Below are 42571 nucleotides of genomic sequence, written 5' to 3' on the forward strand. Positions count from 1 at the left end.
AAATGCCCTTATGGGCGCACAGTCTCTCTAGGATGCACTATGCTAGCATTAAGCGAGCCTTTGAAAATGTTCTTTCTTCCAATAACAACATTTTTTGTATTCAAAAATATTGCTTCAATGTTCTTGTTGTAATCCTTCTAAATCGCTGAAATATTTTGCTGCATCTTCTGGTAAACGAACAATGCATTCTTCTTCTTTCTTAAATTTTCTAATGATTAGCTAATCCAAAAGCTGAAACAATTCTCTTAGCTGCGATCTCTCCAATACCTTGAAACTTCTTAAGTTCTTCAATACTTAAATCACTTAGTCTATTAATACCTAAACTAGCTAATTGACCAGTTAATGAAGGCTCTGATTTTGGACCAATCAAAACTGCTAAAATGTTTTGAAGGCTTGTCCCTTCATTTCCGTAAAATGATAACTCTTCTTGTGCAATATCATAGTGCCTCTTCATTTATTTCATCTCCTAAAATTTTCTCTCATCTGAAATCATTCGGTATAATACCATTAAATAAAAATTTCCTTGATTAAACCTGTCTGATTTAATCATTGGAATTTTGAAATTGACTTCTAATTCTGTCATCAAGTTTGCAAGTTTTAGACTTCTTTTTCTCTTTGGAAGTGCAAGAATGTCATTATACTTCTGGGTATAAATCAACATTTCACCAGTCGTCATATACTCACCTCTATTTGTTCTGTATTAATTAGTTAAGTGAGTTTAATATAAACACTTAACAAATGATAAAAGGAGTCATACGAGGAAACATGGGGCTTATGGGGATACTGCGGAATCAGTATTCATCATTTGTTTTTATTTATATCTCTCTCACTTTTTTTATAATAAATAGAACGTTTGTTGGCGTACATAAAAACTTTCAAAAATTAGGAAATAATTGGTTGTTAGAGATTAAACCTGTGAGGAAATTAAAAATGACTTTATGTAAGCAGTATTACTCGATGCAACGTAGAGTGCATGAAAAGGACAAAAAAATAAGAAGGCCATATCTTCTTTGAGATATGACCATGTTTTTTCTTCTGCTTTCCTCTACTGTATTTGGCAAGTAAAAAATGATGTAAATGGCAATTAATAATGTGTCACTTGCCAATCCTCTTTTTTATAATTAACGCCAGCCCGGGGGAACTGCCAAATGTTATTTGGCAGCTAAAAATGTCCCGTTTGGCAATAATCTTATCTTAACTCTGTAATAATGATTCCTTCATTCGATTACTTGGACCTTTGAAGACCACTAGATGCGAGTGATGGATTAACCTATCTATAACTGCCTCGGTTAAAATCGGATCACCAAATACATGGTTCCATTCTCCAAACCGAAGGTTTGTTGTAATGATTAAACTTTTCCTTTCATAACACATACTTATTACTTGGAATAGGAGTTCTGCTCCTTGTTTATGAAGAGGGATGTAACCCAACTCGTCAAGAACCAATATCTAGTTGGGTATGATCAGCTTGCCAGATTTCATTAGGGTAATCCGTTGAAATACTCAATAAAGAATTATATTTTTCTCGATATTTTTTTGTCCCGTGTGAAGAAAGATATTTTAGGCGCTCGGGAATTTTACGAACTATACGATAAACGGTGGAATAACTGGGATTAGTTTGGCTTTGTTTCTCTGCAATCGCTTGGAGTTCTCGGTAAATAAAGCTAATGCTTGCATGGGGATGACGTAGTAACAGCTGTTCCACCTGTTTAACAATTTCTTCTGAAGATGCTTGTTTTCGTATGACGGGCTTTCGAGCAAGTCCAACGAGTCCATCTTTTTTGTACCGAGCATACCATCGTTGTAAAGTACGGAAAGAAACCTTGCTGTCCTTTGAAATAGAACGAAGTGGTATACCATCCTCTATATAAGGTTTTAAAATCTTATATCGTAACCACGCCTGCTGTCTCTCTTTTTCGTTTAAGCTACCTAGCCCGTGTGCCATCACGATTCTCCTTTTTAATCGTTAATTTCCTTCTAAATAGCGATAAATAGTTGTTCGCGACACTCCCCATCTTTCTGCAACATCTTTAATCGGTGTACCACTTTCAATTAAAGCTTTCATCATTTCAATATCTTTTGGTCCATACTTCTCCGGGCGCCCACCTAGACGCCCGCGCGCTTTTGCAGCTGCTCGTCCTGCTGCCGAGCGTTCCTCAATCAGATTACGTTCAAATTCAGCAAATGCAGCGAACAAGTGAAACATCAATTGCCCAGTTGCATTGCTTTTGTCCATTGTTAGGTTTTCTTGCAGACTACGAAATCCAATACCTCGTTCATTTAAGTTGTTCACAATTTGAATCAAATCTTGCATGTTGCGTCCTAGTCGGTCCAATCGCCAAACAACAATTGTATCGCCTTCACGTGCATACTGAAATGCTTCCTCTAAACCAGGACGTTGTTTTTTTGTCCCACTCATTTTATCGTGAAAAATTTTCGCACAACCATGTTGCGTTAACGCATCTATTTGTAAATCTAAATTTTGTAACCCAGTCGACACACGTGCATATCCAATTAACACCAATTATCACTCTTTCAAACTTTTAATCTGATTTTATTGTAACATAAGATGAAAATTAATAGGTTATTGAACATTGAATAATGAACAGGGTTTTGTTACATAAAAGATAATAAAAACTCAGCTTTTTTGAACTAGAATAGTCGTGTTCAGAAAAGGACGAGTTTTGTTACAAGTTTTATTCAGTAGAGTTGCTTAATGAAATTGTAAATAGCTGAATATTAGGGGTTATAAAAAAACTGTATAATGGTTATACAGGTCAGGTTCCTGTTCAAAACCATTAAATGAATGATGAATTCCAACTTATATGTAAATTTTACAATAACAGGTGATAAATTATGAAAATATTACTTGCCGAACGGGATGAATTAGAAAGAAAAGGAATGAAATGGCTTCTATTAACCAATCAAGTACCCATTGATGAACTAAAAGAAACAAGTAGCGATGAGGAATGCATGGAATTATTGATAGAATGGAAGCCTGATATTTTTGTCATGGAGCTTGAAATGTTTCAACCAAATCAGCGGGAAAATTTATTCCGGACTGTTAGGAATATGGGGATTCAAACGATTATGCATACAAGTCATAAAACCTTTCAGGCAGCCGAACAAGCAGTAAAAATAAAGGCAGAAGCTTTGTTTGTTAAACCATATGTTGCCGATGAATGGTTGAAAGCATTTAAACAAATTATACGCAACCAAAGGAATATTCCAAAAAATGAAGGGGAAAGTTCGTTATATCATGGGTGGGCATACGATCTGTTATTTGGACGCGTTCTCAATGAGTCATTTATGAGTGAACAAATTAAGAATTGGGGATATGATCAAGTTCCTAGTATTGTGGCCGTTTTGGCTTTAGATCAACAAAATAAAAAAGAATTTGAACCTATTACCTTGATTCAGTGTATTCATGATGAACTTCAGGAATATCGTCCATTTGTTTTGTCAGTTGATGAACATATAGTCCTTCTGGTTAGTGAGGAATATCTTCCAAAAAGCAACGATCCCATTCATTCATTATGGCAGGTCATGATGGTATTTTGTGAACGGATGAAAGAAAGAAATCTTTCATTTTCTGTTGGGATCGGAAATCAGTATGTTTCACCGAAACTTCTTTATAAATCTTATTTTGAAGCAAAGCAAGCATTGCTTCGCCGATTTTATTTTGGCGGTAACCAAGTTTTCCCTTCAATGACTAAAAAATTACATGATCGGTATGAACATTTTCTTTCCCCAACTGAAAGTGACGAATTAACACGTTATATAAATGAAGGCAATCGAGAAATGACTAAAGCCTGGTTTTATCAGGTTTTTGGCGGATTTCCCTATGAGGATGGCAGCTATCCTCACTCCGATTTTGTCCGAATCAAGTTAACCAATGTCCTCGCCCATATTCGTAGATTTATGGCGGAAAAACAATTTTTGTTCCATCATGACCAAGAATATCAGGATGTATTTCACGAAGTATTATACGGAGAGGTATTATACGATATCATCCAAAAAATACTCCAGTTTTGTTCTTTGCTTTTTGATCGTGTGGAAAAGGAAAATTTACAATTTGGGTCTCTGTTAATTAAAAAAGCCGTTAATTATATAGATCAGTATTACTGCCAGACAATAACATTGGAGGATGTTTCAGCAATTGTCGGTAGAAGCAGTCAGTATTTTAGTTCATTATTTAAACAGCAAATAGGTTGTACTTTTACAGAGTATCTTCAGGCAAAAAAGATGGAAAAAGCAAAAGAATATTTGAAAACCACTTCCATGAGTGTGTCGGAAGTGGCTGAAGCCGTAGGTTATTTGGATCCTAATTATTTCAGCCGTGTTTTTAAAATGGTTACCGGGAACTCTCCAAGGGTATGGAAAACTAAAAATTGTGCAGATATATTAAAATAATCTAGTTTATTTAATAAACGAATAAGAAATAATTGAAGAAAAAAATATATAGTACTAAAATTCGGAATATCCTCTATGGATATTCCTTTCTTTTTTCATTACCATTATAACTAATAAGAAAATTAAATTTATTTACTAGGAGGAATATTTATGCATTATTCACCAAAGAAAGGTCAGCATCACGGTTTACCATATGATCCCTTTAAAAGTAGTGCGATACCACGCCCTATCGGATGGCTTTCAACCCAGTCAAAAGATGGAATAGATAACCTTGCACCATACAGCCAATATCAAAATCTTACCTGGGATCCACCTATGGTCATGTTTGCGGCAAATCAATCAGTATACGGTGGAAGGAAGGATACGGTTCGAAACGCAGAGGAAACAGGTTGGTTTGTTTGGAACATGGCGACTTGGGATTTACGCGAAGCAGTAAATATTTCTGCAAAGGCGTCTGCTTCAGATTTTGATGAATTTGAGGCTGCGGGTGTAACGAAGAAAAGTTGCATTGAGGCTCCTGGGTTCCGTGTTGCCGAGTCACCGGTTCAATTTGAATGTGAGTATGTTCAGACAATCAGAATCCCAACTGGTAATGAGGTTTCCACAGTCGATATTGTGATAGGACGAGTAGCTCATGTGCATATCGCGGATGACATCATTCTACCTAGTGGAAAACTAGATATCTTGAAAATTAAACCAATTGCCCGCCTTGGGTATTATGATTATACTGTTGTCAACGAAATCTTTGAAATGAAGGCTCCAGCTGCCACAAAAGAAGAGTTGGCTGGCCTTGAGGGACGAAACGTTTAATGACACAGTTAGGACATCTTTTTGAAAATTAATTTTTCATCATTTACACTTGCACGTTTTTAATGACTGCCCGAGGCTATGTTTGATCCTCGGGTTAACTCTGACATGCCTCTTAGTCTTTTAATTTTAAAAAATATGAAAGCGGTTTCCCCATATTCAACAATATGGAAATTAAGATCCTTTAAAAGGGGGTTATTTGGATGCAAATTGAACAGCGAAGTATTGAATTTATACCGGAATCGGAACGTCACGGGAACGTCCGAAGCTTGTTTCCGCTTTGGTTTTCAGCAAATTCGCATATAACCACAGTGGTAACGGGAGCACTTGCTATTAAATTAGGTTTAAGTCTATGGCAGGCCGTAATTGCCATTATTCTAGGTAATGCGATTGGTGGAATTTTCATGGCATTACAATCAGCACAGGGGCCAAAATTAGGAATTCCGCAGATGATTCAAAGTAGAGCACAATTTGGAATCATCGGAGCCATTTTTCCTCTAGTTCTAGTCATCATGATTTACGTCGGATTTTTCTCGACTGGAACTGTATTTGGGGCCGAGGCACTTTCTGGGGTAATCTATCTTCCTTATCCTATATGCGTAGTGATTGTCAATGTTTTAGCTGTTATACTGGTTATATATGGTTATGATTTTATCCATCGTTTTGAAAGAATTATATCCATTCTCTTCTTTTTGCTATTTATTTACTTAACTTTTCGTCTTCTACAACATCCAATTCCAGTTAGCACACACGTTCAGGAGTTTTCATGGGGGCCATTTTTGCTCGTTTTGTCCATTATGGCATCTTGGCAATTAACCTATGGCCCATATGCAGCCGATTATTCCAGATATTTGCCAACCAATACTTCCCAAAGATCTACTTTTCTATATACCTATCTTGGGTCAGTTTTTGGGGCCAGCTGGTTGATGATTATTGGAGCATTAGCCACAGTGATCGCTCCAAAACAATCTGCACAAATGGTCTCCTATCTTGCAGGTGTATCAGGTTCAGGGTTAATAACGATTACTTATATTATTACGGTGCTTGGTGTTTTGGCCATTAATACTTTAAGTTTATATGGCGGTTTTATGTCAGTTATGACCACAGTGAGTGCTTTTTCAAAGTCGGAAATCAATGCCAGGAACCGAATTCTTTTCATTCTGATCCTTCCTATAATTGGAACTTTCCTTAGCATTTGGGGACAAGGTAACTTCTTGGATAACTTTTTCAATTTCTTGCTTGTTTTATTGTATTTCATGATCCCCTGGTCAGCTATTAATATTGTTGATTTCTATCTAGTGAGGAAAGGGAAGTATAATGTTAACGCAGTATTCGATCCAAATGGGGAATATGGACGATTCAACTGGGGTGCGATCGCGGTGTATGTCTTCGCTGTCCTTGTGCAATTTCCATTTATGAATACAAGTTTATATGTAGGTCCAATAGCTAAATATTTGAACGGTGCCGATATTGCTTGGATTGTTGGGCTTATCGCAGCCTCAGTTTTATACTATTTCCCTATGAAGAAAAAGGTTGCTACGTACGAGAAAAATTTATCGTTTATTAAAGATACCACTTTAGAACCATAGAAAAGGAACCTCCACTAAGATAATTTTTATTTCGGGATCCAAAGAAAACGTAAATTTTGTACGCCCTAACAGATGATTATTTCAAATAATATTTGGGTATAGATTTTCCAAAAAAAAATCAAGCGTGTTTCTTGAATTATTAAGCTCTCGAAGTAAAAAGACCTTTCAGCATGTTGAAGGGTGACATTTTTTCTGTGTAATGAATCTCAAAAACGATTGTTTTTGAGATCTTTTTTTTTTGAGCTAATTTTGAACGATTAAAAAATAACCTTTTTAATGTTTCAAATCATTACTCAAAATCTATATATCTATAACCACGAGTTTTGTAACATATAAATACCTCCATAAAATGGAAACATTTGGGCCATTAAATGGAATAAGGCTTATTAGGCTCCCTATTTTGGATAAGTGTGGTTTCGATAAATGAAGGAAGAAATAGAAAGGTTAAACCAACTTACAAAAAAATGGATTTAATTATAAGCTGAAGTTAAAATATTTTTATATAGAATCTAGAAAGTAGGAAATAAGAGAATGTATAGAATCGGCGTAGTTGGCCCAAGTTCGTCAGTAAAGCGAATTCTCAAAGTGGCTAATGAAATTGAACAAGAAATGGAATTTATACCATACTCCTATACAGAGGCAAAGGAAGTAGAGAAAATTGTATTAGAACACGATGATCAAGTTGATTTCTGGCTTTTTTCAGGATATATCCCTTATAGGGTGGCTGCAAAGACAGTATCTACGGATGAAAAATCGGTTTATATATTCTCCACGGAATCAAGTACCTATAAAAGTTTCATGGAACTGGTTTATTCCGAAGGGAGATTATTGGACCGAATAAGCATCGACATGATTCCCGCCACAAATGTAGCGGAAGGGGAAAGCGTGCAACAGTTAAAGAAGACGGTAAAAGATCTTTACGTGAAAACGTTTGATGTGGAGATTGATTCCCAAGAATTGTTTAAATTCCATTATAATTTATGGGAACAAAAAAAGACTGATGGTGCTTTGACATGTTACCCGACTGTTAATGAGGCCTTAAATAAAGCTGGTGTTCCCGCGAATTTGATGTCACCGACACGTATTGAAATTTTTCAAACCATAAGGATTTTTTTCGAGAAGATAAAGACTTCTTACTATAAAGATACACAAATTGGGGTTGAAAAAATCGAGGTAAAAGATTTTGAATCAATTAAAGAGAAAATGGAGAAAACCTATCAAATCCAGTATTTAGAGCTTAGGATGAAGGAGACACTTATCCAGCTTTGTGAGAAAATAGATGGCTCTCTTTTCGAGGAAGGAAATGGGCGTTATACCATTTTCAGTTCTCGCGGGGCAATTGAAAGGGAGATCCAGACATTAAAGGAAAAAGTCCAATACTTGGCCCTTGAAGCGAATACAACGGTTTCCGTAGGAATTGGTTTCGGAAAAACTGTATTATTGGCAGAAATAAATGCTCACCGTGCACTTCAACAGTCGAAGAAAAACACTGAGCAAGGGATTGTGATTGTTCAAGATGATGGAACGATTATTGAATCAGCAGGACAAGAGGAAGAACTGACTTATGCCTATCGAACGGATGATAAAAATTTTTTGGAGAAATTAAAAAAGGGAAACATCAGTGTAAAAGCTTTTAAGAAAATAGACGCTTTGATCAAAAAAATGGGCTGGAGTGATTTTACAACGAAGGAATTGGCTGCAAATCTTCAAATGGGTGAACGCAATGCTCAGCGAATTGTAGCTGAATTATGTGAGATAGGCTTAGCCGAGTGTATTGGTGAAGAGTTGCATCACAATCGAGGAAGGCCAATTAAAATTTACCGGTTAAAATAAGCATTCCAATTAAGGATGCTTATTTTTTGTGTTCTGGAATAAAAAAACTATTGTAGGGAGTCAAAATATTTCGTAAAATAAATATAACGAAATTTTCGTTAAATGTTCGTTAAATGTTCGTAAATAGAAAAGGTTTATCTTATCTTCTGATGATAAAGGAGGAAACCATGGGGTTTAGCAAGTTCCATTAATACTCCGTTTCATTTAAAGATGGAAATGTTAAATCGTGTAGACACACTATATGGATATAATGAATAGTCTTTTTTGAAATGTAAGCGTTTTTAAAGTGTTTTCAAAATTTTTTTCTCTTTCAACATCTATACATTAAATTTTTTTTAATAGGAGGAGTTGGATATATGATTTCAAAACGCACAAGGAATTGGATTCTAGCTTTACTTTTTCTGGGTTGGTCTTTAGGAAATGTCGATCGTTATATTATGAATTATGCTGTATTGTCCATTACGAAGGATTTGCATTTGAGTGCATCTACTACCGGACTTTTACTGAGCAGTTTTTTTGCCGGATATGCGATTATGCAAATGCCTGGAGGATGGCTGGCAGACCGATTTGGACCTAGAAAGGTTCTTCTTGCCGCAGTTATTTCATGGTCAATCTTTACTGGATTGACTGGTGCAGCTTGGTCTCTAGCATCTATGGTGATTATCCGTTTTCTATTTGGTATCGGAGAAGGCGGCTTTCAGCCTGCCAGTTCTAAAATCATATCGCTTACGTTTCCCAAAGCGGAACGTGGACGAGCGATGTCAATCATGCTGTCATCAGGCGGGATTATCACACTTATTATCCCGATTGCCTCTGCAACACTGCTTACGACAATTGGCTGGCGCACCACGTTTATCATAATAGGTTCCGTAGGTGCTATTATTGCAGCTCTTTACTGGTACTTTATTAAACTTCCAGACAATACAGAAGACAAAATAAATCATACCGCTGTTTTGAGTCAAAAAGGAATATTCCGTTCGTTGTTTAAAATACCTATGATTTGGAATTTGATTATTGCTTATTTCTGTATTTATGCAGTTAACTGGGGACTTGCAGCATGGATCCCAACCTATTTAGTTAAAAATCGCGGTCTTGATTTAATGTCACTTGGCTGGGTTCAGACAATTCCAGGATTGACCATGTTAGTAGGGATTTATTTAGGTGGTTATATAATCGATAAACTGCCTAAAGGACGAGAAAGATTGGTAGGAAGCTTTTCATGTGCATGTATAGGAATATTGCTGTATTTAATGTTTACAGCTTCGAGTGTAACATCATTTATTACGTATCAAGCGATTGTTAATCTATTTATTGCTTTTGTAATTACTTTATTACCGGCAATCGTTCTTAAACAGTTGCCATCTTCTGTCACTGGAACGGCTATGGGAATTGCAAATACAGGTGGTCAATTGGCTGGTTTTGTCACACCAATGGCGATTGGATTTATCGTTGATGCATTTAATGGTTCATTTAATGCTGCTTTTTGGATGTTAATTGGATTCGCAATTGTCTGTATTGTAGCACTTTTAACCTTAAGTGATAAAAAAGTGGACCTTCTCAAAAAAAACGAGCAAGAAGCCATTGCATTAGATGCATAAGAAAAAAAGTCGTCATTGCAAGAAAACTTTGAGGGAGATCTTTTGAATGAATTTACAAAAACTTATTTCTGATCTAATTGAGCAAAAGAGAGACAAGATTATTGAGCTAAGTGATAAAATTTGGGCCTGCCCGGAAATCTACTTCGAAGAACATCAATCATCGGAATATTTATGTAAAGCATTGGAAGATGAAGGGTTTCAAGTTGATAGAGGGGTTGCCGGAATACAAACAGGGTTTATTGGAAGCTATGGAAATGGTAAACCAATCGTAGCTATTCTAGGAGAATTCGATGCTTTAACAGGCTTAAGCCAGAAAAAGGGCCTTGCTGACCATAATCCGGTTGTTGCGGGCGGAAATGGCCATGGGTGCGGCCACAACTTGCTGGGATCAGGTGCATTTGCTGCTGCAGTTGCCATTAAAGATTATATGAAGCAAACAGGTTTGCAAGGGACGGTACGTTTTTATGGTTGTCCGGCTGAAGAAGCGGGGTCTGGAAAGGCATTTATGGCTCGGGCCGGATTATTTGATGATGTCGACCTGGCGCTTTCCTGGCATCCATTAACAATCCCTACTATTTGGAACGTTAACACTCTCGCAAACTACTCTGCGACTTTCAAATTTAATGGGAAGAGTGCGCATGCCGCTGCTGCCCCTCACTTAGGCCGCAGTGCACTAGATGCGGTGGAATTGATGAATGTCGGTGTTAATTATTTAAGAGAGCATATGGTTCCGGAGGCAAGAGTGCATTATGCGATTACGGATACTGGCGGGATTTCACCAAATGTTGTACAAGCTCATGCAGAAGTTGTTTATTTAATCCGCGCACCGAAAAAGCAGCAGGTAAAAGAATTATATGAACGTGTCTATAATATTGCGAAAGGTGCTGCGTTGATGACTGGAACAACGATGGAAGTGGAGTTTGAAGGCACTGCTTCTAATTTAATACCGAATACAACATTGGCCGAAATGATGTACAAACATTTAACCGAAGTCGGTGTTCCTTTTTATGACGAATTTGATCAACGGTTCGCTAGAAAAATTCAAGCTACTCTTTCTCAAGAAGATCTTGATGCTGATTTTAGAGGATTGGATAGACAAATAGTTAAGAAATTGAAAGATAAAGCCATTGCAGACGTAATCCCGCCTCTTGGAAATGAGGTTGCATTATCAGGATCCACTGATGTTGGTGATGTAAGTTGGATTGTTCCCACGATGCAATGTATGACAACATGTTTTGCGCTAGGAACTCCACTGCATACCTGGCAAGTGGTATCGCAAGGTGCTATGCCTATCGCCCACAAAGGCATGCTTCAAGCGGGAAAAGTGATCGCTTGCACTGCAATTGAAGCTATGGAAAATCAAGATATCATCGAAAAGGCGAGATCAGAATGGAAAGAACGCTTAGAAGGGGAAACCTATGAGTCTTTAATCCCTGAAAGTGTGAAGCAGCCCCGAAAAGCAGCTCGCGTATAATAGTAATAGTTTATGATAGAATTATTTATTTTGTGCTTCTGCAGAAAGGAAAGATCGGAATGGCTGTAGCAAAAGAGATAATCCGGTATGACCAAAATAGACTTCACGGAAAACTAGGGGATAACATCTATTTAGATAAATGGGTAGAGCACTATCGCTCATATACAACGGAAGGGCGATGTGCTTCCTATATTCCTGCCCTGGAAAAGGTAAATCCATCACAATTAGGTGTTGTGATGGCATGTCCTGATGGAAAGATATTAAAATCTGGAGATTGTGAAACCTATTTTACTTTACAGAGCATATCAAAGGTTATTAGCTTTATAGCTGCCTGTTTAGATTTTGGTACTCCATATGTTCTGGATAGGGTAGATGTAGAACCTACTGGAGATGCTTTTAATTCGATTATCCGTTTAGAAATGAATAAGCCGGGAAGACCATTTAATCCTATGATAAATGCGGGTGCCCTCACAGTGGCTTCTTTACTAGGAGGAAGATCAACATCAGAAAAGATACGGTCATTCCTAAATTTATTTGAAAAAATGGTGGGAAAACGTCCGTTGATCAATGAAGAAGTTTTTCAGTCAGAATGGCACACTGCCCATCGAAATAGAGCCTTGGCTTATTACTTAAAAGAAACTGGATTTCTAGAATCTACTGTTGAAGAGGCTCTAGAAGTATATTTAAAGCAGTGTTCTATTGAGGTAAATACACAAGATATTGCCATGATTGGTTTAGTTCTTGCCTACGACGGATTTCATCCAATTCAAATGGAACAGATCTTCCCAAAAGAAGTGGCTAAGTTAACGAAAGCATTGATGGTTACTTGCGGAATGTATAACGCTTCTGGTAAATTTGCAGCTTATGTCGGTCTGCCAGCAAAAAGCGGAGTTTCAGGAGGAATCATGGCAGCTGTTCCGGCACATGCCAGTACAAAGAAATCTCCATTTCCAGATGGTTGCGGTATTGGAATTTATAGTCCGGCAATAGATGAATGTGGAAATAGCATAGCAGGGAAGAAGTTATTAAAGCATATAGCAAGAGAATGGGATTTAAATATTTTCTGATGATATTATTGATTATTCATTCTCAAGGTCTAGCTAAAAACAATAAACAATATAAAAAACCCCCTAAGCTGGATTATTAGTCCAACTCAAGGGGGTCGCTTCATTCCTTAAAAATTGGAGGAAGCGGCTTTTTTAGTTTGAAAATCTTCTTAGTATACAAAATTCCCACATAATGTTTGTGCTCCCCCTTTTATGCGTCATTTTCGATGAAAAATACGACAAAACAAATGAAAAGTAACAGTTAATCTTTTAAAGTGATTTTTTAGTTATCCAAAAGTTAATACTTTTAGACATTCAAATAAAAATAAGCCACCTTTCGATGACTTAGATTCTATTGAACTGCCATACTTATTGCTTCTTCCCAGCAATTGTTTTCTTATCTAGTACCAAAGAATAATTATTCTTCTGATACAAAAAATCTTTGATTACTTTCGGTCCTACTGTTTTTTTGCCGTTTGTAATTCCAGCTTTTTTGAACATTTCTTTAACAGCCTCTTGTTCATGCTTAACTAAGAACTTTCCCTCGTTTTCTTCTAAGAAATCATCAATATTTTCAGAGGACGATTTTAACCAATGAATAGCAGTTGATGGATAGAACTTCTCAACCATACGCTTGTAAGTTCCAACAGTATCACAAGACATGGTTGCAAAATCTGCCATATCAGACTTTAATTTTGCTAATTTTAATTTATTAATCTTGATATGAGCTATATCTTTATTGTTCTTGTCTGTTTCATGCCATACAAAACTTGGAACTTTTCGTTTTCCGTACCGCTTCTGCCATTCATAAATTCCAATGTCCGTGAATTCTAAATCGCGTTTTATAGATTCAACTTTTGTTCGGATAGCCTGTCCAAATGGAACTTGAATATATAATCGTACTTTTCTATTCTTTTCACCTTTACGAACACGAGCAACAGATTGACGAATATCAACAGAAGATGGAGAGCCAAGAATGACAACATTTTTAACATCCTCGTTGAAGTTGATTCCTGTATTCATGGCAGCAGTCATGAAGCCAATTGAACGTTCAGTTCTTTCTTCTTTTATGATTTTCTCTCTAATATCTTCATCGTTTTTATCTTTAAACGTTTGATTTCCTTTACTACTAAGAAAGAAGGGATTATGTTCTAAGAAACTCCTCGACATTTCATATGCTTGGGTTGCTGATGATGAAAAGACTAAAGTCTGTTGACCTTCTTGTAATTCTTTTCGAATCTGATTTTCGATCATCTTCGTTGAACGAGTCAAGAATACGACTTCGACATTGTGATTTGCATAATTGACAGCAGACATATAAATGACAGGCTTTTCAAACTCGACATACTGCAAAGGTTCTGGAGTTCCAGAAAGAAGTATCTTTACTGAGTTACGTTCATTGTTAATGTATTCAAAAGATAGGTCAGTATTTTCATTGAAGTCAGCATCCTCAACAAAGTAATGAGCCTCATCACAAACAATGTAGTCATAATGATTCATAATAAGTCCATTGCTTAAGTCTTCTTCCAAAGATTGATAAGTACGATAATCGATTACATGAGACACAAATTTTTTCTCAAGTTGATCTCCAATTGCTGACCTTGGATAAAGGAATAATATTGACTTGTTTTCTCCTTCTGCCAATGGAATAAGATGTTTTTCTATCATCGTTGTTTTTCCACTGTCAGGTTCTGACCAAAATCCGTAGTTGTAACCGGGTTCCATGTTCTTAAAATCTTGTTGATTGAATCGTTCAGATAAGTATGTCATAAGTTTGTTTCCTCCGATTGATTTGTTTATTTCTATCACAATACATTTGTATCTGCTTTGTGAAATTTGTAAATCAACCTGACATACTTTATTGAAATTTCAGTTGGTACTTTTTTTCTTGAATTTCTAGTATTAAGAATACTGGAATTTTTGTACCTTAACTGCTCATTTACAAATTTGTAACAGTCAATAGATACGTAACTGGAGACTCCGTTATGTTCGCAAGGCTTCGCCTTAATCGCTCACATACCTTCGTTCCTGTCACGTCTAGCTTCGGCTATCGCCTCGCTAGTCAATCATATTTCTAGAATTCCTACACGCCCCTCAGTTGAAATGAGTTAATATATACCACATAAAGTTAAATTTCGATGCAACGTAGGACTCACCAGAAGCGCCGATTTTATAATAAAATGAGAATTTTATTTTATAATGGAATATAATCAGAATAAACAAAAAATAGGGAGGATTTCAGATGGGCAGAGCTAAACGTGAAATGGAAGAAAGGGAAGCTGCACAGGCAAGAAGAGACCAGTACTTAGCTCACGAACCTCTTCCATTCGATTTTTGGTGTTAAAATAAAACACATAACCCCACATCTCATGCTTAAGCATATCAAAATGTCGTATTCTTCGATTAAGTTGCTTCATTTTATTTCTTCGGTTTTTTATATATGCTTCAATCTCTTCTTTAGCCACATAATAACCATGATTATTCTCCATATTTACAGTGCTATTGGCTACACCATTTTGCTTGTGTAGGCGTTTAATGATTTCAATTTTAGCTAACTTGCATTTGTATAATTCAGAAAGAGAAATTGCTCCGTAATCACGTAAATCCCAATATGGTCTTCGATACTTTTTCACTTTTTCATAAACGGAAGCGTATTTGTAATCGCCAGTTAGTTCAAACAATTTACACTTAATTGAATCTATCTCCTTTCAAAATCTTCCTCTGTTTCACCAATTATATTTAGTTCTCTATAATTGCCAAAAAGAAATGATAAACGCTTTTTTAAACCGCTGATTTGATTTTGTTTCATTTGAATGACCTCCGTAAATTTTGTTTACTTTTTCCTACCTTGTTCTTTTATCGTCTGAATCCTAATGTGTAAACCAAATAATAAAAGTAATTGGTGGGAATTTATCCCACAAAGTATTATTTATTCATCGCCTCATACGATCCTATTATAGGGACGTTATAACGAACGTAAAGAAATGTCTGAAAAAAGTGGTAAAATAGTTTTATTAGAAGGATTCAGGAGGGATATTATGCAAGAGGAATTTAAGCTAAATGAGCAGACACTTAAGTTCATTATAGATTTTGAAAGAGGTGTTGAATCGGGGAAGTGCTTCACAATACAAGAATTAGTGGATATTTTTAAGACTTCACATTTTCACAAAGCTAAATTCGACACTTATAAAAAAACTCCAAACAATTCAATGTGGTATGCAATAAGAAGAAGTGAGAATTGGATAAAGGTTAAGAATGGTGGTACATATATGAAAAAATAGGGAGAGATAATATAAAATTATTATCTCCCTTTTTCCGTTTAACACAGGTCAATCTAGGGCTTCTGAGAGCTATACTGATTTATCTCCCTTGTTCCTCTTTATATTCATAGTACCAACTATAATCTGGTTCATCTGGTTTCTCTTCGACTTCATCCAACCAATTATAGAACGGAACTTTTCCTGGCTCATTAGTAAAGTTATCATAAATTCGTGGCTGCTCTTTTCCAAGCTTGATATTCACTCGGTGCAATGTTGTCTCTAAGCAAGAGCGTAAGTAACCACCAAAATTTTCAACTTCTTTTTCTTTCTCTAATGCTTCTTTAACTACTCTCATTGCAACTGCTTTACTAAGTCCTCTTAGTCGATATTCGTTTGTAAGCTCGTTAATTGCTTTCCAGACTTCTTGTGTTCTCTCTTCATCTTGTTTCTTTAAAAATATTTTCTTATAATCAATGGATTCATTGTTAACAACGTTGTTAACAAAATTATCTTTATTTATTTCTTTAATTTTTTCTTTTTTATTTTTCTTTTTAATACTCGAACCCTTTTGGAAATCCTTGCCGTCACCTTTGGACAACGCTAGGTTTTCCCTTTCGTCAAGGCTAGAGGATTCCTTTTGTAATTCCTGGTTCTCTAGCTCTTCCCTTTTGTCAAAGCTGGGATAACTCTCTGCTTGCATTAGAGCAGGGTTTTCTGGTTCATTCAGGTCTGACTTTTTGTCGGAGCTAGGAAGTAACTCATTAACGATTTTATCTGTAATGTGAAAGTATTTCTTTGAAGGAACTCCCATAATCTTGGTTTCAATGTACCCAGCATTTTCTAATTCTTTAACTGCTTTCATTTGTTGCTTGTATGTAAGAGCAGTTTCTTCTTCTAATGTTTCACTTGTTAAAAAGAAATATTCCTTGTTGTCTCTTATCTTTAACATACCCTTACTTCCGAAACTTTCATAACTTGAACACAACTGACCAAAAATAATTGATCCGTTTACTGACACAGAATGAGCCAGTTCTTTGTTATACATCACAAAGCCTTTGCCACTTAGAATAGATATTAACTTCATTACTCTTCTCCTTTTGACATAACAAAAGAAGACATGCTAAAATTTTTATAGCAGAGGTCAATCTTCTGTGTTTGGTATTGAGGGGTTTTGGACCGCGAATCCTCCCCTCTTTTATAATTTTAATATACCGAACACACATTCGTAAATATTTTAGAAAAATTCTGAAAAATCCTCTTTTTTGGATGCTTGCTTCTCCAAATCAGCTCCCCATATTTGAACATATCGTTTTGTTACTTCCAAAGTTGAATGTCCAAGTAAGACTGCTAATGAAAATGGGTCCATACCCTTCAATATTGCCTTCTTAGCGTACGTTCTTCTACAAACATGAGGACTATACCTGTTTTTTAATTCCACAAGCTCTAGCAGCCATTCTGAGCCTTTCTTGAAACGTGTTCTTACTTAACCTCCCTCCATCTTGATTTATAAACAGACAAGGGTTATTGACCCCTTTTCGAACGTCTAAATATACATCTAACTTTTCTTGCATACCTTTTGACAAATAGACCATTCTTTGTTGTAAGTTTTTTGATTCAGTTATAACAAGTCTTTTACCATCAATGTCTTGAAGCTGAATACTAAGGCATTCATTAATTCTAATCCCTGTATCAAGTAGTAACTGGAAAATAACCGAATCACGAAAAGCTGCAAACGTATTTTGCTTTTTAAAATGCTCGGAAATTTTCCTTATTTCAACATCTTCAAGCGTTTCCCTAATCTTCTTACGATCTCGGAGCAATTTTACATTTGAAGTCGGATTTTTCTTAATCCACTTCTTTTCTTCCAAAAAAGAGTAAAAAGGTCTGATTCCACGAAGTTTGCTGTTAATGGTTGTCACTTTCAATTTCTTTTGCCAATACAAAATTGTTTTTAATGTCTTTTTCCGAAAGTTCGACTAACTGCTTATTGATTTCCAATAACTTCAAATCCCTTTTCAAGACATGAAAAGCATCCTCATAATACTTGATTGTTGTTTCACGAACATTTTTTATTCGTCTACTTTTGATGAATTCTTTGATAGCTCGTTCATCATCAATTTTTGTTACTTTGTTAATTTTTTCTCGTTGTTCAGATGTTAATTCGCCTAATCTCATAACTGCCTCCCACTAGACAATCGCACAAGATTTTGACGGAAAAAATCTAATGAAGAAAACACAAAAAAGGCACCCTTCTTTTCGAAGAATGCCTTGATACGTATGTATTTGGTGCGGCCGAGAGGACTTGAACCTCCACGGGGTTGCCCCCACTAGGCCCTCAACCTAGCGCGTCTGCCATTCCGCCACGACCGCATGATAATTAGCGACAAAATTAATCTTATCACATCAATTAATCAAATTCAAGCAAAACATTTGGTGCGGGTGAAGGGAGTCGAACCCCCACGCCTTGCGGCGCCAGATCCTAAGTCTGGTGCGTCTGCCAATTCCGCCACACCCGCATGGATATTTATTGATTTTTTTTAAAAAAAGATGGCTGGGCTAGCTGGATTTGAACCAACGCATGTCGCAGTCAAAGTGCGATGCCTTACCGCTTGGCTATAGCCCAATAATCATTTCATTAAGAATAAGAAACAGGAAATGAATCATAGTCACTCCCCGTCCCAAATGACCCCTACGGGACTCGAACCCGTGTTACCTCCGTGAAAGGGAGGTGTCTTAACCGCTTGACCAAGGGGCCTAAAATTCCTATGGCGGAGAAGGAGGGATTTGAACCCTCGCGCCGGTCACCCGACCTACACCCTTAGCAGGGGCGCCTCTTCAGCCTCTTGAGTACTTCCCCATATGGCTCCGCAGGTAGGACTCGAACCTACGACCGATCGGTTAACAGCCGATAGCTCTACCACTGAGCTACTGCGGAATAATCTCTTTCAATAAGGCGATTACCTTATCGACTCTTTACATTATAATGACGATACAATAGAAAGTCAACAAAATTATGAAGAAATTTTTTTCGTATTTCTACTTTACCCTAAGGTTATTTCTTTTACTTTCATCAATTTCCCTTTGCACTTTCCACACACATATCTACTAGTATCAATGCTTCTTTTCCGTCTGTATAATTGCTGACATTTCGTACATTGATACAGAAGGATCTTATTAGATTTTCGTGTTACTTTCATATCTGGAAGTTGTGCACAAAATCGCGGTGCACCAACCATTTTTAATAATTGCTTAAAGTCTTGGTCCTTATGCTGATACCCCTTCCCTTCCAGGTGAAGGTGATAATGACAAAGTTCATGTTTAATAATCCCTACCAGTTCTTTTTCGCCAAGCTGGTCGTAGTACTTTCTATTGATTTCAATATTATGTGTGCTAAGAAGGTATCTGCCGCCCGTTGATCTTAATCTTGGATTGAAGAATGCCTGATGCAAAAACAGCTTCCCAAATGACTCAACAGATATCTTTTCAACCAGTAATTGTAGTTGTTGTTGTTCCATTTTGGGTCCCTCTCTTTCTATGCGAACATGACAACCTATTATAGCATATATTGTATATACCTTTAGTACTTTTCGGGAGGTTTTATTATGCCAACTTGGTTGCAAAACCAAATGAAAAGAGCTTTCTATGAGAAGGATCGCTATCAGATCAAGATGCTAAACCAGTGCTGGTTCTTTTACAGAAAAAAACACTTCTCTTAAGATATGGAGAAAGATTTAAAGTGCAGAGCAGCAATTGGTTTTGCGCTTTTTTGTTTTTTGCTCTGTCAAAACTAAATGTTGATTTCACTGTGTTTGGAAAATAAAAAAAGTATTTTCACCGCTACTAAAATCAAAGACCAAATCGCTAGGCGAGATGGTCTTCTATCAGCCATGATAATCCTCTTTGGTCAGCAATAAACCTGGTACCCACTACTATTTCGATGGCGCCAGCATCGTTAACGCAACCCGGCCTTTTTTCATATCAACCGAATCTACCCATACGGTGACAACATCCCCTACTGATACAATGTCCAAAGGATGCTTTACAAAACGATTGCTAAGTTTAGAAATATGAACAAGCCCATCCTGCTTCACACCGATATCGACAAACGCACCGAAATCAACCACATTCCGAACTGTACCTTGCAATTCCATTCCAGCGCTAAGGTCCTCAAGTTTTAAAACATCTTTTTTCAATAGAGGGCGAGGTAATTCATCACGTGGGTCACGTTCCGGTCTTACCAAAGCATCAATAATGTCTTTTAGGGTCAATTGACCAATAGCAAGTTCCTCTGAAACAGATGTTAAATCGAGACCATTTAGGGCTGTTTTCAGCTCTTCCGAACCAAGGTCATCGGTTGTAAATCCAAGACTCGCTAATAGTTTCTTTACTTCATCATAATTTTCCGGATGAATCCCTGTCCGATCAAGCGGCTGTTTTCCATCCAATACACGCAAGAAGCCAATCGCCTGCTCATAGGTTTTCGCCCCAAGACGCGGAACTTTCTTTAATTGAACCCTACTCGTAAATTTCCCTTCCTCTTCTCGCTTTTTAACAATATTATTTGCGGCTGTTTTGTTCAGTCCAGCTACATATTGTAAAAGTGATGGAGAGGCGGTATTAACATTCACACCGACCTGGTTAACTGCCGTTTCGACCACAAAGTGTAACGATTCTGATAATCGTTTCTGGGAAACATCGTGCTGGTATTGACCAACGCCAACAGATTTCGGATCGATTTTCACTAATTCTGCTAATGGATCCTGCAAACGACGAGCAATGGATGCCGCACTTCTTTCTTCTACCTGCAGATTCGGAAACTCTTCTCTAGCTAGTTCAGATGCAGAGTATACACTTGCTCCCGCTTCATTGACAATTAAGTAGAAAATCTCCTCATCCATTTCTTTTAAAATATCGGCAACAAACTGTTCTGTTTCCCTTGAAGCGGTCCCATTTCCGATCGCAGCCATTTCTACTTTATAGTCACGGAGGATGTTAATAAATTTTTCGCGGGCTTCTTTTGTTTTTGAAACAGGTGGATGTGGATAGATCACATCAATTTTCAAAACTTTGCCTGTTTCATCCACCACTGCGAGTTTACAGCCCGTCCGATAAGCAGGATCAACTCCAATAACCACTTTACCTTTTAACGGCGGCTGCAATAGTAAGTTCCGAAGATTTTCAGAGAATATATGTATGGCTTGCTCTTCACCTTTATCCGTTAATTCATTCCTAATTTCGCGCTCAATCGAAGGTTGAATCAGTCGTTTGTAACTATCTTCCAGTGCCTCTAGTACAACAGGTGCTGCCGGTGAGTGCTGGGCACGAATCCACTTTCTCGACAAATATGTTAGAATTAAATCGGCATTCATCTTTAACGATACTCGCAAAATATCTTCCTTTTCCCCGCGGTTTAGGGCGAGAGTCCGGTGTGGGACAATTTTATTAATTGGTTCCTCATATTCATAGTACATTTCATAGACGTTTTTCTCGTCTTTTTCCGCATCTTTCACTACCGATACAACAGAACCAGACTTAAACGTTTCCTTACGAATCCATTTACGGCTTTCAGCATCATCCGAAACCCGTTCAGCAATAATATCTTTCGCTCCTGAAATGGCATCTTCCACAGTAGAAACTTCTTTTTCCTCTGATAAGAATTGTTTTGCTTTTTCCTCAATCGATTCTTTTGAGCATGTCAGCAGCCATTCAGCCAATGGTTCAAGCCCTTTTTCCTTTGCAATTGTTGCTTTAGTCCGTCTTTTTTGTTTATAAGGTCTGTATAAATCTTCAACCTCTTGAAGCTTCTCAGCCTTAGTGATGGCAGCGCTTAGTTCGTCAGTTAATTTTCCTTGCTCTGAAATAATGCGGATAACCTCTTCTTTTCTTTGCTCGAGGTTTTGGACATATTGCCAGCGGTCTAAAATATTTCTAATTTGGACTTCATCAAGTGCTCCTGTCATTTCTTTACGATAGCGAGCTATAAAAGGAACTGTATTGCCTTCATCTAATAATGAAATAACACTTTTTACTTGTTTAAAAGATACTGCTAACTCAGCAGCAATTTTCTTTAACAACTGATCATCTTTTACGATTGTATCATTCACAAAACTTGCCCTCCATTCCTTTTATTCTATTGTAGCAGAATAAACTTTCCGTTTCATTAAACGGCCATCCGCACATTTTTTTCAAAAAAAATAGGCAAGCGTCATGCTTGCCTTAGCAAATTTAAGAATGAGGACAGGATATGTATGAAAAAACGCTCTTTCTAAAAAGAGCGTGCTTTAAATTAAAATTCGATGAGACCCAGGCTTACCTGCAAGGCTTCATCCACTTTCTCCATCATTTCGTCATCGAGATGGGTGATTTTATCGGTTAACCGCTGCTTATCAATTGTGCGAATTTGCTCTAACAGAATGACCGAATCTCGTTCAAATCCGTAGCGCTTCGCATCAATTTCTACATGAGTAGGAAGCTTGGCTTTTTGAATTTGAGCTGTAATCGCTGCAACAATCACTGTGGGACTAAACCGATTCCCGATGTCGTTTTGGATGACAAGTACAGGTCGGACGCCGCCTTGTTCAGAACCAACAACTGGGGATAGGTCCGCGAAATAAACGTCACCACGTTTGACTATCAAAGGATTATCCTCCGCTTACAAGACGTTCAACTGTGTGTTCTGCCTCATATTCTGCTAAAAATGCTTCTGATGCAATCCCTAGATTAATCTTGGCCATTTCCATGTATCCACGTCTCATCGACTCGCGAATTTGTCTCTTTTTACGTTCGCGTAAATACATTTTTGTTGCCTGGTAGATAAACTCGCTGCGGTTTACATTCTCTTGTTTCACAAAACCATCTAATTCAGTTAAAAGATGTTGCGGTAACTTCACTAAGATTTCCGTAGTTGCGCCGGATTCAGACACAAACATACACCTCCACCATCACTACACACCATTTTTATCTAACCAGAATTCCTTCTGATGCATAAACGCCACTACACATGATGAATCGCCTTTTTGGCCTGTTTCACACAGTGAGTTTCATTTATTATCTGTACCATATTTAATAATAACATTAATCGAACCTATTGCATAGACTAATTATAATACTACTGTATTATAATCCAATAAAAGACCCTTTTATGCACAAATCACCGCAATATCATAAATATGATGTAAAAACTTTATTTAGGCCTTTAATTTTCGAGAAGATAATTTTTTAAATCGACAACTTTCCCTCCCTTTTTATAAAGACGCGGAACCCGGCTGGCAATGATACAGGGGACCTCATAATTAATGGTATCTAGTTTTTTAGCAATTTCATTGATTGAAATAAACTGGTTCTCCTGAGCGCCTATTAATGTGACAGGTGTCCCAATGGGAACATGATATGGCAGGCGGATCATACATTGATCCATACAAATTCTACCGACAATTGGTGTCCTCTTCCCTTCTACAAGCACTTCTTGCCCTTGCAGTTTGCGTATCCAGCCGTCCGCATACCCAATTGGGATTGTCCCAATCCACTCTTCATCATCAGTTTCATAGGTTGCCCCGTAACTCAATTTTTCACCCTTTGGCATTTTCTTAACATGAACAAGTCGAGTTCGAAGGGAAAAAGCCTCCTTTAGCTGGAAGGGAATTTTATCTTCCATCTCCAACGAAGGGGTTAATCCATACATCGCAATCCCAACCCGGACTGCATTAAAATATGTCTTTGGAAAGCGCAAAGTTGCTGCACTATTGCTAGAATGAACATATTTTGGTTTTTGTTTGAGTGCGGAAACCATACTTTCGAATAAAGCTAATTGCTGGTACATATAAGTTTCATCTAGTTCATCCGCCGTCGCAAAATGAGTAAAAATCCCTTCTAGATGAAATGGGCTATGTTCAGAAATCATTTGTTCGACGGCAGTTAATTCCGATACACTCCGCACGCCTATTCTCCCCATGCCTGTATCTACTTTGATATGAAATGAAATTCGATCTTCCGTCTTTACATATTTCAATGCCTTTTCTAGCCATTCCTTCTGAAAAACAGTAAGGGTGATATCAAATTTTGCTGCCACTTGGATATCTTCAGGACGAGATGCCCCCAAAACGAGGATAGGCGCTGTTATTCCTTTATTCCTTAGAGCGATTGCCTCATCCATAAATGCAACAGCAAGATAGGCAGCCCCTGCTTCTAGTGCTGTTTTTGCCACCTGAACATCACCATGCCCGTATGCATTAGCTTTCACAACCGCAATCACCTTTACTTGTTGAGGCAATTGTTTCTTAATGGAGGTAACATTGGCAGATATACAATCTAAATCGACTTCAGCCCATGTATCACGATAGAAAAAACCTTGTTCTTCCATGTTCCCACTTCCTAATAGCTTAATTAATTATTTCCTTATTATCACAAAATTATCATACTACTGTTGTGAAGTACAAACAAATAAGAAAAGTGCAAGCGCCCTGGCGCTGGAGCTAGACATCAAAAAAACAGGCCCAATATGAGCCTGCTAGCTAAATGATTTATTTTACGGCTTCACCTTGGACAGATGCAGCCACCTCAATTAACTCTTCTTTCGTTAAGTTCTTTGAAGCAATCATGTAATCTACACCATTATGCGACCATGAGATCGAGTGGTCCGAAACAGCCCCAATCGTCATCCCTAAGTCGACTATATCTCCTTCAACATAGGTTGGATTGGCGGAAGCCGCTTTGGCCGTAACTTTTTCCTGAACAAGAGTAAATGATTTTTTACCATCGTAGGTAAGGACTACTCTTTTCCCATCTTCAAGCGATACATCTTTTTCCTCAATTAATTTCGTTCCTTTTAATTCCACGGTTGGATACATAACTGTAAAGGCATCATCGCCGCCGTCCGCCATGGCTGGCAAATTGAGCTGTGCACGTGTCATATTCTTCTTCATATCAAAATCGTCCTTGTCAAAGCTCGCATTAAATTTCACTTTAGAAAACTCTACCGTTACAAGGGCATTTCGATCCGGATCCATTACTTTTACCACCGCAGGAGATAAGTCACTTTTATTTAGTTTAATCTCTTGGAAAGGCAGCATTGTATTATTTTGATAACGGGTTTTCGTTTCAAATACATAATATTGTTTTGTGGTAGTGAATTTTGCGCTTTTATCGGCAACAATGTCCTTAATCAGTGATTCATACAAGTAGGCTTGGCTGCTGTTTTGCGGCCAATCGCTTTGGAAACGGAAGCTCTTATTCAGTGCAGGTGTCAGAACAAATACGCCTTGATTATTCCTTAGTATCATCTGACTTTGGTCCTTTTGGGCATTTTTCAAATTCACTCGATAAAAGGTAGGATCCTTGTGCCAAATTTCCACTTTATAAACTTGTGAATCTGAACCCATTTTCAATGTCATTTTTGCATTTACTTTGTAGCCACTTAAGTCATCCAGTTTCCCAGTTAGCTCTTTGACTACATCACCTTGTGATTTAGAGCCACAGGCAGCTAGTACAAAAATGACCATTAGCCCCGTAATTAGCAGCAACAACTTTTTCCTCATTCCTTCAACCCCTTCTTGTCTCATTTCATATGATTATGGAGAAGAGAAAGGCAGGGGTCAGGCACTGGAGTTTGCTTATCCAAAATGACCATGGCTGACCTTGTCTCTCCTGTTTCCCTATGAATATATGAGACAACCTTTGGGTTTATGATAAGGAAGTTGCCGAGCTATTTTATTTTCACGAAAAATTAATGTCCCTACTCTTCTTCAATTGTTACTTGCGCTACGACATATTCTTTACTATGTGAAATGGATAGATGGGCCAGGACTTCAGGCTTTGCAATATATGGTTTTCCTGAGCTGTCATTGTCAATTTCAATATCTTGAAAGGATAATTCCTCACCAATCCCCGTTCCGTTTGCTTTTGAAAAGGCTTCTTTTGCGGCAAATCGTCCTGCTAAAAATTCTACTTTCCTTACTTCCGATAACTCCGCAAATTTCTGCTGTTCTTTTGGGGTTAACACGCGGTCGACAAACTTCTTTTGCCGCATAAGGATAGTCTGAATCCTAGAAAGTTCAATTATATCGATTCCAATCCCTTTAATCATTCTTCATCTTCCTTCTATTTGTTATATGATTAGCATAAGTAATAGTGTACAAGAATGGAAATTCGTCAATAAATAGTATGAACTCAGGAGGTGTAAGTGATGTTTACAAGAACGGAAAGCTTTCGCGATTTTATCCGCCTTTACCCAATTGTTTCTATTATTGTTACCATTCATTTAGGAATATATCTGTTAACTAGTTTACCAATCTTCCCAAACAATTGGTTCTTTGAACATCTTTCTGGAGTAAATCTTTACATTATGGAAGGGGAATATTGGCGGCTGATTACACCGACCTTTATGCATAGCGGGTTCTCCCACACGCTTTTTAACAGCTTTTCACTCATACTCTTTGGACCAGCACTTGAGCGCATTCTTGGCAGCGGGCGATTTTTATTTATTTATCTTCTCTCAGGATTCATTGCCAATGTTGCAACATTACTGCTTGAGCCGCTCACTTACACACATGTTGGCTCAAGTGGAGCCATTTTTGGACTGTTTGGCTATTACCTTGCGATTATTATGTTCCGGAAACATATGCTTTCCAAACAGAATTCACAAATTATCCTTACCCTTTGTGTCGTTAGTTTGATTATGACCTTCCTGCAGCCGAACATTAATATTACCGCCCATCTATTTGGCTTACTTGGCGGCTTCTTGCTAGGAGCCATTCCCTATTTTAATAAAAAGGAGCTTTCAGATTCGATTAAAGGTACCGCAAACTGGGCCAGCAACAGGAAGAAAAGCATTTCATACCAATCCCCTTGGAAGGTTCTCATCTGGGCCGCCATTATTATCATTGCCATTATTGGTTTACTTGCGCAAAAATAACAGGGATTTGCAGTCGAATGATCTTTCACTGCGATCCCTATTTCTTTGCCCAACTCCCCCAGCCGACTCTTTATTCGATCATAAAACTCGATTGGTCAATCCACATAATTCCGTCTCTTCCTTGTAAATCCTCTGCAAGTTGGAAAAGCGCCGCATCTTTTTGCTTCGCCTCAATCATACAGTGAATTTCAGGAACGGTCCCTTTAATTTGCCGTAAAAACCACAGAAACATTTGGGAGTCAATTGTATCCGCATGTGCTCGAAAATCCTTTTCGGAGCGCGGACTGGAAATATGCATCTTGATTGGCAGCGGAGACTGGGTCCAGGTTGCAACAATCCTCCCCCAGTCCGCCGCCCATTCTTCTTCCTCATGGTGTGCAAGGTGATGATGGTAATCAAACACCATTGGAATGCCTAACTTTTCACATAGATAAAGGGTGTCTCTCACCGTAAACGTCGTATCATCGTTTTCGAGCATAATCATCTGCTGGATGAACGGGGAAATATAGGCCCAATTATGAATAAACTGCTCGAGAGCTTTCTCCTTATCGTTATAACCACCACCAACATGAAGTACACACCGATGTTCGGGATCAATCTCCATTCCTTTTAGCAAGGCTTTATGCATGGCGAGCGTTTTTAAGGAATTTTTTAATATATCCTTATCCGGTGTATTAAGAACGACGAAATGGTCCGGATGGAAATCAATCCGAGCTGGGTGTTCCTTTATATAAACAGCTAGCTTCTTGAGTGTATCTTTTAAAGGACTGATATAGTCCCAATCCAGTAATTCCTCATGATTAGCAAGCGGAATGAGTCGTGAGCTGAACCTAAAAAAGTGAATTTGATTGCCTGCATTATGTTTTAAAAGACGCAGACAATTTTCTAAGTTTGAAATCGCAATTCTCTCTAATTTACGAATTGCTGCGTCCCGGTCTTTTATTTTTTCAAATTGAGCAAATGTCATCGTTTGCGAAGGGGAAGCATTCTGAAGCTCCACACTCATTGCCACATAACCGAGTCGTACCAACGTCATCATCATCACTCCAGCGGATTGTGTTTATGCTTACTATTCCCTTTTAAGCATAGAAAAAAGCATGAACGAAATCGTTCATGCTTCTATATCTGTCTAGCTACAGCGCCTAGGGGCTCGGGGTCATAAGCCTGGGCAAGGCGCTTCCGCTTTTCGATTAGTGATTAAATGTTCTTGGCTTTGATGATGGTTTACCGCCGCCGCCAGTTCTTTTTTCACCACTGCGTGGTCTTGCAGGCGCTTTTTTGCGATTATTATCGCCACGGTATGAACCTGAACCTCTAGAATCATCTCTTCTTCTACGGTCACGGTCGTTATACGGCTTTCTTTCTCTTCTTTGTGGAAGCTGTTCTTCTGTTAACTTAATTGGTGTTGTATCCGGCTCTTTCGTTAACATTTTCAATACAGCTGCGATAACGGTTGATGCATCATTTTCTTCCAGCAATTCTTGCGCTGCCGCTTTATAATAATGTAAATTGTTTGATTCAATCGTTTGGACGATCTTTTCTACAACCGCTTTTTGTTGGCCTTCTAACGCCTCATCAAGGGTAGGAGCCTTCATTTTATCCATTTTGCGTTTTGTAGTTTTTTCCACAACCGCAAGATAGGATTTTTCACGTGGTGTAATAAAAGTCATCGCTACACCTGTTTTACCAGCACGGCCCGTACGTCCTATACGGTGAACATAGCTTTCTGGATCCTGCGGAATGTCAAAGTTGTATACATGGGTAACTCCAGAAATATCTAGACCCCTTGCAGCCACGTCAGTAGCAACAAGAACATCAATCGTACCTTCTTTAAACTTGCGAAGGACAGAAATCCGTTTTGCCTGACTTAAATCTCCGTGAATACCTTCCGCTGTATAACCTCTTAACGTTAAAGCTTCTGATAATTCATCCACACGGCGCTTTGTCCGGCCAAACACAATCGCAAGCTCTGGTGATTGTATATCTAAAAGTCTTGTTAACACATCAAATTTATTTCTTTCTTGAACCTCAAGGTAATATTGTTCAATGGAAGGTACAGTCATTTCTTTTGTTTTCACACGAACAATTTGCGGTTCCTTCATGAACTTTTCAGCCATTCTTTGAATTGGCCCAGGCATGGTTGCTGAGAAAAGTAAAGTTTGGCGTTCTTCTGGTGTTGCAGCAAGGATGGATTCAATGTCTTCAATGAATCCCATGTTTAACATTTCATCCGCTTCATCAAGGATGACGGTGTTAACTGTATCAAGACGCATTGTTTTTCTGTTGATATGATCCAATACACGTCCTGGTGTACCAACAATGATATGTGGTGCTTTCTTTAATGAGCGGATCTGGCGGCTGATATCTTGCCCGCCATAAATTGGCAGTACACGCACCCGTTTGCCCGAACCAAGTTTATAAAGTTCTTCAGACACTTGAATCGCAAGTTCACGAGTCGGCGCAATAATAATCCCTTGAATAGCATCTGCTTTAGTATCAATTTTTTCAACCAATGGAATTCCAAATGCAGCTGTTTTCCCTGTTCCTGTTTGAGCTTGCCCGATCAAATCAATTCCTTTTAGCCCCAACGGAATAGTTTCCGACTGAATTGGTGTTGCTTCCTCAAAACCCATTTTAAGGACAGCTTGTAAAGTAGCCTGACTTAGGCCTAATTCTTCAAACTTTGTCAATGTTTTCATTCTCCTTCATCTATGTGAAAATATTTTTGAGAGCTGAATATTTTCGCCTAATACTCAGAAAAGCGGTAGCGCCTGCTCGGATTGAGGCGAAAAGCGCTGGAGGGCCTTAAGGTGAAGTCCGTTATGGATTCATCAAGAATGGATTCCTTGATGAAAAAGGATATAGATCATCTAAGATGAAATAGGTTTTTATTTCATCGGGATGGTAGTGGATAGTTTATCTTCATCTTAGGCAGGACCGAAACGAATCAGGTCCCCATGGCGCTTGAGCTGACACGCATCAAAATGCCGTAAATAGGTAACATCTTTATTTTACCAAAAAAAAACATCCTCCCTCAAGGAGTATGCCCTTTAATCATCGTTCTTTAGACACGTTGATGAACATCATACCACTCTTGCTAGTATTTTGCAATCAAGACAAGTTTGTTACATTCCCAAACCAATCTTATTACCTCATCAAAAAGTCTAATGCAAAAATGAAAGGGCACCTTCTCACACAAAGGGTTCTTTGTTATTTTTCATTTCCCAGCTTGAAATCATTCATGATCTTATCAGTTTTAATTTCCTTAATTTACCTGTAAAGCAGTGACAATTTCTTCTAATTTCATTCCTCTTGATGCTTTGATAAGAACTAACGTTTGATGGTCTACATGTTGCCTTAATTCCTGAATGAGTGCTTCTTTTTCTGTAAAAGCAAAGACTCTTTCTTGCCCTAAAACCATTCTAGCCTTATTTGCAATATGCATCCCTAAAGTCCCATAAGTGAACAGGAGATCTACTTTTTCATCGTTTAAGGCTTCTCCTATTTGCTGATGATATTGTTCTTCTTGTGGACCAAGTTCTAGCATATCCCCTAGGACAAGGATTTTACGTCCGTAGCCTTGAAGATTCGATACTAATTCAATGGCAGCCATCATTGAGGTCGGGCTGGCATTATACGCATCGTTAATTATCTTTTCGCCCTGCTTCCCTTCGACTAACTCCATCCTCATATTGGTCAGCTGAATACTCGCTAACCCCTCATTCATTTTTTCAAAAGGAATCGAAAAATAATTAGCGATTAACATCGAAGCAAGTGCATTTAAAATATTATGTGTTCCGAGGACTGGTAGTTCAAACGCAGTCTCTGACATGTTAATTCTAAAACTATTTCCATTCTCTAGCTGCTTAATTTCAGTGGGATATAAATCATTTGTAACGTTTCTCCCAAAAGTCTTCAACTGGATATTTCCTTTGTGCTCTTGAATTCTTTCCATAAGCAGCGGCTCATCACCATGGAGTACGGCTAGTCCCCCATCTTTTAGCCCCTGTAGAATTTCAAGCTTTGCTTCTGCAATTCCTTCTCTAGAACCTAGGTCAAGTAGATGCGATTCGCCAATATTGGTAATTACGACAGCATCCGGACAGGCAAGATTTGTTAGAAACTCAATTTCTCCCCTGCCGCTCATGCCCATTTCGAGGACGGCAATTTCAGTGTCCTCGTTTAATCCTAAAACAGTTAACGGAAGACCAATATGATTATTATAATTGCCTTCTGTCTTTAGAACCTTGTATTGTGTTGATAGAATACCCGCTGTCATGTCCTTAGTTGTTGTTTTCCCGTTGCTTCCTGTAATGCCGACTACTTTTACCGCTAATTGTTTCCGGTAGCTTCTTGCTAATTCCTGTAAGGCAACAAGGCAATTTTCTACGATCACTATCGGCAAGTGTAATGGAGGATTGGGCACATCCTTTTGCCAAAGAGCCGCTGCTGCTCCTTTACGGATCGACTCTTCGACATATTTATGTCCATCGGCATGTTCTCCCTTAAAAGGGATAAATAAGTTCCCTTTTTCAATTTTACGTGAATCAATACATACACCCGAGATTATCGTGTCAGCAAACGAAATGATAGTGTCCTTGGCAGGTAGCATCTCAGCAATCTGTTTTAACGATCGTTTTATCATGGATATCCTCCTTCTTTGACTTTGAATAGGTTTTAAATACAAACGGACACGGCATTACAGCCGTGTCTCTGTTTTTTAGAAAGTAAACTTAATCTGTTGCTTCTCAGCATGCCTTTCTTTAGCAAGTTGAACTAGCCGCTCGATCAATTGCGGGTATTCTAACCCCGTGTGCTTCCATAAGAGCGGGAACATACTAAACGGCGTGAAGCCAGGCATTGTGTTTACTTCATTAATCAATGCTTTCCCATCTTTAGTCAAAAAGAAATCCGCACGAACTAAACCAGAACAATCTAAAGATTTAAAGGCCTTAATCGCCATTTCTTTTAGCTGCGCGTATTCCTCGTCAGTAATGTCAGCTGGAATGATTAGTGCTGTATCTCCGCTTTCATATTTTGCTTTGTAATCGTAGAAGTCCTTCTTCGGAACAATTTCACCGGCTACTGAACATTCAGGTTCATCATTTCCAAGCACCGCCACCTCAATTTCACGGGCAACAACGCCTTCTTCAATAATGACTTTGCGGTCAAATTGAAAGGCTTCAGCAAAGGCTGCTTCTAATTCAGCGCGATTGGTACATTTGCTGATACCGACACTTGAACCTAGGTTCGCCGGCTTCACAAAGCAAGGGTAGCCAAGTTCTGTTTCGACCTTGCTATAAGCCTCAGCTTTAGCTTTCTCCCACTCACTCTTAATAAAAGCTACATAGTTCACTTGGGCAAGCCCTGCTTGCGCAAACACATTTTTCATCATGACTTTATCCATACCCGCAGCCGAAGCAAGCACTCCATTGCCAACGTATGGAAGGTTAAGCAATTCTAATAAGCCTTGGACGGTTCCATCTTCCCCATTCGGACCATGTAACAACGGGAATATCACATCTAATGTTTCCTGCTTTTCCGCTTGGAAAAGTGTTGGGGCTAATGATAAAGGTGATAACTGATTCCCCTCTGAAAATTCTAGCGCCTTTACATTTTCTACCGGCTCACTTAATTGCGGTCCTTTAATCCAATTTCCTTGGGTATTTATGTAAATAGGATGAATATCAAATTTCTCATGATCTAACGCCCGAATGACAGCCAATGCCGTTTGCAGGGAAACTTGATGTTCAGCTGATTTTCCTCCATATAATAAACCTAATTTTGTTTTCATACGAAACCTCCATTTTCTCATTCACGGTTATATTTTAACACTTATTTTAAAAAGAAAGGAAATGTAGTCATTCGAGTTTTTAAGTTTTTTCCTACCAAAATATTTTATGATTGCTACAGCTTGCTTAAAAACTCGTGCTGGCAAATTTGGCAATTTTCTATACTTATTTTATTTATCCTGTATAATTGTGTTGAAACTTTTTTTGGAGGCGAGCTGATGACGGGAACACTTTTATCGATATTATTATTAGGCTTTTTGCTAGGAATTAAGCATGCGATCGAGCCTGACCATGTTATTGCAGTATCCACGATCGTGAGCGAATCAAAAAATATAAAGCGCTCCGTCTTTGCAGGTGTCTATTGGGGGATTGGGCACACTGCTACACTCTTCCTATTCGGAATGATATTGATTGTCGCCAAAAATACAATCACAGATACCGTCGCCTTGAGCCTTGAATTTATCGTAGGGATCATGCTCGTTAGTCTCGGCCTAAATAGTCTTTTATCTTTTATGAAACATCGTCATCCACATCCCCATCATACCCCAGACAAAGAAACAAAGGGGAGTACCCATCTTAAATCCTTTTTCATCGGTCTCATTCATGGGCTTGCAGGCAGTGCAGCTATGGTTTTATTAACAATGAGTACCGTTTCGACTGCATGGCAAGGTGCATTATACATACTTATCTTTGGCTGTGGCACGATTGTTGGAATGCTTACCTTTTCAACGGTAATCGGAATCCCATTTGTGTTAACATCAGGGAAGCAAGTGAATAGATATTTGAACAGCCTCGCAGGCATTGTCAGCATATTATTCGGAATTTATTATATGTATAACTTAGGTGTGAACGAAGGATTATTTAGCATGTGGTTCTCATAACAAACAGTCCCACCCAAATGGAGTGGGACTTATTTTTAAAGCCTAAAGATTTAGACAACGTTTAATTTCCATTCTTTTGTTTTTTTATCAAAAATGATTTTTGCATGACACGGTTTCGATGAGACTTGCTCATATTCCTCCAACATATCATCCATATTGGCGAAATCGCCAATCACCCAAATAGGAATTTCAATACGCGTCCGTTGATGGTCGGAATCTCGTAAGGAAATACAAATCCCTTCCTTAATGAACGGCGTTAGGGACAAAAGGATTTCTTTATTTACTTGTGGATAGGTCTTTTTCTTTCGAAAGCCAAGAATGGACTTTTCAACTTTAAGATCCCCTAGTTTCCCTGCAATCACTTCACTTAAAACATGGAAGAAATCCTTGAAGCTCCGGTAATAGGTTTTGTTAAACCAGCCATCATCTTGAGCCAAATAAACAAAACGGTTACCTAGTTTATTATAAAAAGGCAATTTCAAATGGTGCTTTAGATGACCTAAGTATAATAGTTCAGCGATTTCCTGACCTGTCAGTTCATTCAACACATCTTCCTCAATAAAGTCAATCCAACAGAAATTTCCGTAACTATAGACATCTTCCCCTGCCAATTTATTAATTCTATCATCTGGACAATATTCAAGTTGGGTATGCATATTAAAATCAGCATCATCAAAGCGGTGCGCAAGTAATAGCAAGGGATTTAATGAACCTGAAAAAGCAGCAGCGAATTCAGCAAATTCGATGCCGGAAGACATTACATACTGGTCTGTTTGGTTTAAATGGACATAGATGAGATCCTGTATGTCTTGATGATGCTTTTTCAATGCAAAACTCCTCCGTTCAACACATGAAATGATTTAGTCAATACTTCCTTATTTTATCAAATAATAGTCCAAATAGCTTATTTCAATTCTTTTACAAATAATAAGATTGATTAACACATACTAGATTTATGATTATTGGATTATTATTTGTTAACTTTCCTTTTTCATCTATATTTCTTTTGTAAATTAGAATTTATTCATTAGCAAGATAAGGAGCTGGTTTCATCCATGATTAAGGATATGACTCAAGATGAATTAAGTCTTTATATCATAAAAACATTAAAGGAAAACAGAAAAACGGAATTTGAAAATATACTTGATGAACTCCAGCCCTATGATATCGCTAAGATTTATGAGGATTTACCTGAAAAACATAAAGGGAGATTTCTCCTATTTTTAAAATTTGATGTTCTTGCTGATTTAATGGAAGAACTTGAAAAGGAAGATCAGCTTGGCTTATTAAATCTTTTAGGAATTGAAAAGTCTAGTAAGGTCCTTGATTTAATGGACAATGATGACCTGGCGTCATTACTGAATGAATTATCGCCTGAGAAAAAAGATTCCCTTCTTTCAGGAATGAAGGCCGAGGAGTCTAATGCTGTTCAAGATATTATGAAATATCCACCAGAGACGGCCGGCAGAATCATGACGAATCGGTTTGTTTGGATTCGCAGCTCTTATACGGTTAGGGAAGCGGTTGACAAGTTTAAGGTGTTCGCTGAATTTGCCGAATCCATTAACTATCTATACGTTATTGATGAAGACCGGAAATTGGTTGGCGTCGTTTCTTATCGTGATCTACTCTTAGCAGAGCTAGATGAAAAAATAAGGACCATTATGTATGAACGGATCATTTCTGTTACAGTCGTGACAGACCAAGAGGTTGTAGCGCAAATCGTGGAGCGCTATGATTTCCTAGCCATCCCCGTCGTCGATGAGAATAATGTCCTCGTCGGGATTGTCACTGTGGATGACATTATTGACATCGTAATAAAGGAAGCCAATGAAGATATTGAAAAATTATCGGCATCTGGAAAATCCATTGACTTTGAAACAAAGACTTTAGTTGCAGCCGCAAGAAGGCTTCCATGGCTCATCTTGCTTTTATTTATCGGTGTGGTTTCAGGAAGAATTATCAGCAGTTTTGAAGATACGCTAAAGCAAGTAGTCGCGCTGGCCTTTTTTATGCCGATGATTGCCGGCATGACTGGAAACACAGGGACACAATCGCTGGCAGTCGTCGTTAGAGGATTGATTTCGTACGATATTAATAAAGGTGTGATTGCACGATTAATTGCAAGGGAATTGGGTGTTGGGATTACCATTGGTATGACTTGCTCTATTTTGATTGCAGTGATTGCATATATTTGGCAGGGAAGTCTCATTTTAGGGGCAGTAGTCGGCAGTTCTCTATTTTTCACGCTCATCATTGGAACACTTGCAGGGACAGTTATTCCGCTTATTCTCTTTCGTTTAAAAATTGATCCTGCTGTTGCCTCAGGACCCCTAATTACCACTTTGAATGATATATTTTCACTGCTTACCTACTTCGGGATTGCCACCATGTTTTTAAAATATCTCATGTAGAAAAAAATCAGTGAATTGTTTTTTGATTTTTTAGGAATGTCCCAAAGAAAGGGACCATATTTATTTCTTAAATAGACAATCTGGTTTACACTAGGAAGGGAGATACTAACATATAGTTAAGTGAAGGTGAATTATGACAGATTTTATTAGTTCGATCTTGGAGTTTTTATCACAATTGGGCTATTTCGGCATTGCAATAGGATTAATGATAGAGATTATCCCGAGTGAAATTGTTTTAGGCTATGGCGGTTATATGATTTCGCAGGGACATCTTAATTTTATTGGATCCGTCATTGCCGGGACCATAGGCGGAACACTTGCACAGTTATTTTTATATTGGGCCGGTTATTACGGCGGCAGACCTTTTTTAGAAAAGTACGGAAAATATGTACTTATTAAAAAGCATCATATCGATATAGCTGAACAATGGTTTGAAAAATATGGAGCCGGTGTTATTTTTTCAGCACGCTTCATTCCTGTTGTCCGGCATGCGATTTCCATCCCAGCAGGTATTGCTAAAATGTCAGCAGCCAAATTTACGCTATACACGGTAGCAGCTATTATTCCGTGGACGATTCTATTCCTCTACTTAGGTAAAGTCTTAGGCAGTAACTGGGCACATATTAAAGAGTACGCACAACCATACGTAATGCCCGCCATTTTCGGAGCAGTTGTTCTAGGAGCCATTTATTTTTTAGTCAAGAAGACAAAGAAAACCACCGACTAAATCCCGGTGGTTTTGCTTTGCTTAAAATTTTCTTTGCGCCTCAGTAAAGCGCCTGGAGCAGAAATCAAAATGCCCAAATTAAAATGTGTTATTTTTTGAAATGAAATGGGAGTGTTGACACAATAACCCTCTTTTTAAAAATAAGATAGGTACGAATCAATAAACTTGATTGGTTGTGCAAAATATTGTGCCAGTTTTTCTTTGTTATAAATTGCGGAATCAATACGGTCACCCGATATTGGTTTTCACTTGCTTTATGTTCTACCGTATCGATAAATTTCGATAGAGGAATCAGTACACTTCGGTAATGCGACTGTAGCGTAACGAGCCTTACATCCGGCTGCCATTGCTTCCATTTTTCCTCGAAACGCTTTTCGTCCTCACGATCAAAGGACACATACACCGCAAAGATTTGATCCGTTAACGATTTGGCATAATTGATTGAGTTTTCAACAACCTTAGTAATCCCGGCGACAGGGACAATAATAACATTTCCCTCAATCGGAGGCGCAGGATCACCTGGATGGATTCTTAATTGTTCGCCAACGGCTTCATAATGATGATTTATCCGTTTGAAGGCAAACACGATAATGGGTAAAAAGATAACCACAAACCATACTTGGCTAAATTTAGTTAAAAAGAAAATGATTAATACAGCTAAGGTAATCAAGGCACCGATTAGATTGGCAGCGAGTTTTGCCACCCATCCAGCTGGTTTTTCCCGTAACCACTTTATAATCATCCCTGATTGCGACAAGGTGAACGGGATAAATACGCCAACCGCATAAAGTGGGATTAAGTGCTCTGTTTGACCTCTAGAGAAAATAATAAGTAAAATCGAAGCTACTCCTAAGGAGACAATCCCGTTAGAATACCCCAGTCTGTCTCCCCTAATGGTAAACATCCTTGGCATATATTTATCCTTGGCAAGCGCATAGGCTAATAACGGAAACGCGGAGTAACCAGTATTAGCGGCCAGAACTAATATAAGTGCGGTTGTACCTTGGACAAAGAAATATAGGTAATTACGGCCAAAAGTTTCTTTGGCAATTTGTGAGACGACCGTTTCGTCATGTTTTGGTGAAATTCCGTAATAATAAGCCAGGAAAGTAATACCCGTAAATAACAAAGCGAGCAATGTCCCCATTAAAATTAATGTTTTGGCCGCATTCTTTGGTGCTGGGTCTTTAAAACTTGGAATGGCATTTGAAATGGCTTCCACCCCTGTTAATGCTGAGCATCCCGATGCAAAAGCGCGAAGCAGCAAGAACAGTGTTATTCCTTGAACAGGTGTCCCGATGGCTGCCTGTTCAACAGTTGGTGAGACATCGCCTGTCATAATTTTAAAAAGACCCACACCAATTAAAATAAACAGCGCTACAACAAACAAATAGACAGGATAAGCTAAGATGGATGCTGACTCCGTTATTCCACGCAGATTGAGAATGGTAATAAAGACTACCAGAACGCAAGCGATTCCAACGGTATGCTGGTGTAAAATAGGGAAAGCGGACGTGATCGCATCCGTACCAGCAGATATACTTACCGCTACCGTTAATATGTAATCAACTAAAAGGGATCCCCCTGCAATTAATCCCGCTTTCTCACCAATATTTTCTTTCGAAACAATATAGGCCCCGCCGCCATGGGGATAGGAATAAATAATTTGTCGGTAGGAAAGGATTAACGCAGCTAATAGAAATAATACTCCAACAGCAATCGGTACTGAGTACCAGTAAGCAATGACACTAACCGTTGCTAACACAATCAGAATTTGTTCAGTCCCGTAGGCCACAGATGATAGGGCATCGGAGGATAGTATCGCTAAAGCCTTTAGGATATTTAATTTTTGTTCGCCTAGTTCCGTTGATTTTAACGGCCGGCCGATTAAGAATCTCTTAAAAGAAGAGAGCACTGGATTCACCCACCACATTTGAAGTAAAATTACCGATTGATTTTAACACAACACCATTTTTATATGAAGTGTTTTATTTTTGACAGGTATACGAATTTCCACAAAATATCAATGTGTCACTACATAGTCTTTTCCTAATCAGTCCGATTAATGAAGAAAATTATCCTGTAAAGGTAAAAAAAGCATGGAGCCCTTATTAGGACCCCATGCCTTCACACTAATATTTATTCAAACTAATTTACGTTCGCTTTAATAATTCGCTTCATTGCCTGCATTTGTCCTAAATGAATCCCCTCATGGAAAAGTGCAAAATTGGCTAATTCACCAAAGGTTTCTTGACCAAGGAATGGGGTTTTTAGTCTTTGGTTAAAGCTCTCCACTGGAATTTCTTTGATTCGTGCTAATTGGTCTTGCAACTGAATGATTAATTCCTGAACGGAGGGAACATCCCCTTCCCAGGCAGCCGGACTCGTTCCTGTGGCAAATAACTGCATATAGTTGGCTGGCAGCTGAGTTGTTTTTTTCGGAAAGCCAAACATAAATTGCTCAGCAACTGTGAGAACATGACCCACATGCCAATGGATCGTATTATTAAATCCATTGGGCTGAATACCGGCGGTCCCTTCTTCTAGATCCCCCACAAAGTTAACAAATCTTCCTCTTATAAGCTCAAAATGCTTAAATAATAATTTACTCATCTTTTTGCCTCCCTTTCAATTGCTTAGCCGAAGCTCAAATTGATTATCCTACATTTCATCAGGGGCTTCCAATCCTAACAATCGTAACCCCTCTTTTAAAACTTCCGTTACCGCAAAGACTAGCGCTAACCGGCCCTGCTGCTCTGCGCTGTCCTCGAGGATTTTTACTTCCGCATAATATTTATTGAACGCTTGTGCCAGGTCAATAATGTATTTTGCCACTTGGGACGGATCGAAGTTGGTACAGGCTCTTTGAACCGCAGGAGCGAATTCCATTAAGAGGCTGGTTACCTTCCATTCCTTCTCCCATGAGTTGGTGTAAGTTGCAGCCTTATACTCAGTCTTCCCAGTGGCTTTTCGTAAAATGGAACATGCCCGTGCATAAGTATATTGGACATAAGGACCTGTTTCACCTTCAAAGCGAAGCATCTCTTCTAACGAAAATTCAATATCGTTCATTCGGTTATTCTTTAAGTCATGGAAAATAACCGCGCCAACTCCCACTTGTTTAGCTACCTTATCTTTGTTAGCAAGATTAGGATTTTTCTCTTCAATATTATGTCGAGCCATTGCAATCGATTCATTTAAAACTTCTTCTAATAAAACAACCTTCCCTTTTCTCGTCGACATTTTCTTTCCGTCTTTTAGCATCATACCAAAGGGAATATGGTGCATTTGTTTCGACCAATCATAACCCATCTTAGATAACACTGCGATTAACTGTTTAAAATGAAGACTTTGTTCATGGCCTACGACATATAAGGATTGAACAAATTGATACTCCTCCTGTCGATAAAGAGCGGCAGCTAAATCACGGGTCGCATACAAGGTGGCCCCATCCGACTTTTTAATAAGGCATGGCGGAAGTTGTTCTTCATTTAGTTCGACCACTTGTGCCTGCTCGGACTCAACGAGTAAATGCTTTTCCTCTAGAAGTTGAACGACGCGATCCATTTTGTCGTTATAAAAGGCCTCACCTGCATATGAATCAAATTCAACATTCATTAGCTCATATATTCTGGAAAACTCTTTTAATGACTCATCGCGGAACCATTTCCAAAGCTCTAATGCTTGCGCGTCACCGTCTTCCAGTTTCTTAAACCAACTCCGTCCTTGATCTTCAAGAGAAGGGTTGCTCTCGGCTTCTTCATGAAATTTAATATAAAGGGACAATAATTCCTTAATCGGATTGGCTTTAACCTTGTCGGCATCTCCCCATAATTGATAGGCCGTGATTAACTTCCCGAACTGCGTCCCCCAGTCACCCAGATGATTAATTTTAAGGGGTTTATAACCGCATTTCTCTACAATTAGTGCGAGTGAATTGCCGATTACAGTTGAACGCAAGTGCCCCATTGAGAAGGGTTTTGCAATATTAGGAGAGGACATGTCAATCGTGACAGCCCCGCCGTTCCCAAACGTCAGCTCACCATACTTCCCCTTTTGTGCGAGGATATCTCTTACAACTTTTTCGGATGCCGTCTTTTTGTTTAAAAAGAAATTAAGATATGCCCCAACCACAGTCACTTTTTCAAAAATGGGGGATTGAATTTTTTTACATAATTCTTCGGCAATCAGATTGGGGGATTTTCTTTTTAGCTTCGCTAACGTAAAGCAAGGAAAAGCTAAATCCCCGTGCTCCTGGTTTTTGGGCTTTTCAAGCATAAGTTCCAAGTCTTTCAGTGTCATCTCTTGGCCAAGCAAATCATGTAAGATCGATGCCAGCTCTTGTTTAAAATTCATTCGATTCAACCTCCTATTTTTTTATAAAGGGCTGTGTTAAACTAGTCTGTTGATTTCCGTTCCAGGCACTTCGCTTTCCGCGGGCGTGACGGGGAGCCTCCTCGTCGCTTTGCTCCTGCGGGGTCTCCCCTGCCCCGTACTCCCGCAGGAGTCTTCGTGCCTTCCACTCTAACCAACAGGTTGCCATAATCAACATTAATCTTTAACACAGCCTTATAAAAATGCAAAAAACTCCCGTCTCTATTAAAAGAGACGAGAGTTAAACTTCCCGCGGTACCACTCTAATTGTTCACATAATGAACCAGCTTTCTTTTGTAACGGAGGATCCTCCGGCATACCCTACTTTGCCTTCGGGCATGCATCTCAAAAGTGCGCTTCATTATCTATCCTGTATCAGGCTCACACCACCCCTGAATCGCTGGACCATCATAGATAACTACTCTCTTTTTCATTGATTTTTTCCGAATTTATTATCAGTTATTATACTGGATTAATATGGGTTTTTCCAGTGATTATTGATTATTTTTTACATTCGGGAAATCCTAACGTAAAGGAGGGATTTTAATGGCGAGAAGAAGAAATAAAATCCTTGTTCCAGAGGCGCGAACTGGCTTAGATGCGTTGAAGGCGAAAGTCGCAAATACCGGTAACCCGGAGGATGCGAAATTTGAAGCAGCACAAGAGGTGGGGGTTCCATTGAAAAAAGGTTATAACGGCCAACTCACCTCAGAGCAGGCAGGGAAAGTAGGCGGCCGGCTGGGCGGCAGCATGGTTCGCGAATTGGTAAAGATGGCACAAGAAAACCTAGCAAAGAAATAATGCCCGGGGCCAAATTTACTTGGCCCCGTTTCCAATCTGAGTGTCTAATACAAAAGTCAATACACAAAATTAAAAAAATAATATTTTCAAAAAAAGTTTGACAATTCTGTGACAATTGATAGAATATTCTTACAGGGAGTTGATGATGATGCAGGAAAAACACTTAAAGAGTATTTTTACATTTAAGAAAACAGCTATCTTCGGAAGCGGTTTAGGAATCATTCTCATTTTGTTCGGTCAATTTGTAAACGGTTACAATACTGCGTATTTTTTAACCGCACTTGGATTTGGAATCCTCGCTGGTTCCGTAGTCAATTACCTTTTCGGAACTTTTTTAAGTTTAATGGAGGAATTCACTGGCAACCGTAAGAATGCACCAAAAATGACCACTGCTGCAAAGAATCTTTATCTTATAAAATAAAAAACGGATCCACATAGGTACGCGTCGATTTGAAAAGAAGACATGTACATACTAAAGGGTTCCGACGCAAGGTGCTTTTCTTAAAGTATATTGGTATATAAAAAGGTAAAACTCGCCATTGTGCGAGTTTCTTTATTAGGAACTCATTCAACTTTAAATACGATATCTTTTCCTTAATCGAATAACCAGCAAAAGTAAAATAAGCGGAGATTTGAGACTGTCGATTAACTCA

At 38.5% G+C, this 42571-nt stretch carries 41 protein-coding genes, 6 tRNA genes, 1 pseudogene and 1 other annotated feature; of the genes and pseudogenes, 15 read left to right on the top strand and 33 right to left on the bottom strand.

Features of this window, described 5'->3' with window-relative positions:
• Nucleotides 1-8 precede the first annotated feature (8 nt).
• The 6 genes and pseudogenes from COJ96_RS29450 to COJ96_RS26405 form a co-directional block, all read right to left on the bottom strand.
• On the bottom strand, nucleotides 9-104 hold the full coding sequence (locus tag COJ96_RS29450) for a JAB domain-containing protein (protein ID WP_306460620.1): 96 nt from the start codon (nucleotides 102-104) through the stop codon (nucleotides 9-11).
• A gap of 104 nt (nucleotides 105-208) precedes the next feature.
• Nucleotides 209-454: a hypothetical protein gene (locus COJ96_RS26380; RefSeq protein WP_098576614.1), complete on the bottom strand. Its 246-nt coding sequence runs from the start codon at nucleotides 452-454 to the stop codon at nucleotides 209-211.
• A gap of 12 nt (nucleotides 455-466) precedes the next feature.
• Nucleotides 467-676, bottom strand: a complete 210-nt coding sequence (locus COJ96_RS26385; protein ID WP_098576615.1) for a hypothetical protein — start codon at nucleotides 674-676, stop codon at nucleotides 467-469.
• Between the two features lie 518 nt (nucleotides 677-1194).
• Nucleotides 1195-1449: pseudogene (locus COJ96_RS26395) on the bottom strand (ATP-binding protein); the annotation flags it as partial.
• A complete protein-coding gene (locus COJ96_RS26400; RefSeq protein WP_098576617.1) occupies nucleotides 1436-1945 on the bottom strand; it encodes a helix-turn-helix domain-containing protein in 510 nt (169 codons plus the stop codon). The pseudogene COJ96_RS26395 and the gene COJ96_RS26400, both read right to left, overlap by 14 nt.
• A gap of 21 nt (nucleotides 1946-1966) precedes the next feature.
• Nucleotides 1967-2521: a recombinase family protein gene (locus COJ96_RS26405; protein WP_098576618.1), complete on the bottom strand. Its 555-nt coding sequence runs from the start codon at nucleotides 2519-2521 to the stop codon at nucleotides 1967-1969.
• A 335-nt stretch (nucleotides 2522-2856) separates the two neighbouring features.
• On the opposite strand from COJ96_RS26405, the gene COJ96_RS26410 reads away from it, so the two are divergent.
• The 7 genes from COJ96_RS26410 (at nucleotide 2857) to COJ96_RS26440 (ending at nucleotide 12781) form a co-directional block, all read left to right on the top strand.
• Entirely contained in the window at nucleotides 2857-4413 is a 1557-nt protein-coding gene (locus COJ96_RS26410; protein ID WP_098576619.1) for a helix-turn-helix domain-containing protein, read from the top strand.
• A 150-nt stretch (nucleotides 4414-4563) separates the two neighbouring features.
• Nucleotides 4564-5223, top strand: coding sequence for a flavin reductase family protein (locus tag COJ96_RS26415; protein WP_098576620.1), 660 nt, complete (start codon nucleotides 4564-4566; stop codon nucleotides 5221-5223).
• Between the two features lie 200 nt (nucleotides 5224-5423).
• Nucleotides 5424-6809, top strand: a complete 1386-nt coding sequence (locus COJ96_RS26420; protein WP_098576621.1) for a purine-cytosine permease family protein — start codon at nucleotides 5424-5426, stop codon at nucleotides 6807-6809.
• A gap of 531 nt (nucleotides 6810-7340) precedes the next feature.
• Nucleotides 7341-8642, top strand: a complete 1302-nt coding sequence (locus COJ96_RS26425; RefSeq protein ID WP_098576622.1) for a hypothetical protein — start codon at nucleotides 7341-7343, stop codon at nucleotides 8640-8642.
• Between the two features lie 356 nt (nucleotides 8643-8998).
• Nucleotides 8999-10240 (top strand): MFS transporter, encoded by a 1242-nt coding sequence (locus COJ96_RS26430; protein WP_098576623.1) that lies wholly within the window; start codon nucleotides 8999-9001, stop codon nucleotides 10238-10240.
• Nucleotides 10241-10286: 46 nt separating this feature from the next.
• The gene (locus COJ96_RS26435) at nucleotides 10287-11714 is read left to right on the top strand and encodes a M20 family metallopeptidase (protein WP_098576624.1); all 1428 of its coding nucleotides are present in this window, start codon (nucleotides 10287-10289) and stop codon (nucleotides 11712-11714) included.
• 59 nt (nucleotides 11715-11773) lie between these two features.
• Nucleotides 11774-12781, top strand: a complete 1008-nt coding sequence (locus tag COJ96_RS26440) for a glutaminase (RefSeq protein ID WP_098576625.1) — start codon at nucleotides 11774-11776, stop codon at nucleotides 12779-12781.
• 348 nt (nucleotides 12782-13129) lie between these two features.
• On the opposite strand, the gene COJ96_RS26445 is transcribed toward COJ96_RS26440, so the two are convergent.
• Together COJ96_RS26445 and COJ96_RS26450 are read right to left on the bottom strand one after the other, a co-directional pair.
• Nucleotides 13130-14530: a DEAD/DEAH box helicase gene (locus COJ96_RS26445; protein WP_098576626.1), complete on the bottom strand. Its 1401-nt coding sequence runs from the start codon at nucleotides 14528-14530 to the stop codon at nucleotides 13130-13132.
• Nucleotides 14531-15012: 482 nt separating this feature from the next.
• Nucleotides 15013-15441 carry a hypothetical protein gene (locus COJ96_RS26450; protein ID WP_098576627.1) on the bottom strand — a complete coding sequence of 143 codons (429 nt, stop codon included), beginning with the start codon at nucleotides 15439-15441 and terminating at the stop codon, nucleotides 15013-15015.
• Nucleotides 15442-15798: 357 nt separating this feature from the next.
• On the opposite strand from COJ96_RS26450, the gene COJ96_RS26455 reads away from it, so the two are divergent.
• On the top strand, nucleotides 15799-16041 hold the full coding sequence (locus COJ96_RS26455; protein WP_098576628.1) for a hypothetical protein: 243 nt from the start codon (nucleotides 15799-15801) through the stop codon (nucleotides 16039-16041).
• A 79-nt stretch (nucleotides 16042-16120) separates the two neighbouring features.
• On the opposite strand, the gene COJ96_RS26460 is transcribed toward COJ96_RS26455, so the two are convergent.
• The 11 genes from COJ96_RS26460 to COJ96_RS26510 all read right to left on the bottom strand — a co-directional run bounded on the left by COJ96_RS26460 (nucleotide 16121) and on the right by COJ96_RS26510 (nucleotide 19535).
• The gene (locus COJ96_RS26460) at nucleotides 16121-17104 is read right to left on the bottom strand and encodes a hypothetical protein (protein ID WP_098576629.1); all 984 of its coding nucleotides are present in this window, start codon (nucleotides 17102-17104) and stop codon (nucleotides 16121-16123) included.
• A gap of 150 nt (nucleotides 17105-17254) precedes the next feature.
• Nucleotides 17255-17386, bottom strand: a complete 132-nt coding sequence (locus COJ96_RS30095; RefSeq protein WP_373561752.1) for a hypothetical protein — start codon at nucleotides 17384-17386, stop codon at nucleotides 17255-17257.
• A 49-nt stretch (nucleotides 17387-17435) separates the two neighbouring features.
• Nucleotides 17436-17939, bottom strand: coding sequence for a tyrosine-type recombinase/integrase (locus COJ96_RS26470; RefSeq protein ID WP_180230277.1), 504 nt, complete (start codon nucleotides 17937-17939; stop codon nucleotides 17436-17438).
• Nucleotides 17926-18195 (bottom strand): hypothetical protein, encoded by a 270-nt coding sequence (locus COJ96_RS26475; protein WP_098576632.1) that lies wholly within the window; start codon nucleotides 18193-18195, stop codon nucleotides 17926-17928. Before COJ96_RS26475 ends, COJ96_RS26470 begins: the two co-directional genes overlap by 14 nt.
• Before the next feature lie 109 nt (nucleotides 18196-18304).
• A tRNA-Leu gene (locus COJ96_RS26480) sits at nucleotides 18305-18390 on the bottom strand.
• 61 nt (nucleotides 18391-18451) lie between these two features.
• Nucleotides 18452-18536 (bottom strand) — tRNA-Leu (locus COJ96_RS26485).
• 32 nt (nucleotides 18537-18568) lie between these two features.
• Nucleotides 18569-18643, bottom strand: a tRNA-Gln gene (locus COJ96_RS26490).
• Nucleotides 18644-18703: 60 nt separating this feature from the next.
• Nucleotides 18704-18775: transfer RNA gene (locus COJ96_RS26495), tRNA-Glu, on the bottom strand.
• A gap of 11 nt (nucleotides 18776-18786) precedes the next feature.
• Nucleotides 18787-18877 (bottom strand) — tRNA-Ser (locus COJ96_RS26500).
• Nucleotides 18878-18880: 3 nt separating this feature from the next.
• A tRNA-Asn gene (locus COJ96_RS26505) sits at nucleotides 18881-18955 on the bottom strand.
• Nucleotides 18956-19061: 106 nt separating this feature from the next.
• On the bottom strand, nucleotides 19062-19535 hold the full coding sequence (locus COJ96_RS26510; protein WP_098576633.1) for a SprT family protein: 474 nt from the start codon (nucleotides 19533-19535) through the stop codon (nucleotides 19062-19064).
• An 87-nt stretch (nucleotides 19536-19622) separates the two neighbouring features.
• On the opposite strand from COJ96_RS26510, the gene cmpA reads away from it, so the two are divergent.
• The gene (gene cmpA, locus COJ96_RS26515; RefSeq protein ID WP_088085061.1) at nucleotides 19623-19736 is read left to right on the top strand and encodes a cortex morphogenetic protein CmpA; all 114 of its coding nucleotides are present in this window, start codon (nucleotides 19623-19625) and stop codon (nucleotides 19734-19736) included.
• Between the two features lie 213 nt (nucleotides 19737-19949).
• Here the strand turns inward: cmpA and COJ96_RS26520 are convergent, their stop codons facing one another.
• From COJ96_RS26520 to acpS, 6 genes are all read right to left on the bottom strand, one after another.
• Complete coding sequence (locus tag COJ96_RS26520) at nucleotides 19950-22124, bottom strand: Tex family protein (protein WP_098576634.1); 2175 nt, start codon at nucleotides 22122-22124, stop codon at nucleotides 19950-19952.
• 182 nt (nucleotides 22125-22306) lie between these two features.
• A complete protein-coding gene (gene ndoA / locus COJ96_RS26525; protein WP_007083556.1) occupies nucleotides 22307-22657 on the bottom strand; it encodes a type II toxin-antitoxin system endoribonuclease NdoA in 351 nt (116 codons plus the stop codon).
• A 4-nt stretch (nucleotides 22658-22661) separates the two neighbouring features.
• The gene (locus COJ96_RS26530) at nucleotides 22662-22943 is read right to left on the bottom strand and encodes a CopG family ribbon-helix-helix protein (protein ID WP_007083557.1); all 282 of its coding nucleotides are present in this window, start codon (nucleotides 22941-22943) and stop codon (nucleotides 22662-22664) included.
• A gap of 272 nt (nucleotides 22944-23215) precedes the next feature.
• Complete coding sequence (gene alr / locus COJ96_RS26535; protein ID WP_098576635.1) at nucleotides 23216-24379, bottom strand: alanine racemase; 1164 nt, start codon at nucleotides 24377-24379, stop codon at nucleotides 23216-23218.
• 160 nt (nucleotides 24380-24539) lie between these two features.
• Nucleotides 24540-25553: a LolA family protein gene (locus COJ96_RS26540; RefSeq protein WP_098576636.1), complete on the bottom strand. Its 1014-nt coding sequence runs from the start codon at nucleotides 25551-25553 to the stop codon at nucleotides 24540-24542.
• 197 nt (nucleotides 25554-25750) lie between these two features.
• A complete protein-coding gene (gene acpS, locus COJ96_RS26545; protein ID WP_098576637.1) occupies nucleotides 25751-26101 on the bottom strand; it encodes a holo-ACP synthase in 351 nt (116 codons plus the stop codon).
• A gap of 99 nt (nucleotides 26102-26200) precedes the next feature.
• On the opposite strand from acpS, the gene COJ96_RS26550 reads away from it, so the two are divergent.
• Nucleotides 26201-26929 carry a rhomboid family intramembrane serine protease gene (locus COJ96_RS26550; RefSeq protein ID WP_098576638.1) on the top strand — a complete coding sequence of 243 codons (729 nt, stop codon included), beginning with the start codon at nucleotides 26201-26203 and terminating at the stop codon, nucleotides 26927-26929.
• Between the two features lie 70 nt (nucleotides 26930-26999).
• On the opposite strand, the gene uvsE is transcribed toward COJ96_RS26550, so the two are convergent.
• From uvsE to COJ96_RS26570, 4 genes are all read right to left on the bottom strand, one after another.
• Nucleotides 27000-27965 carry a UV DNA damage repair endonuclease UvsE gene (gene uvsE, locus COJ96_RS26555; protein ID WP_098576639.1) on the bottom strand — a complete coding sequence of 322 codons (966 nt, stop codon included), beginning with the start codon at nucleotides 27963-27965 and terminating at the stop codon, nucleotides 27000-27002.
• A 154-nt stretch (nucleotides 27966-28119) separates the two neighbouring features.
• A complete protein-coding gene (gene cshA, locus COJ96_RS26560) occupies nucleotides 28120-29619 on the bottom strand; it encodes a degradosome RNA helicase CshA (RefSeq protein ID WP_098576640.1) in 1500 nt (499 codons plus the stop codon).
• A 575-nt stretch (nucleotides 29620-30194) separates the two neighbouring features.
• Complete coding sequence (locus COJ96_RS26565; protein WP_098576641.1) at nucleotides 30195-31574, bottom strand: UDP-N-acetylmuramoyl-tripeptide--D-alanyl-D-alanine ligase; 1380 nt, start codon at nucleotides 31572-31574, stop codon at nucleotides 30195-30197.
• 75 nt (nucleotides 31575-31649) lie between these two features.
• Nucleotides 31650-32723: a D-alanine--D-alanine ligase gene (locus COJ96_RS26570; protein WP_098576642.1), complete on the bottom strand. Its 1074-nt coding sequence runs from the start codon at nucleotides 32721-32723 to the stop codon at nucleotides 31650-31652.
• A gap of 216 nt (nucleotides 32724-32939) precedes the next feature.
• On the opposite strand from COJ96_RS26570, the gene COJ96_RS26575 reads away from it, so the two are divergent.
• Nucleotides 32940-33602: a HoxN/HupN/NixA family nickel/cobalt transporter gene (locus tag COJ96_RS26575; RefSeq protein WP_098576643.1), complete on the top strand. Its 663-nt coding sequence runs from the start codon at nucleotides 32940-32942 to the stop codon at nucleotides 33600-33602.
• A 50-nt stretch (nucleotides 33603-33652) separates the two neighbouring features.
• Here the strand turns inward: COJ96_RS26575 and COJ96_RS26580 are convergent, their stop codons facing one another.
• Nucleotides 33653-34429 (bottom strand): hypothetical protein, encoded by a 777-nt coding sequence (locus COJ96_RS26580; RefSeq protein ID WP_098576644.1) that lies wholly within the window; start codon nucleotides 34427-34429, stop codon nucleotides 33653-33655.
• A 228-nt stretch (nucleotides 34430-34657) separates the two neighbouring features.
• Here COJ96_RS26580 and mgtE point away from each other — a divergent pair, with 228 nt between their 5' ends.
• Together mgtE and uptA are read left to right on the top strand one after the other, a co-directional pair.
• Nucleotides 34658-36016 (top strand): magnesium transporter, encoded by a 1359-nt coding sequence (mgtE, locus tag COJ96_RS26585; protein WP_098576645.1) that lies wholly within the window; start codon nucleotides 34658-34660, stop codon nucleotides 36014-36016.
• Nucleotides 36017-36149: 133 nt separating this feature from the next.
• Nucleotides 36150-36743 carry an undecaprenyl phosphate transporter UptA gene (uptA, locus tag COJ96_RS26590; protein ID WP_098576646.1) on the top strand — a complete coding sequence of 198 codons (594 nt, stop codon included), beginning with the start codon at nucleotides 36150-36152 and terminating at the stop codon, nucleotides 36741-36743.
• 88 nt (nucleotides 36744-36831) lie between these two features.
• Here the strand turns inward: uptA and COJ96_RS26595 are convergent, their stop codons facing one another.
• The 3 genes from COJ96_RS26595 to argS form a co-directional block, all read right to left on the bottom strand.
• Nucleotides 36832-38658, bottom strand: coding sequence for an APC family permease (locus COJ96_RS26595; protein ID WP_098576647.1), 1827 nt, complete (start codon nucleotides 38656-38658; stop codon nucleotides 36832-36834).
• 233 nt (nucleotides 38659-38891) lie between these two features.
• Nucleotides 38892-39356 (bottom strand): DinB family protein, encoded by a 465-nt coding sequence (locus tag COJ96_RS26600; RefSeq protein ID WP_098576648.1) that lies wholly within the window; start codon nucleotides 39354-39356, stop codon nucleotides 38892-38894.
• A gap of 48 nt (nucleotides 39357-39404) precedes the next feature.
• Nucleotides 39405-41099, bottom strand: coding sequence for an arginine--tRNA ligase (gene argS, locus COJ96_RS26605; RefSeq protein ID WP_098576649.1), 1695 nt, complete (start codon nucleotides 41097-41099; stop codon nucleotides 39405-39407).
• Between the two features lie 245 nt (nucleotides 41100-41344).
• Nucleotides 41345-41560: a binding site (T-box leader), on the bottom strand.
• A gap of 103 nt (nucleotides 41561-41663) precedes the next feature.
• On the opposite strand from argS, the gene COJ96_RS26615 reads away from it, so the two are divergent.
• Together COJ96_RS26615 and COJ96_RS26620 are read left to right on the top strand one after the other, a co-directional pair.
• Nucleotides 41664-41918, top strand: a complete 255-nt coding sequence (locus tag COJ96_RS26615) for an alpha/beta-type small acid-soluble spore protein (protein WP_098576651.1) — start codon at nucleotides 41664-41666, stop codon at nucleotides 41916-41918.
• A 148-nt stretch (nucleotides 41919-42066) separates the two neighbouring features.
• A complete protein-coding gene (locus tag COJ96_RS26620) occupies nucleotides 42067-42339 on the top strand; it encodes a hypothetical protein (protein WP_098576652.1) in 273 nt (90 codons plus the stop codon).
• The last annotated feature ends 232 nt before the right edge of the window (nucleotides 42340-42571 follow it).

It is taken from the genome of Bacillus sp. AFS073361 (assembly GCF_002567005.1).
Classification (GTDB): Bacteria; Bacillota; Bacilli; order Bacillales; family Cytobacillaceae; genus Neobacillus.

What these genes read in the sequence shown, in the direction of transcription:
- COJ96_RS26380 (WP_098576614.1), bottom strand. Translation starts at nt 454, where the DNA reads ATGAAGAGGCACTATGATATTGCACAAGAAGAGTTATCATTTTACGGA.
- COJ96_RS26385 (WP_098576615.1), bottom strand. Translation starts at nt 676, where the DNA reads ATGACGACTGGTGAAATGTTGATTTATACCCAGAAGTATAATGACATT.
- COJ96_RS26400 (WP_098576617.1), bottom strand. Translation starts at nt 1,945, where the DNA reads ATGGCACACGGGCTAGGTAGCTTAAACGAAAAAGAGAGACAGCAGGCG.
- COJ96_RS26410 (WP_098576619.1), top strand. Translation starts at nt 2,857, where the DNA reads ATGAAAATATTACTTGCCGAACGGGATGAATTAGAAAGAAAAGGAATG.
- COJ96_RS26415 (WP_098576620.1), top strand. Translation starts at nt 4,564, where the DNA reads ATGCATTATTCACCAAAGAAAGGTCAGCATCACGGTTTACCATATGAT.
- COJ96_RS26420 (WP_098576621.1), top strand. Translation starts at nt 5,424, where the DNA reads ATGCAAATTGAACAGCGAAGTATTGAATTTATACCGGAATCGGAACGT.
- COJ96_RS26425 (WP_098576622.1), top strand. Translation starts at nt 7,341, where the DNA reads ATGTATAGAATCGGCGTAGTTGGCCCAAGTTCGTCAGTAAAGCGAATT.
- COJ96_RS26430 (WP_098576623.1), top strand. Translation starts at nt 8,999, where the DNA reads ATGATTTCAAAACGCACAAGGAATTGGATTCTAGCTTTACTTTTTCTG.
- COJ96_RS26435 (WP_098576624.1), top strand. Translation starts at nt 10,287, where the DNA reads ATGAATTTACAAAAACTTATTTCTGATCTAATTGAGCAAAAGAGAGAC.
- COJ96_RS26440 (WP_098576625.1), top strand. Translation starts at nt 11,774, where the DNA reads ATGGCTGTAGCAAAAGAGATAATCCGGTATGACCAAAATAGACTTCAC.
- COJ96_RS26445 (WP_098576626.1), bottom strand. Translation starts at nt 14,530, where the DNA reads ATGACATACTTATCTGAACGATTCAATCAACAAGATTTTAAGAACATG.
- COJ96_RS26455 (WP_098576628.1), top strand. Translation starts at nt 15,799, where the DNA reads ATGCAAGAGGAATTTAAGCTAAATGAGCAGACACTTAAGTTCATTATA.
- COJ96_RS26460 (WP_098576629.1), bottom strand. Translation starts at nt 17,104, where the DNA reads ATGAAGTTAATATCTATTCTAAGTGGCAAAGGCTTTGTGATGTATAAC.
- COJ96_RS30095 (WP_373561752.1), bottom strand. Translation starts at nt 17,386, where the DNA reads ATGGACCCATTTTCATTAGCAGTCTTACTTGGACATTCAACTTTGGAA.
- COJ96_RS26475 (WP_098576632.1), bottom strand. Translation starts at nt 18,195, where the DNA reads ATGAGATTAGGCGAATTAACATCTGAACAACGAGAAAAAATTAACAAA.
- COJ96_RS26510 (WP_098576633.1), bottom strand. Translation starts at nt 19,535, where the DNA reads ATGGAACAACAACAACTACAATTACTGGTTGAAAAGATATCTGTTGAG.
- cmpA (WP_088085061.1), top strand. Translation starts at nt 19,623, where the DNA reads ATGCCAACTTGGTTGCAAAACCAAATGAAAAGAGCTTTCTATGAGAAG.
- alr (WP_098576635.1), bottom strand. Translation starts at nt 24,379, where the DNA reads ATGGAAGAACAAGGTTTTTTCTATCGTGATACATGGGCTGAAGTCGAT.
- COJ96_RS26540 (WP_098576636.1), bottom strand. Translation starts at nt 25,553, where the DNA reads ATGAGGAAAAAGTTGTTGCTGCTAATTACGGGGCTAATGGTCATTTTT.
- acpS (WP_098576637.1), bottom strand. Translation starts at nt 26,101, where the DNA reads ATGATTAAAGGGATTGGAATCGATATAATTGAACTTTCTAGGATTCAG.
- COJ96_RS26550 (WP_098576638.1), top strand. Translation starts at nt 26,201, where the DNA reads ATGTTTACAAGAACGGAAAGCTTTCGCGATTTTATCCGCCTTTACCCA.
- uvsE (WP_098576639.1), bottom strand. Translation starts at nt 27,965, where the DNA reads ATGACGTTGGTACGACTCGGTTATGTGGCAATGAGTGTGGAGCTTCAG.
- COJ96_RS26565 (WP_098576641.1), bottom strand. Translation starts at nt 31,574, where the DNA reads ATGATAAAACGATCGTTAAAACAGATTGCTGAGATGCTACCTGCCAAG.
- COJ96_RS26570 (WP_098576642.1), bottom strand. Translation starts at nt 32,723, where the DNA reads ATGAAAACAAAATTAGGTTTATTATATGGAGGAAAATCAGCTGAACAT.
- COJ96_RS26575 (WP_098576643.1), top strand. Translation starts at nt 32,940, where the DNA reads ATGACGGGAACACTTTTATCGATATTATTATTAGGCTTTTTGCTAGGA.
- mgtE (WP_098576645.1), top strand. Translation starts at nt 34,658, where the DNA reads ATGATTAAGGATATGACTCAAGATGAATTAAGTCTTTATATCATAAAA.
- uptA (WP_098576646.1), top strand. Translation starts at nt 36,150, where the DNA reads ATGACAGATTTTATTAGTTCGATCTTGGAGTTTTTATCACAATTGGGC.
- COJ96_RS26600 (WP_098576648.1), bottom strand. Translation starts at nt 39,356, where the DNA reads ATGAGTAAATTATTATTTAAGCATTTTGAGCTTATAAGAGGAAGATTT.
- argS (WP_098576649.1), bottom strand. Translation starts at nt 41,099, where the DNA reads ATGAATTTTAAACAAGAGCTGGCATCGATCTTACATGATTTGCTTGGC.
- COJ96_RS26615 (WP_098576651.1), top strand. Translation starts at nt 41,664, where the DNA reads ATGGCGAGAAGAAGAAATAAAATCCTTGTTCCAGAGGCGCGAACTGGC.
- COJ96_RS26620 (WP_098576652.1), top strand. Translation starts at nt 42,067, where the DNA reads ATGCAGGAAAAACACTTAAAGAGTATTTTTACATTTAAGAAAACAGCT.